Raw genomic sequence first — 56,727 nt, 5'->3', positions numbered from 1 at the left:
CCCCCACGAGGGGGGAGATTGGCAGCTTCGATCTCGCCGCCTCTCTTAACTCGCAATGCTGAAAATTCGCGAAGGCCGAGGTGACAGCCGATCTCCCCCCTTGTGGGGGAGATGCTCGGCAGGGCAGAGGGGGGCGCTGTCCCGCCAGCCTCTCAAACTTCTACGCCCAGCTGCTTCGCGATTGCGCTGCCTTGGGAGAGCAAAACGACGGATGGCTATGCTGCTCAACCCGGCCCGCTCAGCCTCGGCGGCGGCGCCAGCACATCTTCCGCCGACAGCGTCCGCGCCTCGGAGGGCAGCATGATCGGGATGCCGTCACGCACCGGATAGGCGAGCTTGGCGACCCGCGAGATCAGTTCGCCGCGCTCCGGATCCCAGGCTAGCGGCCCCTTGGTCAGCGGGCAGGCCAAAAGCTCCAGCAGCTTGGGATCGACATCGATCTTCTTCCCGTCACGCCCATCCGCCGCCATCGGTTCCTCTTCTCAGCTTCTAGCCTAGATGTACCAAGACCCAGGTCAGGCCGAACCGGAGTCGAAGACGGGTGCGCAGCGACCAAAATGGTGGCTTCCGAGAACCGGAGCGGAGCATACTTTTCGTACGTGAGCTCAGTTCTACTGCGACGCAGTAGAACTGAGAAGCGCAGGAAGCCTCCATTTGCAGGCCGGCATCACCTGAATATCGGCACATCTTACTGTAGGCTCGAGCCAAAGTCCTCATTCTCGCGCGCCAGCGCCATTTCGGTGATGGCGATCAGCGTTTCGGCGCGCGTCTTCAGGTCGGCGGCTTCGAGCAGCGCCTGTTTCTCGGCCGGGCCGTAGGGCGCCATCATCGACAGCGCATTGACCAGCATGGCATTTTCGGCGCGGCTGACGCTTTCCCAGTCGGCCTCGAGATCATTGGCCTGAAGATAGGCGCGAAACGCCTTGAGCAGTGCCGGCCGGTCGATCTCGTTCGCCGCCGGATCGTCATCGAGATCGGCGAGGAAGGGCGCCGGCTTCGCTTGGCGAAACGGCGTCTTGACCGTCAGTTCATGCGCGATGCGGAAGCGGAACACGCCCTGCAGAGAAATCAGGTAACGGCCGTCGCCGGTTTCGGAGAAGGCGATGATACGGCCGGCGCAGCCGACATTGCACAGCTCAGGCTCGCCATCCTCGCGCAGCGCGCCGTCCAGACGCGGCTGGATGACGCCGATCAGCCGCGAGCCGGCAACCGCTTCGTCCACCATCTGCAGATAGCGCGGCTCGAAGATGTTGAGCGGCATGCGGCCGCCCGGCAGCAAAAGCGCGCCCTCGAGCGGAAAGATCGGGATCGTCGACGGCAGATCCTTGGCCAGCCGGTAATGCGCGTTTCCCGCTTGCACCACATTCCTCCGATCGACTTCTTTCGCCCGCCGCCGGGATCGTCGGCTTGGCCGAAGTCAGCTTCCTAATCTGGCGCGGCCGCCGCCGACCACAAGCCCGTGCGACGAAACAGCCGCCGGCTCAGGAAAACAGCAGCGCCGACAATTTGCGCCGCGCCGCCAGCGTCGCCTCGTCGGTCATGCCCCAGGCTTCGAAAAACTGCAGCAATTGCGTCCTGGCGCCGTCCTCGTTCCAGCCGCGGTCGGCCTTGATGATGGCCAGCAGATTGTCGGCTGCCGCCGTGCGCTCGCCCCTGGCGTTCTGGATCATGGCCAGGTCGAAACGCGCCTGATGGTCTTTGGGGTTTTCGGCGAGGCGGCGCTCGAACTCGGCCGGATTGCCCAGTTCCGCCGCCTGCGCGGCCAGCGCCATCTTGGCGCGCAAGGCGGCGAGAACAGGCGCGTCCTTCTTGGCCTCGGGTGCCGTTGCCAGCAGCGCCTCGGCGCCTTGCGTGTCGCCGGCTTCGAACAGCAGCTCGCCCAGTCCGGCGATCGCCTCGATCGTCTCCGGCGCCTGCGCCAGGACAGCGTCAAAAATGTCGGCGGCGGTCTGCATGTCGCCGGCCTCGCGCGCTTCGGTCGCAGCCGCCAGCGCCTCGGCCACGGCCGGGGCGCCATTGCCCTTGCCGCCGACCTTGGTGATGAACTCGGCGATCTGGCTCTCCGGAATGGCGCCCATGAAGCCGTCGACCGGCTGGCCGTCCTTGAAGGCGATGACGGCCGGAATGGACTGGATGCCGAGCTGGCCGGCGATGGAGGGGTGATCGTCGATGTTCATCTTGACCAGCTTGACCTTGCCGCCGGCGGCCCGGACTGCCTTTTCCAGCTGCGGTGTCAGCTGCTTGCAGGGGCCGCACCACGGCGCCCAGAAATCGACGAGCACCGGCTGGCGGCGCGATTCCTGGATGACATCGGCGGCAAAGGCGGCGGTCGTGGTGTCCTTGATGACATCGCCCGCGGGGGCGGCGGCTGGCGCATCGCCAAGCGAGACCTTCGCCGGCGCGGCTGCGGTTCCGCCATACTGAACGGTGGTGGCATACTGGCCGCCACTGCTGCCGAATGACCCGCCAAACGGCTTGTTGTCGCTCATCTCGTCACCCTTTCGGTCGCGCCGCCGGCCCGCGGGTCGGCGCCATGTCATTGGAAGTCGGTTTCGCCATGCATGTGGCGATCATGCCGAGACTTTCAAGATAGCAGCATCGTGCCCGGTTGCCTCGACGAATCTGATGAGATCGGCCGACGCGATCGATGTCGTCGCCTCATTGGTCAGCGGATGGGCGTTGATGACGGCATGTGCCATCAAATCCTCGTCGAGCACCAGCTTGACCCGGTTGGCCGTGTCGTTGATGACGCCGAAGACGGTGACCGCGCCCGGCGAGACGCCCAGAAGCTCCATCAGCATCTCCGGCTTGCCGAAGGAAACACGGCTGGCGGCGCCGATCAGCTGGTGGATCTGCTTGAGGTCGACGACCGCATCCTCGCCGACGGTGACCAGGAAGAAATTGTCCTTCTTGTCCTTCAGGAACAGGTTTTTCGTGTGCCCGCCGGGGATCTCGCCGCGCAGCGCCTGCGAATCGGCGACCGTGTAGAGCGGCGGATGGCGTTTCGTCGAAACGGCGACGCCGAGTTCGGCGAGAAAGGCAAAAAGTTCGGCTTCGGTCTTCGGCATCGGTCTTCTTCTTCGTCGTTTTCCCGCCTTGCCGTTTACGGCCAATGCGGTGGCCGGCACAAGGCCATCGCGCAAAGGCGCGATGAAATCCGCGCCGCACCGGCGGTTTGCCGGCATCGTTTGGCGTGTTGAAAAAAGCCTGCGATTTCCCTGTTGCAATCGCCGCGCTCTTCAGCCATATAGGCCCGGCTTGCGGCCAAGACGCCGTGTGAGCGGGTGTAGCTCAGGGGTAGAGCACAACCTTGCCAAGGTTGGGGTCGAGCGTTCGAATCGCTTCACCCGCTCCAATTTCCTCCAGGGAATCAAGCATCGAAAAGCCGCGGTCAGCCGCGGCTTTTTCGTTTTTGGCGGGTGGAATCTCGCCCGTCAAAGGGCCGAGCGTCACTTATGGCACTGCTGGAAGCCGGCAACGTCGTACTGAGATACGCTCTTCGGGTTCTTGGAGTTCTGCGGCTGGGTGCTGGAATCGATCAAGTAGGGATTGCGCTCGCCGCTGTCTTGCGACGGCCATAGGGCACGCCCCAATAATCCTAACGCGTGGCAGAGGCGGCCCATTGCCGAAGCTCGCGCCGCCCCTCATTGCCCTGCCGGGCATTTCTCCCCGCATAGTGACGGGGAGAAAGTAGCTGGCGGCGACCTCGCCGTTTTTCTTGCGACGCTTGTGGCTGGCGAAACCGTTGATGACAGCTCCCCTCTCCCCGTCACTATACGGGGGAGGATGCCGGCAGGCAGGTGAGGGGCGGCGCCAACGCCTGGAAAGAGATGGGTGGGTATCAAGTCCCACGGGTCTCCGTTGCAGTCGCCTGCAGCATCTGCCGGCCAACGCGCGATCTGTCGGCAGCCGGATCTCCCATCCGGCCCTTGATTGTCCGCGCCCGCAATGCTCCGTTGCCGCCAGGCTATCCGGAGAAACCCATGACAGGCTTTGTCGACCGCCAGCGCGCCGCGCAGTTGATGGAAGGCGCCGGCATCGGGGCGCTGGTGCTGTGCGCACCCGAGGCTTTCCATTATGCGACCGGCGCGTGGATCGGCCCGGCGGGACTGTTCCGGCGCGCCGGCGCCGGCTTCATCGTCATCCCGGCCCAGCAGGATTTGCCGATCGGTGTTGTCGTCGCCGACTTCAACGCCGTGCAGCTGCGGCTCGCCGCACCCGAAGCGGTTGTGCGGTGGCACCCGATCTGGATCGAATCCGCGCCGGTCGAGACAGCGCACGAGTTGCCCCTGGCCGAACGCATCGAGGCCGGCCTTGCCTCGCTTGACCGCGCGCCGGATTTCTCCCGCCCCGCCACTTTCGATCTCGCCGGCTCGGTGCGCCAGCTGCAGGCCTTGCTCAAGCAATTCGGACTGGAGCGCGCAACGCTCGGCATCGACCTCGACTTCGTCCCGGCCGCCGATTTCACGGCCGTCCAGGCGCTGCTGCCGCATTCCCCGATGGTCGATGGCTCGCCGGTGCTGGACAGGCTGCGGGCCGTCAAATCACAGCGCGAGATCGATCTCCTTCAGCAAGGCATCTTTCTCTCGGAAGCCGGGCTGGAGCGCTTGCAGGTGGACGCGATGGCCGGCATGCGACAGGCCGATCTCGTCGCGCTCTACCGCAAGGGCGTCGCCGACGCGGCCGCCGGGCTGTCGCATCCGGTCGTAACGGCGGAATATGTGACGCTGGGCGGCCGCGCCAAGGGCGCCGACGCCAGGGCCGTGGCCGGCGATCCCCTGAAATGCGACATGGTCTGCACGGTCGGTGGCTACGCCTCCGACATGTCGCGCAATTTCACCTTTGGGCCGCCTTCCGCCGACCAGGCCGAGCTGCATGCCATCGCCGAGCGCGCCTTCGAGGACGGGCTGGCGGCGCTGATCCCCGGAAACACGCTCGCTCATGTGCATCGCGTCACCACCGACAGCCTGGCGCGGCAAGGCCTGCGCAGCTTCCGCCGCGGCCATTTCGGCCACAGCGTCGGCCAGTCGGTGTTTTCCGAGCAATGGCCGTTCATTGCGGCCGACAGCGATGTGGTGATCGAGGCCGGCATGGTGCTGGCCTTCGAAATCCCGCTCTACATAGACGGCCTCGCCAGCTTCAATCTCGAGGACCAGTTCCTGATCACGGCGGATGGGCCGAGGCCGATGAACCGGCTGCCAAGGCGACTGGAGACGATTGGGTAGGGTTGGTCGTTGTCGCCGTAGGGCGCGACCGCCGATGTTTCGTTATTCGTCGCGCTCCGCCCCTGCCGCGCCGGCTAACTAACACTCACGGCTGGCCGCCGATCCCTCCACGGCATCTCCTGCTCCAACTGCGCCGATGCCGCCAGCACGGTCGCCTCGTCGCCATAGCGGCCGACCAGCTGCACGCCGATCGGCACGCCGCCTTTCGACCAGCCGAGCGGCAGCGAGATCGCCGGCTGGCCTGAAATGTTGAAGGGGAAGGCAAACACCGCGTCCGTCCATTTGGCGTTGTAGCGGTCGATGTCCGTCTCCGACATATCGTAATAGCCGAGTGGGCGGGGCAGCTGCGTCAGCGTCGGCGTGACGAAGAGGTCGTAGGCGTCGAGATCGCCGACAATGTCGCGGCCGATCTGCCTGAGCTGCTCGACATCGGAGATGTGCCTGACACCACTGGTCGCGCGACCGCGCGCGATGATCGCCCAGGTCACCGCTTCGACGTCGGCTGAGGCCACCGGCCGCCCGATCACCGTTTCAAGATAGTTGAAGGTCGCCGCCGTCTGCACGCAGGTCATGTTGGTGTAGGTCGCCCAGGCGCCGTTGGCGTCGAGCGGCATGTCGTGCTGCTCGACGTGATGCCCCAGCCGTTCGAGTGTAGCCACGGTCGCCAGCACCGCTGCCTTCACCTCCGGATCGATGGCCGTGCCGTTGGGCGGCGTAACGGTGAAGCCGATGCGCAACCTTTTCGGCGCCCGTGCCGACAGGCTGAGCCAGGAGGCATCGGGAACCGGCGGCGTGTAGGGATCGCCCGGCAGCGCGCCAGCCACCGCATCGAGATAGGCCGCCGTGTCGCGCACGCTGCGCGAGCAGCAGAGAAAATAGGCGCCGCCATACCAATAGTCGCCGAACGGCGCGAGGCTGACGCGGCCGCGCGACGGTTTCAGGCCGACGATGCCGCAGCATGAGGCTGGAATGCGGATGGAACCGGCGCCGTCGCTGGCTTCGGCGATCGGCGCCATGCGCGAAGCGACGGCCGCCGCCGCCCCGCCGCTCGAGCCGCCGGGCGTGATGCCTTCCTTCCACGGGTTCTTCGTGACGCCGTAGAGTTTCGGCTCGGTGGTGATCGACCAGCCGTTCTCCGGCGCGTTCGACTTGCCGACCAGCACCAGTCCCGCCGCTTTCATGCGGCGAACGACTTCGGTGTCGGAATCGGCGACGACATCCCTGAGGTAGAAGCAGGAATTGGTGTTCGGCGCGCCGGTCCAGGACGAAGCCAGTTCCTTGAGCAGGAACGGCACGCCGGCGAAGGGTGCCGATCTGTCGACCGTCTGCGCCTGCGCCCGCGCCATGTCGTAGAGGCGATGGATCACCGCATTCAGCGCCGGATTGAGCCGCTCGACCAGCGTGATCGCCGCCTCGACCAGTTCGGCCGGCGAAACCTGGCCGCCGCGCACCAGCCCGACCAGATCGAGCGCATCGGAGTCCGCATAGGTTTTCAAAAGACTGTCGGTGACCATGCCTCTCTCCCAAATTTGCATGCCTCGACACCGCGCTTAAGAATGCGCGAGCTGTCGCTACCGGCTAATTGCAAATGTAAGCGCTGCCCCTCATCCGCCTGCCGGCATCTTCTCCCCGTATGGTGACGGGGAGAAGGATGAAACTGCTGCGCTGCCGGTGCCGCCTCCAGTGCCAGCAACCGGTCGCGTCAGGCCAGCTCGACCGTCCGTCCCAGCGCAATGCTCTGTTCGGCGGCGAGCACGATGCGCAGGCTGTTGACCGCCGCGTCCATCTGCTCGGTCAGATCGAGGTCCTCGCGGATGGCGCGCAGGAAGAAGGCCTGCTCGCGGTCGCACAGCTCCTGGTGGCCGGGCTCGTCCTCCATGCTGACGATCTCGTCGGGCTTGGAAAAGTTCTTGTCGCCGTCGACCTGGGCATAGTGGATCTTCAGCGCATCGGTCTTGGTGTGACGGTCGATATCGGCCGAGTTCGACACTTCGGCGTCCGAGGCAGTGCTGGCGGCCTGGCCGGCGACGATCGACACCGCGCCCTTCGGACCGACCACGTCCTTCACGAAATAGGCCGTCTCGCTCATCATTGGCCCCCAACCGGCCTCGTACCAGCCGACCGAGCCGTCATCGAAGGTGACGTGCAGATGGCCGTAATTCTGCTTGTCGGCCTCCGCCCACAATTTGGCGCCGATGCCGTGCACACGCACCGGCTTGGCGCCGGTCAGCTGGCACATGACGTCGACATAGTGCACGCCGCAATCGACAATCGGGATCAGCGAATCGATCAGGTTCTTGTGCCAGTGCCAGGCGCTGCCGCTGCTCTGCTGGTTGAGGTTGAGGCGCATCACCAGCGGCTTGCCCAGCGTCTTGCCGACCTCGATGAACTTGATCCAGGAGGGGTGGACGCGCAGGATGTAGCCGAGCACCAGCTTGCGGTTCTTGGCGCGCGCCGCCGCCACGACCTTCTCGGCGTCCTCGATGTTGGTGGCGAGCGGCTTTTCCATGAACACATGGCAATTGGCCGCGATCGCCTTCAGCGCATATTCGGCATGGGTGTTCGGCCAGCTGTTGATCGAGACGGCGTCCGGCTTCGTCTCCTTCAGCGCCAGGTCGAAATCCTCGTAGAGCGGATAGCCGGCTAATTCGGCCGGTATCTTGGTGTTGCTCTTGATTGAGCGGCTCATGATGCCGACGATCTGAAAACCCTCGGAGCGGTGATAGGCGCTGGCATGCGACGCACCCATATTGCCGAGACCCACCACCAGCACTTTTACTCTGTCGGCCAAGTCAGCCTCCCGGTTCTTGATTGAATCGCACACGGCGATCGATCGCCGTTCGCATGTCCATTGGGACAATCACCTCAGGTCAGCGCCGCCGCTCGCTGCCCGGCCCCTTCCTCTCCCCCGTCGATCGAGGGAGAGGAAACGAGCCAAGACAGGGCAAGGAACGGCATGACCTCTTTTTTGCACCCTATTTAACCGCCGAATCGAACAGATGCGCCTTGATCTTCTCGACATCGAGCGCGGCAAAGCCTTCCGACAATTTGACGCCGTCGGCATCGGCCTTGACCTTGGCCTTGTCGAAATCGTTGGCGGCCGGGATGAGGTCGTTGGTGCAGACATCCTCGGCCTTCACCGGATTGGTGATCTGGCCGATCTTGTGGATCTCGTCGAAGAAGCCCTGCCAGCTCGCCATGTCGTGCGAGCCCCAGCCGCCGCGCTTGTCCATGTCGCCGCGGAAGACGTTGATCTGCTGCAGGATCGAGGTGGTGCCGAGCTCCGGTCCGAGATTCTTGGCCAGCGTCGGGAACTGCTCGAACACCGCTTCGACCGCCGCGCGCGGATTCTGGTAGCCGAATTCGAGGCCCATCGCCCAGCCGCGCAGGTACTTTTCCAGGAACGCCTTCTTGTCGGGGTCCTCGAGGTCGGCGCTGCGCACGACAAAGGTGTTGGCCGGCAGCTTGGAGTTCTTCACGCCGAGCCAGTATTCGAAGTCGAGGCCCTTGGCGATCCATTCGGCGCGCAGCCCTTCCCACGACAGGGCTGCATCGCCCTGGCCGCCGGCCAGCGCGGTACCCCAGGTCGGCCAGCCGGCCTCGACATACTTTACTTTCTTGATGTCGACGCCTTGCGCGGCGAGCAGCGGATCGGTGATCGACTGCCAGGCGGCGGAGCCGAGCAGGATGGTCTTGCCTTCGAGCTTCTTCAGATCGTTCGATCCCTCGCCCTTGCGAAAGGCGATGCTGAACGTATCGCGCGCGCCCATGTGGAACACCGATTTCAGCTTCATGCCGTTCTGGATGGCGAAGGAGAACACGCCGGGCGAGGGGAAGCCCATATCGGCCTGGCCGACATCGACGAATTTCACCGTCGCCGTGCCGTCCGAGGGCCCCGGCTGCATGTCGGTGTCGAGCCCGTCGAAATAGCCGGCTTTCTTGGCTGCCCAGTAGGGATAGTCGTCGAGCACTTCGAGCGTGCCGCGCGGCGAGATCCAGGTGAACTTGCCATACGCCTCGGCCCTTGCCTTGAAACCGGTGGCGCCGAGTGCGGTTGCCGTCACCAGGCCGGCGCCGGTGACCTGCAGGAAATAGCGGCGGCTGATGCCTGGCTGGTTCATCGAATTGTCTTTGGTCATGGCATTCCCCTTTTTGTTTGACGTCGGTCTGCCGCCCGCCTCCCGGGCGTCTTGCTTCAAATCCTTGTCTTCAAGCCTCCCAGCTCGCCCATTTCTTGCCGATGAGGAAGAACAGCACGTAGATCAGGATGCCGAGCGTCGACAGGATCAGCACCACGGCGAAGAACTGCGGCATCTGGATCATCGACGAATAGGTGGTCAGCCGGTTGCCGAGTCCGAAGCCGCCGCCGACCATCTCGGCGCCGACGGCGGTAAGCAGGCCGAAAATGGCGCCGATCATCAGCCCGACCAGGATCATCGGCAGCGCCATCGGCGCGCGGATCTTCCAGAAGATCTGCAAGGTGCTGGCGCCGTAGGAGCGGGCGAGCGCGATCTTGGCGCTGTCGACGCGGCGAAAGCCGGTGGCGGCGTTGATCATCACCATCGGCCCGGCGGCCAGCGCCACCGCGATGATGCGCGGCGTGTAGCCGAAGCCGAAGCGCAGGATGAGCAGCGGCACCAGCGCCAGCATCGGCGTGGTGACCAGCAGCAATATGTAGGGAGCGACGATCTTTTCGGCGAAGGGGAACTGGGTGATGACGGCGGCCAGCACCAGCCCGACGACGGCGCCGATGGCAAAGCCGGAGACCAGCTCGACCAGCGTGTAGCCGAGATGCGGCGCGATCAGCGGGAACTCGTCGAACAGCGCATAGGCGATCGAGCTCGGCGGCGGCATGATGTAGAGCGGCACATGGAACAGCCGCAGCGCGAGTTCGATGCCGCCGATGATGACCACGGCAACGGCGATGATGGCCGCCACCTCCTTGCCCGACTTGATGCCGGGGCCGCTGGCGAAGGCCGACAGATTGGTCAGGCTGACCTCCTGGCCATCGCCTGATTTGGATTTGGAGAATTCCGGGATGGCGTCGCTCACGGCCTGATCCTCACGATCTCGGCGCTGGCGCGCTCCTGTTCCGGCGCCTTCGGCCTGGCGCGCTCGCCGACAATGTCCATCTTGATCCGGTTGGTGAGGTCGAAGACTTCCTTGGTCGCCATGATCTCCAGCGAGCGCGGCCGAGCGAACGGCACGCGATACTCCTTGGCGACCTTGCCCGGCCGGGCGCTCAGCACCACCACGCGGTCCGACAGAAAGATCGCTTCCTCGATGCTGTGGGTGATGAAGACGATGGTGGTCTTGGTGTCGAGCCAGATTTCCTCGACCAGCCGGTTCATCTCTTCGCGGGTGAAACTGTCGAGTGCGCCGAACGGCTCGTCCATCAACAGCACCGAGGGCTTCAGCGCCAGCGCCCGCACGATCGCCGCGCGCTGCTGCATGCCGCCCGAAAGCTCGCGCGGGAACTTGCCGCCGAAACCGTCGAGGCCGACGCGGTTGAGCAGATGCGCGATCCAGGCGCGGTCCGGCTTTTCGCCCTTGATCTCGAAGGGAAAGCGGATGTTGGCATCGAGATTGCGCCAGGGCAGGAGGTTGGCTTCCTGGAAGACGATGCCGATATCGGGATGCGGGCCGGCGATCTTGACGCCGTCGAGCCGGATCTCGCCGCTGGTCAGGCCGTGCAGGCCCGACATCGACCACAAGAGCGTGGTCTTGCCGCAGCCGGACGGGCCGACGATCGAGACGATTTCATTGGCCCTGACATCGAGGCTGCAGCGGTCCAGCGCCAGGAGGTCGCCTGACGCCGTGTGATAGATCTTGGTCGCTGCCTGCACGCCAAGCTTCGGCGTTGTTGTCTCGCCCGCGTTCATCCGCCCCTCGGAGATTGCGTGATGATCCAGTAGGTCATCGCCTGCTAAAATCAGTCTGTAACTATCCTACTTTGCTGTCAAGCGCTCGCGGTGGTAACCGTATCATGAAAATTCCGGATTTCGCTTAATACACTGTTTCTACTTAATTTTCCCAGCCTTGAAATACGTGTTGCTTTCCTACATACTCTGAAAAGGAAACGCGAGCCTATCGCCAGGCACGCAACGGTTGCAGCGCGGCCGGGCGCATGGAACGACGATGTGCAAACATGGTAAGAGGTCAGGTCGAAAAGACAGGGAAGACCGACTTCATGACTGAAGCTGACAGCCAGCAAGAGCCCGTTGCAAGCCACGAGCCGGAGGGACGCGACATCAGGCGCATCCCCGACATCATCTCGCTGGTCAAGGATTCCTACGCAGAGTTGAGCCCGGCGGAGCGCCGCGTCGCCGATGTCGTGCTCGACAATGTCAAATACGCCGTCGACGCCTCCAATGCGGCGATTGCCGAACGCGCCGGGGTCAGCGAACCGACCGTGACCCGCTTCTGCCGCGCCATCGGCTGCGAGGGCGTGCGCGATTTCAAGCTGAAGCTGGCGCAGAGCCTCGTCGTCGGCGCGCTCTATCTGGCCAAGCCGCCGGCCATCAGCAACGACAATGGCATGCCGTTCTGGAACGCCGTCTTCGGCGAGGCGCGCCGGGCGCTGCAGGAGGCTGAACGCCAGCTTGACCCAGGCGAGTTGCAGAAGGCGGCGGAACTCATCGCCAAGGCTCGCCAGGTCACCGTTTTCGGCCTCGGCGGCAGTTCCTCGGCGCTGGCGCAGGAGACGCAATACCGGCTGTTTCGCTACGGCATCACCGTCAGCGCCCAGTGCGATCCCTATCTGATGCGCATGACCGCCTCGACGCTGAAGCCGGGCGACGTGGTGATCGCCATTTCGGCGACCGGACGCACGCGCGAGGTGATCGAGGCCGTCGAACTCGCCAAGCACTACCGCGCCAACGCCATCGCCGTGACCGCGCCCGACACCGATCTCGCCCGCGCCTGCGATGTCCGGCTGACGGTGGCGGTGCCTGAATATCCCGACACGCTGAAGCCGACCGCTTCGCGCTTCGCCTTCCTGGCGGCGATCGACCTGTTGGCCGTAGCCTCCGCCTACAAGCTCGACGGCTCGGCGCGCGAGACGGTCCGCCGCATCAAATACAACGCCCAGATCCACCGCACCGGCAAGGAGATGGAGCCGCTCGGAGACTAGCTCCCTTCTCCCCGTTCACGGGGAGAAGGTGCCGGCAGGCGGATGAGGGGCAGCGCCGGCTTCGACGTCCCATTCAGGCAAGGCACACGCAGAAAGAGGAACACATGCTCGAAATGGCACCGACGAAACAGGCAGCCGCATGGCTGGAATCCCTGGCGCAGGCGCTCGCGGCCGGTGATGCGACCGCGGCAAGCAATTTGTTCGTCGACGACTGCTACTGGCGCGATCTTCTGAGCTTCACCTGGAACGTCACGACCATGGAAGGCCGCGAGGCCATCGTCGACATGCTCGAGGCAACGTTGGCGACGACCAAGCCCACCGCATGGCAGCTCGCCGGCGAGGCGACCTCGGACGAGGGCACCATCGAAGCCTGGTTCACCTTCGAGACCGCGGTGGCGTCAGGGCAAGGCATTGTGCGCCTGCGCGACGGACGCTGCCGCACCTTGTTCACGGCGATGACCGACCTCAAGGGGTTCGAGGAGCGCAAGGGTTTGGCGCGGCCGCTCGGCGTGCGTCACAAGGCCGACCCCGAACGCGAGACCTGGTCGGAGGCGCGGGCGCGCGAGACGCGCGAGCTCGGCGCCACCGAGCAGCCCTATTGCCTGGTCATCGGCGGCGGGCAGGGCGGCATCATGCTGGGTGCACGGCTGCGGCAGCTCGGCGTGCCGACCATCGTCATCGAGAAGAATGCACGCGCGGGTGATTCCTGGCGCAACCGCTACCGCACGCTCGTGCTGCACGATCCGGTCTGGTACGACCATCTGCCCTACATTCCGTTCCCGGAAAACTGGCCGGTCTTCACGCCCAAGGACAAGATGGGCGACTGGCTGGAAATGTACACGCGCGTCATGGAGCTCAACTACTGGGTCGCCACAAAGTGCCTCAGCGCCTCCTATGACGCGGCGCGGAAGGAGTGGACCGTGGTGGTCGACCGTGTCGGCCGGCGGATCACGCTGAAGCCGAAACATGTAGTGTTCGCCACCGGCGCCTACGGCCCGCCGCGAAAGATCGACCTGGCCGGCGCGAGCGAATTCAAGGGCGAATTGCTGCATTCCAGCCAGTATGCCAGCGGCGACAAATTCCGCGGCAAAAAGGTCGCCGTCATCGGCGCGGCCAGCTCCGGCCATGACGTCTGCGTCGATCTCTGGGAAAGCGGCGCCGACGTCACCATGATCCAGCGCTCGCCGACCACCGTGGTCAAGTCGGACACGCTGATGGAGGTCGGCTTCGAGATCTTCTCGGAGAGCGCGCTGGCGCGCGGCATCACCACCGAAAAGGCCGACATGATCGTCGCCTCGACCCCCTTCGCGCTGGTGCCCAAGGGCCAGCGCGCGCTCTACGAGGTGATCAAGGCGCGCGACGCCGCCTTCTACGACCGCTTGCGCGCCTCCGGCTTCGCCATCGATTTCGGCGACGACGAGACCGGCCTCTTGATGAAGGCCTATCGCACCGGCTCCGGCTACTACATCGATGTCGGCGCCTCGGACCTGATCATCGACGGCAAGATCGGCATCCGCAGCGGCGTCGCCATCAAGGCGCTGACGCCGACAGGCATCCTGTTCGAGGATGGCAGCGAGCTCGAGGCCGACGCCATCATCGCCTGCACCGGCTACCAGTCGATGAACGAGAATGTCGCCGCACTCGTCTCGCGCGAAGTCGCCGACAAGGTCGGCCCCTGCTGGGGCCTCGGTTCCGGTGTCAAGGGCGACCCCGGACCCTGGCAAGGCGAGCTACGGAATATGTGGAAGCCGACGGCGCAGGAAGCGCTGTGGTTCCACGGCGGCAATCTGGCGCTGTCGCGTTTTTACTCGAAATACGTGGCGCTGCAGATCAAGGCGCGCATGGAAGGGATTGCCACGCCGGTTTACGGCAAGCCGAGCAACGCCGGGTAAGGTCGACCCCACGACGGGGAGATCGGCTAATCATGCCGGTCCCCGAAATGCCGCGCCGCCACCTCGACATGCGTATGCGCAGCATGCGCCTCGAAACGCTCGGTCTCGCTGACATCGTTCACCGCCTCGTTCGGCCACCATGTACCGCCGATGACGATGCCTTCCGACACCAGCCGCTGGTCGGCGACCAGCGCGGCCCCGACCGCGTCGACGAAGGTGAACCGGCCCGATCGCTGGCGAAGCACGGCGACATCGCCGACGGTGCCGACGGCCAGCGTGCCGAGATCCGGCCTGGCGATCGCCCGCGCCGGCGCTTGCGTCGCCGCGCGCAGCACCTCGACCAGCGGCATGCCGAGCGCCATCAGCTTCGACATGCAGACCAGAATGTCGAAGGCCGGCCCGTCGACGCAGTAGAGATGCACGTCGCTCGAGATGACATCCGGCGCCAGCCCCTCGGCCAGCATGGCGCGCGCCACGTCGAAATCGAACGAACCCATGCCATGGCCGAGATCGAAGATGACGCCGCGCTCGCGCGCCAGCCGCATGTCGGGCCGCACCGCGCCGGAGGCGAAGACCGGCGCGTTGGGGAACGGCCGGAAGCAATGGGTGAGGATATCGCCGCGGCGCAGGCGCGGCAGCACTTCCGAGCGGCCGGGCGGCGGCTCGTCAATATGCGCCATCAGCGGCAGTCCGGCTCTGTCGGCCGCCTCCAGCGCCAGATCGACCGGCGCGATGCCGCTGGTGCCGCCGGCATGCTTGCCGGAGCGGACTTTCACGCCGACGACGACATCGGCGTGCTCGCGCGCCGCGGCGACCACCTCGCGCGGCTCGCAGAGCCGCAGATCGCTGCACTCGCCGACCGACACCGACTGCGAGAAGCCGAAGATGCCGGCAAAGGAAATGTTGACATACGCCAGGATGCGCGCCCTGGAGCGCTCCATGACATGGCGGCGGAAGCCGAGGAAATTGCCGGCGCCCGCGCTGCCGGCATCGATGAAGGTGGTGGTGCCGCTTTTGGCGGCGAGCCGGTCGGCATCGACGCCGAGCGAGGTGCCGCCCCAATAGACGTGGCTGTGCAGGTCGACCAGCCCGGGCGCGACGATGCAGCCCGTCACGTCGACGACCTGCGCGGCGCGATCCGCCGGGATATCGGCATCGACCGCCGCGACCCGCCCATTGGCGATGGCGACATCGCGCGGCGCATCGATGCCGGACGCCGGATCGATCAGCCGTCCGCCCTTCAGCAGGAGGTCGAATTGCATGAGGGGAACCTCCGGTTCTTTGCTTTGTCGTCTCAAACTGGTCGATAGGCGACCGCTTCGACCTCGATCTTGATATCGATCATCAGCCGCGATTCGACCGTGGTGCGGGCCGGCGGGTTCTTCGGGAAGTGCCTGGCGTAGACCGCGTTGAAGGCGCCGAAATCGCGCGCGTCTTCCAGCCAGACGGTGGTCTTCACCACATCGTCCAGTGTGCAGCCGGCCAAGGCCAGCGCCGCCTTCACATTGGCGAGCACCTGCTCGGTCTGTTCGGTGATACCGCCCTTGACCACGATGCCGTCGCTGCCGACCGGAACCTGACCCGAGACATAGACGAAGTCGCCGGCCCGCACGGCGGGCGACAGCGGCACATGGGATGTTCCAAAAGTCTGCTTGGGCAAGGGATCGCCTCCTCTGATGACGCGGCAGGGCACCAGGGCGGCGCCCACTTCCGCGCAGATTTACCGCGATCGCGGCGGTCCCGATAGAGCCCTTGTTGGAAAGCAACATTCTTCGAAATCCGTGTTGCTTTATTACAGAAGCGCTTGCATCGTGCGCACCGGCCGGGCGGCCTGCGCGCCGCGACGGACAAATGCCTGTGCGAGACCGGAGAAACCGAGAATGACCTTCGACAAGAACCCGTTTCCTTCAGGCGATGCCGACCGCCATGCGCTGTGGGAGATGCTGGTGCGGCGCGACATCGACGCCTTCATCGGCCAGGACTGGTCCATGGTCGAGCACGATTTTATCGCCGAAAGCTTCTTCGGCATGCATGCGCATTTCCTCGCCAATGCCGATGCCTGGCGGCTGCAGTTCCCAAGGCTGGAGGTCTACCGCGACGAGTGGCTGCGCCAGGCCAAGGAGACGGCGGCGACCGAATTCGCCGAGCCGTTGCGCGAGGCGCTGTTTCGCGTCACCAATCTGCGCGACATCGATGTCGACGGCGACCGTGCCGTGCTGCACAAGAAGTTCGACGGCTCCGTCGCCAAGGCGGATGGCAGCGTCGACCGGCTGAAATGGCAGACCCTGTATTTCTGCCGGAAGGTCGAAGGCAGCTGGAAGATCGCCGGCTTCGTCGGCTACATGCCGTATCCGCTGGGGGCCTGAGAACGCCGTAGCGGGGCGGGTAAAAGGCTGTGGTAACAGGGTACCCTCGTTCGTTCGGCTTATCATAGGCGTTCGGGATTAGCCGGGCCTTCCGACTTCGTCATCCACGGGCGAAGCAGCCGCGTAGCGGCGTCGCGAAGACCCGAGGATGACGAAGCAATGGAGGCCTCCGCTAATCCCCCAGCCGTTATCGCCCGACCAGCACCGCGGCGCGGTAGGCCGGATTGCCGTACCAGGCCATCCGGTCGAGTTCCGCCGCCCTAACCGGGAGGTCGACGACGTCCATCTTCTGTTCGAGCCGGTCTGGCTCGATCCAGGGATCGTTGAGGAAATAGACGCCGTCGCCATGGTCATGGACGAGCACCCAGTGCGGGCAGGTGTGGCCCATCATCGGCGCCTGGTCGATCAGCACCAGCGCCGACAGGCCGCGATCGAGCGCCTGGCCGATTTCTTCGACGGCAAAGGCGCGCCTCTCGATCGGCAATGACGCGGCTTCGGCCTCGCGCTTGAAGCCGGCCTGAACGAAGCTCATCAGCCCGCGCCTTTCCTCCGAGCTGGCCCGGTCGAGGAAAATCGGTTCGGCGCTGCTCATGAATATTTCGGCCCGCAGGCCGCGCCGGCGCGCCGCCAGCGCCAGGCCGTAGGGGTCGCAGCCGCCCGGACCGCTCGGGCCGATGATGGTGGTGGCCTCGCGCCAGAGTTCGACCTCCAGCGCCCGGTCCGGCCGCAAGGCCGGATCGATCCCGGCCAGCGCCATGGCCAGCGCCGACGGCCCGCAGGTAAAACCCGCCGTCTGCGGCCAGGATGGCGGAACCTGCCGGCGGTTCGGTTCGCTGCCGGTCCAGCGTTGCAGGAACCCGTCGCGGCGCTGCCACTGGCCGCCGATGCGCTGCGCCGTATCCTCGTCGGCGCGCAGGCAGAGCACGTCTTGCGCAAGCGCCTCCTTCTCCAGCGCCTCCAGCAGGCGCAGGCCGTCACCCGCGATGAAATTCGGAGCAGACCAGAACAAGGCGATGCGCAGCATCGCTGCCGCCGGCCGGCGCTGCCCGACCACGATTGCCTCCGGGCGGCCCTCGCTGTAGCACGCCACGCCGGTGACCCCGGCGATCTCCCGCAGCGCCGCCAGCCGATCGCCGGCCTCGGCCGGCACCGCCGCGATCAGGTCGGCCCAGACGGCCACGTGTTCGGCCGTGAAGACCGTCACATTGGCCCCTTCGCCTTCAGCCGATACCACAGGCTCCTCGAAGTGCTGCATGACCCGCAAATTAGCCGGACAATGGCCGATCAGTACAGGGTGAAGAAGGCCGGGAACAGCAGGCCCGTCTGCCGCAAGTACTCGATCAGTTCGATGGCCGGGAAGATGGCGAGGAAATAGAGCCCGTCAAAGAAAGTGCGCTTGAGTGCGCGGGTCGAGAATTGCAGCTGGTCGTCGTCGCGGTAGAGCAGCGGGTTCGGCCAGAAGCGCGGCGTCGTCTTGATATAGGCGGAATAGGCCGGGCCGAACTTGCCCAGCAGATATTCGGCTTCCTTGCGCGCCGTGACGCGGAAGATGAGGAAGCTGGCGACGCCAAGCACGGCCGCCGCCACCAGCGAGCCGTAGAGCAGACCGATGCCGACCGCGCCCACCGTCGAGAAGAAATAGAGCGGGTTCTGGCTCATCGAGAACGGCCCCGTCGAAACCAGCTCCTCGTTCTTCTTGCCGCCGACATAGAGGATGCTCCACAGCCGGCCGGCAACGCAGGCGAGCACCAGGCAGAAGCCCAGGAATTCGAGCGTTTCGTGACCGTTAGAGCCCTCGCTGAGCGCCGGCTTGGTGAGAAACAGCAGCAGCACCGCCAGCACCGCCGCCACCCGAACGAAGATCAGCCGCTTTCGCTGCACGAAGGCCTGTGAAACAGGCTTGAGGGACGCGTAGGTCATTCGTGTCTTCCTGGGGCACAGATTACGGGTTCGGCCACTGGGGCGCGCCATTGATGGCGGATACAAGGCCGCCGCTTTCAATCAGCGCAGCACGCGGCGTTCGTAAAGGCCTTTTGCGCCAATCACGGCCATCCTTACGAATTTGTATGCCACGGGACAGGCTGGAGTGAAGTCGCTTCCTTATCGTTCAGATGCCGGTCCGCCAATTAGGGGTCGGCTTCAATTGCCGCGGCCCGGATCACCGGCATCAGATAGGGAATTTTTCCATGAAGAGATACGCACTTGCCGTCGCAGGTGGCGCGCTCGCCATCGCCGCCTCGATGTCCTCCGTTTTCGCAGGCCCCGCGCCTTGCGAGGAGACGCTGAAGACCCTTCGCGCAGCGGAGGCCACGGCCACGCTCAGCGCTGCCGACAAGGCCAAGGTCTCGGAGCTGGAGACCAAGGGCATCGAACGCTGCAATGCCGACGACGACAAGCGCGCCGACGACTTCTTCGCCCAGGCCATGAAGGTCATGGGCAAGTAGATCCGGCAACCATAAGGACGGCCGCCATGCTCTCTCCCAACAAAACCACTGGACCGAACCGTAACAGGGTTCCGGAGGTCACGCTCGACTTCTGGCTGATCAAGCTGATGGCGGTCACCATGGGCGAGACGGCGGCCGACTATCTCGCCGTCAATCTCGGGCTCGGGCTGACCGTCACCTCGCTGATCATGACCGGCGTGCTGATCGTCGCCCTTGGCCTGCAGTTCGCGCAGAAGCGCTACGTGCCCTGGGCCTACTGGCTGGCGGTGGTGCTGATCAGCGTCGTCGGCACGCTGATCACCGACAACCTCGTCGACAATTTCGGCGTGCGCCTGCAGACGACGACGATTGCCTTCTCGGTGGCGCTCGCGGCGACGTTCGCGGTTTGGTACGCCAGCGAAAGAACACTGTCGATCCACACCATCTTCACGACGAGGCGCGAGATCTTCTACTGGCTGGCGATCCTGTTCACCTTCTCGCTCGGCACCGCCGCCGGCGATCTCGTCGCCGAGAGTTTCGACATGGGCTATCTCACGTCGGGCCTTATGTTCGGCGGCGTCATCGCGCTGATCGCGCTTGCCTATTATCTCATCCACCTCGACGCCATCCTCGCCTTCTGGCTGGCCTATATCCTGACGCGCCCGCTCGGCGCCTCCTTCGGCGATCTTCTGTCGCAACCGCTCGAATATGGCGGCCTCGGCTTCGGCACCACCTTCACCAGCCTGATCTTCCTGGGCTGCATCGCAGCACTCGTCCTCTACATGACGCTGAAGAGAACGGCCGACGATGCCGACGAGATCCTGCTGGAGCAGGATTAAGGACTGTGAGGATGCGCTAGCGCTGACAATTGGCAGAGAACCCCACCACTTCGTCATCCACGGGCGGAGCAAGGAGCGCAGCGACGCAGCGCAGACCCGAGGATCCATGCCGCGACTTCAAAGCGCCGCAGCGGTGCAGAATTCAGCTCCGTTGCACTCTATGACCAAGGTCACGGAATGGATCCCAGGGTCTTCGCGACGGAGTTTCGCTCCTGCTTCGCCCTAGGATGACGAACGTGGGGAAGGCCTCAGCCAATCTCGAATGTTTATGGCGAAAGCCCCCGCCAAAGCCATCCTGCCATCCTAGGAACGGGGCCGTGCCGGTGATAGCCTGTGCCCGATATCGGCGATCAACCGGAACAGCGATGCGACTTCTTCTTGTCGAGGACGACCACAAGACGGCGGACTATATCGTCAGGGGACTGACCGAGGCCGGCCATGTCTGCGATCTCCTGCGCAACGGCCATGACGCGCTTTTTGCTGCCACCAGCGGCAGCTATGACGTGATCGTCGCCGACCGAATGATCCCCGGTCTGGACGGCCTGTCGATGATCAAGGCGGTGCGCGCGGCCGGCGTGCGCACGCCGGCGATCTTCCTCACCTCCATCGGCGGCATCGACGACCGCGTCGAGGGCCTGGAGGCCGGCGGCGACGACTATCTGGTCAAGCCCTTCGCCTTTTCCGAGCTGCTTGCCCGCATCAATGCGCTCGGACGCAGGCCGGCGGCGCAGGAGCAGAAGACGGTGCTGCGGGTCGCCGACCTCGAAATGGACCTCATCATGCGGCGCGTCACGCGCCAGGGCCAGCCGATCGACCTGCAGCCGCGCGAATTCAGCCTGCTCGAGGTGCTGATGCGAGGCGAGGGCCGCGTCATCACCCGCACCATGCTTCTGGAGCGCGTCTGGGACTTTCATTTCGATCCCAAGACCAGTGTCGTCGAGACCCATATCAGCCGGCTGCGGGCCAAGGTCGACAAGCCGTTCGAGGCCCAGCTCATCCATACCATCCGCAACACCGGCTACAGCCTGCACGCACCGCTTGCGCCATGACCGGAAGCTGGTCTCGCCTGCTGCGCAGCACGCCGTTCCGGCTCGCCCTGACATTCGGCTTCCTGTTCATGCTGGCCTTCGTGCTGTCGGGCGCCATCGTCTACCAGATGATGAGCGCCGATCTTGCCGAACGGCTCGACGAAAGCATCAAGGAAACCTATTCGGTCGTCGCCGCCACCTATTCCGCGAACGATCTGGAGGACCTTGTCGCCACGATCGAAAGCCATGCGAAGCTCAGCCCGAAGAAAGAACAGCTGTTTTCGCTGACCGACCCAGCCGGGAACCACCTGGCCGGCAACTTCACCGCCACCGGGCTTCCCGACGGGTTCTCGGGGTTCGACGCCGTGTTGCCAGGCGTGCCTCCGGATACGGAGTATCGCGCCTTTTCCGGTTCGGTCGGCGGCAACAATCTGACGGTCGCCTTCAGCCTTTCCGAAACGGAGGAGCTGGAAACAGTGGCGATGATGAGCTTCGGCTGGGCGACCCTGATCATCACCGGACTGGCGGTCGCCGGCGGCGCCCTGCTTGCCTCGCGCGTCCAGCTCCGTCTCGACGGCATTGCCGCCACCATGGTCGATGTCTCGCATGGCCGGCTCGATACCCGCATTCCGCTGACCGGCACGGGCGACGACATCGACATCGTCTCCAGCCAGGTCAACGCGGCGCTCGATCGCCTGTCGGGCCTGGTGGACGGCATGAAGCAGGTCAGCGCCAACATCGCGCATGATCTGAAGACGCCGCTCAACCGGCTGCAGATGATCCTGGAAGGCGCCGCCGACAAGGCAGCGCGGGATCAGGACGTCTCCGACGATCTGGCCGACGCGCGTGCGGAGGGCCATCAGATCAACGAGACCTTCGATGCGTTGTTGCGCATCGCTCAGATCGAGGCCGGTGCCCGCAAGGCGCGGTTCACCGATCTCGATCTCGGCGAGGTGCTGGAAATCATAGCCGAGATCTACACCGATGTAGCCGAGGACGACGGAAAGTCGCTGGTGTCGACGCAACTGCGTGAGACAGCAGACCCGATTCATGGCGATCGGGAACTGTTGACGCAGATGTTCGCCAATCTGGTCGAGAATGCGCTGCGCCATTGCCCGCCCGGGACGACCATCAAACTGTCGGTGACGCGCCAGGCCGAGCGTGTCCTTGCCAGCGTCGCCGACAATGGACCCGGCATTCCTCCGGACGAGCGCGAACAGGTGTTTCAGCGGCTCTACCGGCTGGACCACAGCCGCTCGACGCCGGGCAACGGCCTTGGCCTCAGCCTGGTGCGGGCCATTGCCGATTTGCATGGCGCATCCATCGCCCTTGACGATTGTCAGCCTGGCCTCGCCGTGGTGGTGAGCTTTCCGCTGGTAAGATCGGCGGCGTGATAGGGCCGAAAGCTGGTGCCAGAAACTTACCAGAGCGCCAATAGCTTACGAAAGGGTATGAGGCCGGCGACCCGCCCGTAAGCTTGCAGCGGCATAATGAATGGACCCAACCGTCCATCGAAAGGCTGCGGAAAATGAAAGACTTTTTTCGGAAAACCACCGGTATCTTGCCCGCTCTCGCCGTCGCGGCGTGCCTGGGCACGACAGCCCTCCTGGCTCCGGTGCTTGGCAGCCTGCCGGCCTCGGCCGCCGAGAAGCCCGTCCAGCCGGAGAAGAACCCGCCGGGCGACATCCCCGATTCGCAGGTCTTCATCGACTACACCTCGCCGCTAGGGTTCACCCTGAAGGTGCCGGAGGGCTGGGCACGGTCGGACCGTGCCGACGGCGCAAGCTTCGTCGACAAGTTGGATGGCGTCGCGGTCACGGTTTCCAAGGCGGACGCCGCGCCCACTGTCGACAGCGCCAAAGCGGACTATGTCGCCAAGCTCGAGGCGGCCGGGCGTGCTGTGAAGGTCAGCGCGGTCAAGCAGGTCAAGCTGCCGGCCGGTACCGCGATCCGCATCGTCTACACATCGAACTCCGAGCCGAACGCGGTAACCAACCGGCAGGTTCGCCTCGAAAACGAACGCTACCTCTATTTCAAGGACGGCAAGCTCGTTGCGCTCGAACTTTATGCACCCAAGGGCGCCGACAACGTCGATCAATGGCAATTGATGTCCAACTCGTTCCGGTGGAAGTGAGATGCACGCGCTGGACGCGCATGAGATCTATCGCTTTTTCCATATAGGCGACGACGAGACGGCCGCCTTGCGAGGCGTCAGTTTCCATGTCGCCGCCGGCGAGATCGTCGCCCTGGTCGGACCATCCGGCAGCGGCAAATCCACCTTGCTGGCCTGTGTGACCGGCCTCGATGAACCGGATGGCGGCTATGTCGAGGTGGGCGGCGTTCGGCTGACGCGGCGACCGGAAGCGTATCGCACGCGCGTTCGCGCCGCCAGCTTCGGCATTCTGCTGCAGTCGGGAAACCTGTTCGGCCACCTGAACGTCGAGCAGAACCTTCGATTGCAGATGCTGCTGGCGAACAAGCCGGACGACCGGCGAATGGCCGGCCTGCTGGAAAGTGTCGGCCTTTCGCATCGCGCCCGCGCTTTTCCGACCGAGCTGTCCGGCGGCGAGACCGCGCGCGCCGGTCTTGCCGTGGCACTGGCCGCCGATCCGCCGATCCTGATTGCCGACGAGCCGACCGCGGAGGTCGATAGCGAGACCGAATCCCGGCTGATCGCCCATTTCGAGGCGCGGCGCGACGCCGGACTGGCGACGCTGCTGGCCACCCACAGCAAGGTGCTGGCGCAGAGGGCCGATCGCATCATCAGGCTGAAGGATGGGAGGATCGCCCGTGGCTGAAACGCTCGTCGTCGCAAAGGGCCTCGGACGAGACTTCCGGGATGGCAACGCCGGCCGGATCAGCGTGCTGCGCGATGTCGACTGCGAGATCGCGTCGGGTGCACGCATCGCTCTCGTCGGACCTTCCGGCAGCGGCAAGACGACACTGCTGCATATTCTTGGCGGCCTCGACCGGCCGACGGCCGGTACCGTCGAATGGCCGGGACTGGGTTCATTCGAAACTCTGAGGCCACGCCAGATCGGCTTCGTGTTCCAGTCGCCCAGCCTGTTTCCTGCCCTCACCGCGGTCCAGAATGTCGGCCTGCCCATGCTGCTGGCCGGCGAGAATGTCGGCGCCAGCGACATCGGGGCATCGCTTCTGCAATCGTTCGGCCTTGGCGAACTCGGCGATAAGCTGCCGGAGGAACTGTCCGGCGGCCAGGCCCAGCGCATTGCCATGGCGCGCGCTCTGGCCATAGGTCCGAAGCTTGTGCTGGCCGATGAGCCGACGGGGCAGCTGGACAGCCGAACGGCGCTGCGCTTCTTCGACGCCGTGTTCGACCGTCTGGAAGGCACCGACATCGCCCTGGTCGTAGCCACACATGACGAAGCCGTGGCCAACCGCATGGCGACGCGCTGGACGATGGATCACGGCCGGCTCACCACAGGGCATCGGCCCGGGGCGGCTGCCGCATGATCATCCTGCTGTGGATTCGTGGTGTGCTTGCCCGCCGCTTCCTGCGCGTGGCCGGTGCCGCCGCCGGCATCGCGCTGACGGTCGCTCTGCTCGCCACGATGGCGCTCTTCCTCGCCAGCGCCGGTGCATCGATGACCATGCGGGCCGTATTGGCAGTTCCAATCGACTGGCAGGTGCAGGTGATTTCCGGTGTCGATCCCGACCTCGTCGGCAAGGCGCTGACGGACGCTGCTCCGGTCACGGCCGTGCATCCGGTCCGCTATGCCGATGTCGCCGGCTTCGAGGCACAGACCGGCGGCACGACCCAGACCACGGGGCCTGGTCAGGCGGTTGCTTTCGACAGCCAGTATTCCAGCGATTTCCCGGCGGAAATCCGCTCGCTTTCCGGCACCCTCGACGGCGCGCTGATTGCCCAGCAGACAGCCGCCAACCTCCATGTCGGTCCTGGCGACACTGTCTCGGTCCGGCGGATCGGCCTGCCGCCGGCAGAGGTCAGGATTGCTGGCGTGGTCGACCTCCCGGACGCCGACGCTTTGTTCCAGGCCGTCGGCCTGCCGCCCCAGGCAGCGCCACAGGCTCCACCCGACAATGTCCTCATCCTGCAACAGGAAGCCTGGCGGCAACTGTTCGATCCGCAGCAGAAGGCGCGCCCCGACACCACCCGGCTGCAATTGCATGTGCGGCTGGCCCACAAGTCGCTGCCGACGGATCCCGCCACGGCCTATACTTTTGTCACCGCCGCCCAGCACAATCTCGAGGCGCGGGTCGCCGGTCAGGCCCTTGTGGCCGACAATCTCGGGTCGCGCCTCGGCGCGGTCCGCGAGGATGCGCTGTACGCCTCGGTGCTGTTCCTGTTTCTCGGGCTGCCCGGCGTCGCGCTGGCGGTTGCGCTGACCTTTGCCGTCACCGCGTCCGGCGGGGCACGCCGGCGCACGGAGCAGGCATTGCTTCGCGTCCGCGGCGCGACGACCAAGGCCATCCTGTTGCTGTCCGCCACGGAAGCCGCTGTCGCGGCCATCGCAGGCACCGCGATCGGCATGGCTGCGGCATCGCTGCTTGCCATTATCGTTCCGGGTCTCGGGGCGGTGCTTGGCGTCAACGTGCCGACGCTGCTCCTTGTCGCCTTGTTCGGGCTGCTGGTCGGGTTCATCGCCTTTCTCTACCCGGCGTGGCGGGACGCGCGCTGGGCGACCGTGACCGCGGCACGGCGGACCGTGAGCCGGCCGGGCGCGCCGCTCTGGCAGCGCCTTTGGCTGGACATGCTGCTGCTCGCCGCAGCGGGGTTGTTCTTCTGGCAATCGGCGAGTACCGGATACCAGATCGTGCTTGCGCCCGAAGGCGTGGCGGCGACAGCGGTGGACTACAAGGCATTCGTCGCGCCGGCCTTGTTCTGGCTTGGCACGGCGCTGCTGACAATCAGGCTGTCGGCCACGGTGATCGCGCGCAATGGCGCGCTCCTGCGCATGATTGTTGCCCCGGCATCGGGGGCACTGGCGCCCATTGTGTCGGCCGCCCTGTCGCGGCAAGCGGGGCGGCTGACGATCGGCATTGCGATGACCGCGCTGGCCATCTCCTTCGCGACGTCGACCGCCATCTTCAACACCACCTACAATGCCCAGGCGCGCATCGACGCCGAGCTGACCAACGGCTCCGACGTCACCGTCTTCGGCACGACGGACAGACCGGCCGGAGCGCACCTTGCGGCACTCGCCTCGCTGCCCGAAGCGGCAACGGCCGAGCCCATGCAGCATCGTTTTGCCTATGTCGGCGCGGACCTGCAGGATCTTTATGGCATCGATCCCGCCCGCATCGGACGCGCCACCGGTCTTTCCGATGCCTATTTCAGTGGCGCCAGCGCGGCCGGCACGCTCGCCCTGCTCGCCGCGACGCCGGACGGCGTTCTGGTCTCGGAAGAGACCGTGCAGGATTTCCAGCTCCAGCAGGGCGATACGATCAATTTGCGGCTCATCGATGCCAGGGATCACCAGTATCATTCCGTGGCCTTCAAATTCATCGGCGTCGCCCGCGAATTTCCGACCGCGCCGAAGGATTCCTTCCTTGTCGCCAATTCGGCCTATGTGGCCGGGATGACCGGCTCCGATGCGTCCGAATACGTGCTCATGCGGGCCAGGGCCGATCCTGCCGCATTGGCCCGGCAGGTTTCGTCGGCGCTGACCTCCGATCCGTCGCTGAAGGTGGCCGACATCGGCCAGGCCGCTCATCTCATCGGCTCGAGCTTGACCGCGGTCGATCTCGCCGGATTGACGACAATCGAACTGGGCTTTGCGGTGGTCATGGCGGCCGCCGCCGCCGGGTTGATGCTGGCCCTGGGGTTCTTCGAGCGTCGCCGGCCTTTCGCCATCCTGGCCGCGATCGGCGCCAAACCGCGCCAACTCGCGGCCTTCCTGTGGAGCGAAGGTCTGCTGGTCCTCGTCGGCGGCATGACGTTCGGCCTGCTTTCTGGCCTGTTGACGGCATGGATGCTGGTCAAGCTGTTGACCGGCGTTTTCGATCCGCCACCCGAAGCACTGTCGATCCCCTGGCTTTATCTGGCGGTCATGCTCGGTCTCGTCGCCGCTTCGGTGGCTGCCGCCGTTTGGTCCGCCAAGCCGTCGGCGGAACAGGCAGCGGAACAGCTGCGCGATTTGTGAGGCCAAGCGTCGACTTACCTATTTGTAAAGTTGCGGCCAGCCCCTCGACAACTCCACGGCCTAAGCTCGTTTTGTCTCTCGCTGGCGCAAATCCAGGAAAAGCGCGGTGTGGTTTTCGGGGAAAGCGCGGAGCGCCTTCCCTTGGGAATTGCGTCGAAACGAAGAGGCAGATCCGGCGGCCAAACGGCCCGGATACCGGAGCCGCTCCAGGCCAATAGCCAGCGGCTTCACAACCAAGTCAAACGGGAAAAAGACCATGAAGAAGTCAGCTATCGCAGCCGCAATGATACTCGCCGTCATATCCTCGACCGGTGCTTTCGCCGAGGCGGCCACCGGCACCATTGCCAGCATCGACAAGAAGGGCGACTCCATCACGCTTTCCGACGGCAAGACCTTCGTGCTGCCGGAAGGCATCGAGGCCGAGACGCTGAAGGTCGGCGAGAAGGTGGTGGTGACCTATTCGACCAAGGCCGGCAAGCTGGCGGCATCGAGCATCAAGCCGGCTAAATAGACGCCACGTGGCCCAATTCCGCCGGCAGCGGTCTCAACCGCTGTCGGTGGGTTCGGCGTCTTGAGGTATTCCGGTGGATCAGGCGATCGAACTGGGTGTGGGCACCCTGCCGGGTTTTTGCAAATCGGTACGGGCTTGTCGCTCACCGATCGATCCGCGTCGACAAAATGATCGACGATGAGGTCCGCTCGACCCCATCCATGGCGCCGATCTGGTCGAGCAGCGCGTCGAGGTCGCGGATCGACGGCGCGTCGACGATGACAATCATGTCGAAATTGCCGCTCACCGAATGCAGCGTCCTGACCGGCGGCAGCGCCTGCAGCGCGCGCACCACCTTGTCGGCGAGCTTGGGCGTGACGGTGAGCAACACATGCGCCTTGACCAGGCCCTGCTCATAGTCGGCGGAGAGCTTGACGCCATAGCCTGATATGATGCCGCGCTGTTCCAGCCGCTCGATCCGGCTCTGCACCGTGGTGCGCGACACGCCGAGACGCCGCGCCAGTTCGGCCGTCGAAGCACGGGCGTTGGAACGCAGCAGGGAAAGCAGCGCCTGTTCGGCTTCACTGAGCATTTCGACGATCTCCTTCGGCGGATCGATGAAAGATAGGGTTCACTCTGCCAGATTTCACACTTCCTTTCGACAGGCATGCTGCGATGATTCCGCCAATTCGCGAGCAATTCCAGGAAGTGTGAAGCGGTTTCCGTCCGGACTGCGTAAAGCAAATCGAAATTGGCAGGGGTATTTGACCATGAACAACATCGTTATCGTCGGCGCCGGCAAGATCGGCTCGACCATCGCCGGAATGCTCGCCGCGACCGGCGACTACCGCGTCACCCTCGTCGACCGCTCGGCGGCGCAGCTTGCCGCGGCCGAAGTGCCCGCCGGCGTCGAGGCGCTCGAACTCGACATCGCCGCAGCCGGGGCGCTGGAAGCCGCGCTCGCCGGCAAGTTCGCGGTGCTGAGCGCCGCCCCCTTCCATCTCACCACGCGCATCGCCGAAGCGGCGGCAAGTGTGGGCGTGCATTATCTCGACCTCACAGAGGACGTCGTCTCGACCCGCCGCGTCAAGGAGCTGGCGCGTTCGGGCAAGGGCGCCTTCATCCCGCAATGCGGGCTGGCGCCGGGCTTCATCTCGATCGTCGCCAATGATCTGGCCAGCCGCTTCGACACGCTCGAAAGCGTACGCATGCGCGTCGGCGCCCTGCCGCAATACCCGTCCAATGCGCTGAACTACAATCTGACCTGGAGCACCGACGGCGTCATCAACGAATATTGCGAGCCCTGCGAGGCGATCGTCGAGGGCGAGCTGATCGAAGTGCCGCCGCTGGAGGAGCGCGAGGAATTCTCGCTCGACGGCGTCACCTATGAGGCGTTCAACACTTCGGGCGGGCTCGGCACCTTGGCCGAGACGCTGAAGGGCAAGGTGCGCACGCTGAACTACCGCACCATCCGCTATCCCGGCCACGCCGCCATCATGAAGGCGCTGCTCAACGACCTTGGCCTGCGCCACCGCCGCGACGTGCTGAAGGACATTTTTGAAAGCGCGCTGCCGGCGACGCTGCAGGACGTCGTCATCGTCTTCGTCACCGTCTCCGGCCGCCGCAACGGCCGCCTGCTGCAGGAAACCTACGCCAACAAGATCTACTCGCAGCGCGTCGGCAACCAGGTACGCAGCGCCATCCAGATCACCACGGCGTCAGGCATCTGCGCCGTTCTCGACATGCTGGCCGACGGCAGCCTGCCGGCGACCGGCTTCGTCAAGCAGGAAGACATCGCGCTGGATGCCTTTCTGGCCAATCGTTTCGGGCGGGCCTATGCGCAACATGAGATGGTGAGCCGGCTCGCGAGCTGAGGAGCCGCTCCTCTTCCTTCTCCCCTTGTGGGAGAAGGTGGATCGGCGCGCAGCGCCGAGACGGATGAGGGGTGCTCCAGGGAGCCTCGCTCCGCTGGAACACCCCTCCTTCGTCGCCTTCGGCGACACCGCCCCGGGCGAGCCACTTGTCTCGGCCCCGGGCGAGCCACTTGTCTCGCCCCGTCCTTCGGACCCCACAAGGGGAGAAGGAAGAAGCGCTCCCTCTAAATATGCAGCGCGTGCCCCAGCGCCTTCAGCGCCGCTTCCTGGAACCCCTCGCCTTGCGTCGGATGCGCATGGATGGTGCCGGCGATGTCCTCCAGCCGCGCCCCCATCTCAAGTGCCAGGCCGAACGCCGCAGCCAGTTCCGACACGCCCTGCCCGACCGCCTGGATACCGAGCACCAGATGGTTGTCGGCCCGCCCCACGACGCGGACGAAACCATCCTCGCCGAGCTTCGTCATCGCCCGTCCGTTGGCGGCAAACGGGAACAACCCGATCTTGATCTCGCCCTGAGCCTTGGCCTCCTCCGGCGAGAGCCCAACCGTCACCAGCTCCGGATCGGTGAAGCAGACGGCGGGGATTGCGCGCTTGTCCCAGTTGCGCTTGTGACCGGCGACGATCTCGGCGACCATTTCGCCTTGCGCCATCGCCCGATGCGCCAGCATCGGCTCGCCGGTGACGTCGCCGATGGCGAAGATGCCGCGCATCGAGCTGCGGCACTGGTCGTCGATCCTGATGAATTTACCTGTCCTATCGAGGTCGATCTGGTCCAGGCCCCAGCCTTCGGTCACCGGCTTGCGGCCGACCGTCACCAGGATCCTGTCGGCGGAAACCTTGGCATTCTTGCCGTCCGCCGTCTCGACCAGCAGCGCGTCGCCCTTGCCCGCCTGTCCCTGGGTCGACAGCCCCTTGGCCTTGGCCCCGGTCATGACTTCGATGCCAAGCGCCGCAAGCCGCTTCACGACAGGCCGCGTCAGCTCGGCGTCATATTGCGCAAGCACGCGCGGCAAGGCTTCGACCACGGTCACTTCGGCGCCCATCTTGGCGAAGGCCATGCCGAGCTCCAGCCCGATATAGCCGCCACCGACCACCGCAAGCTTCTTGGGCACCGCACTCAAAGCCAGCGCTTCCGTGGACGATATCACTGGCCCGCCAAAGGGAAGGAACGGCAGTTCCACCGGCGCCGAGCCGGTGGCGATGACGATCGTCTCGGCCCGGATCACCTGGCTTCCCGTCTCGGTCTCGACCTCGACGGTCTTGCCGTCGCGGAACGTCGCCCAGCCATGCACGGTCTTGACGCCGGCCTTCTTTAGCAGGCCGGCGACGCCGCTGTTGAGCCGGCTGACGATGCCGTCCTTCCAGGCGACGGTTTTGCCAAGGTCGAGCACGGGCGCCGATACCGAGATGCCGAGCGGGCTCTTGCCGCCGGCCATGTGGGCGACCTTCTCGAACTCCTCCGCCGCATGGATCAGCGCCTTGGACGGAATGCAGCCGACATTGAGGCAGGTGCCGCCGGGCTTACCGGCCTCGACGATGACCGTGTCGACGCCGAGCTGGCCGGCACGGATGGCGCAGACATAACCGCCCGGACCGGCGCCGATGACGAGCAGCTTGCAGGAGATTTCTTTCATGACGACTGCATCCCCTCAATCCACAAAGATCAGCGCCGGCGTTTCCAGCAGCGCCTTGATGCGCTGCACGAACACCGCCGCGACCCAGCCGTCGATCACCCGGTGGTCGAAGCTGGACGACAGGTTCATCATCTTGCGCGGGATGAACTGCGTGCCGTCCCACACCGGCCGCATCATCATCTTGTTGACGCCGATGATCGCCACTTCCGGATGGTTGATGACCGGCGTCGTCGCAATGCCGCCCATGGCGCCGAGCGAGGTGATGGTGATGGTCGAGCCGGACAGCTCGTCACGCGTCGCCGTGCCGGACTTCGCCGCCTCGGCCAGCCTGTTGACCTCGGCGCCGCAATCCCAGATGTCGCGCGCCTCGGCGTGTTTGACGACAGGCACCACCAGCCCGGACGGCGTCTGCGCGGCGATGCCGATATGGATGCCGCCATGCTGGTGGATGATGCCGGCCTCGTCGTCGAACAGCGAATTGAGCTGGGGCTGGTCGGCGATCGCCTTGACCATCGCCCGCATCAGGAACGGCAGCAATGTCAGCTTCGGCCTGTCCACCCGCTTCTCCTTGTTGAGCGCGGCGCGCAAGTCCTCGAGTGCAGTGACGTCGATCTCCTCGACATAGGTGATGTGCGGGATGCGCGATTTGGACAGGCTCATCTTCTCGGCGATCTTGCGCCGCAAGCCCACCACCTTGATGTCCTCGACGGCATCGTTGCGCGCCAGGCCCGATGCCTTGGCGACCTGCGGCCCGCGCGCCAGGAACGCCTCGATATCCTCATGGCCGATGCGCCCAGCCGGGCCGCTTCCCGTGACTTGCCTGAGATCGATGCCAGCCTCCTTCGCGCGCAGCCGCACGGCGGGCGACGCCAACGGCTTTTCACCCTCCGGGCGCGGCCCGCCGGGGACGGACCTCTGCTCGGAGCTTTTCGCAACGGCCGGAGCGGGTTTCGCCTCCAGGGCGCCGGCCTTTGGCGGGGTCTTCGCGACCGGCGCGGCGGTCTCCGGCTTCGGCGTCGGCAGCTTGGCCGGCGGCTCGGCGGCCACCGCCTCGGCCTTGGCATCGCCCTGCGGCTTTACATTGCCCTCGCCCGCCACTTTCAGCCGCACGATGGGCGAGCCGATCGCCACCGTGTCGCCGATCTCGGCGCCCAGCCACAGGATCTCGCCATCGACGGGGGAAGGGATCTCGACCGTCGCCTTGTCGGTCATGACGGCGGCAAGCACGGTGTCCTCGCGCACCATGTCGCCGACCTTGACGTGCCATTCGACAAGCTCGGCCTCGGCAACGCCTTCGCCGACGTCGGGAAGCTTGATGATGTGTTCGCCCATGTCAGGCCTCCCCCACTCTAGGCTTCCAATGTTTCGATCAGCGCGCGGCCGACCCGGGCGGGACCGGGGAAATAATCCCATTCCTGCGCGTGCGGATAGGGCGTGTCCCAGCCGGCGACCCGCGCCACCGGCGCCTCCAGATGGTAGAAGCAGTTTTCCTGCACCAGCGCCGACAGCTCGGCGCCGAAGCCGGAGGTCAGCGTCGCCTCATGCACGATGACGCAGCGCCCGGTCTTCTTGACCGAGGCGACGATGGCATCGAGGTCGAGCGGCAAAAGCGTTCTCAGATCGATGATCTCGGCGTCGATGCCGGTCTCCTCGGCCGCGGCCTGCGCGACATAGACCATGGTGCCGTAGGCGAGCACGGTGACATCAGAGCCGGCCCGGCGGATCGCCGCCTTGCCGAGCGGCACGGTGTAGTGACCGTCGGCGACCTCGCCGAGCTGATGCTTCGACCAGGGCGTCACCGGCCGGTCGTGATGGCCGTCGAAGGGGCCGTTGTAGAGCCGCTTCGGCTCGAGGAAAATCACCGGATCGGGATCCTCGATCGCCGCGATCAGCAGCCCCTTGGCGTCATGCGGGTTGGACGGCACGACAGTCTTCAGCCCGGACACATGGGTGAACAAGGCTTCCGGGGACTGGCTGTGCGTCTGGCCGCCAAAAATGCCGCCGCCGGTCGGCATGCGAACCACGATCGGGCAGGTGAAATCGCCGTTTGAACGGTAGCGCAGCCGTGCCGCTTCCTGGGTTAGTTGGTCGTAGGCCGGATACATGTAGTCGGCAAACTGAATTTCCACGCAGGGCTTCAGCCCGTAGGCGGCCATGCCGATGGCCGAGCCGACAATGCCGGATTCGTTGATCGGCGCGTCGAAGCAGCGGCTCTTGCCGTATTTGGCCTGCAGGCCCTGCGTGCAGCGGAAGACGCCGCCGAAGAAGCCGACATCCTCGCCGAACACGACGACCTTGTCGTCGCGCCCCATCGACACATCCATGGCGTCGCGAATGGCCTCGATCATGGTCCGTCTCGGCATGGCTCAGACTCCCGCCTGCTGGCGCTGGCGCCGCAGATGCGGCGGCATCTCGGCATAGAGGCCCTCGAACATGTCGCGCGTCGACGGCTTGCCGCCGGCATGCAGCGTGCCGTGGCTTTCCGCCTCCTTCTGCGCCGCGATCACCGTGTCGAGGATTTCGGCCTCGGCCTGCGCGTGGCGTTCGTCCGACCAGGCGCCGAGCCCGATCAGATGGTTCTTCAGCCGCACGATCGGATCGCCGAGCGGCCAGGCGTCGGATTCGGTCTTCGGCCGGTAGGCCGACGGATCGTCCGAACTGGAATGGGCGCCGGCGCGGTAGGTGACATATTCGACCAGCGTCGGCCCGAGATTCTTCCGCGCCCGCTCGGCCGCCCATTTGGCCACCGCATGGACGGCGAGATAGTCGTTGCCGTCGACACGCAGCGACGGGATGCCGAAACCGAGGCCCCGGGCCGCGAAGGTGCCGGAGCCGCCGCGCGCTATGCCTTGAAAAGTCGAGATCGCCCACTGGTTGTTGACGACATTGAGCACGACCGGCGCCTTGTAGGTGGAGGCGAACACCAGCGCCGAGTGAAAATCGGATTCCGCCGTCGAGCCGTCGCCGATCCATCCCGCCGCGATCTTCGAATCGTTCGAGATCGCCGAAGCCATCGCCCAGCCGACCGCCTGGATGTACTGCGTCGCCAGATTGCCGGAGATCGAGAAGAAGCCGTGCTCTTTCGACGAATACATGATCGGCAGCTGCCGGCCCTTCAGCGGGTCGGCCTCGTTGGAATAGATCTGGTTCATCATCGTGACCATCGGATAGCCGTCGGCGATGAGCAGGCCGGCCTGCCGATAGGTCGGAAAATTCATGTCGCCCGGCTCGAGCGCCTTGCGGAAGGCGCAGCTCACCGCCTCTTCGCCGAGATGCTGCATGTAGAAGGAGGTCTTGCCCTGGCGCTGCGCCATCTGCATGCGGGCATCGAAGGTCCGGAGCGTCATCATATGGCGAAGGCCTTCCAGCAGCTCTTCATTGGACAGCAGCCCGGCCCACGGGCCGACGGCTTCGCCATCGCGGTTCAGCACGCGGATGATCGAAAAGGCCATGTCGCGGATGGTGCGCGGATCGACATCGATGTCGGGGCGCGGCACCGAGCCGGCCGCGGCGATGGTCACGTTGGAGAAATCAGGCGTGCCGCCCGGCCGCACTTCCGGCTCCGGCACGTGGAAACGCAACATCCCAGCATCGGCCATGACCTTCGTCCTCCAATGTTGCCTGGCGCCGATATTTGCACATCCGCGCGTCCAGTGCGAATTCGCCGAAGGTCATCGGACCGGCCGCGCCGGCCGATCCAGCCTCCCCGGCGCCAAGATGAAGATATGTCCGCGAAATTTCTTGTCGATGTTTCACGGCGGCGCGCAATTTGGCGCAAGCTTGGGCAGGGTTTGTCGGAAGATAAGGCGATTGGGCGGCGGACCATGGCGCGGTCTTCCTTCTCCCCTTGTGGGAGAAGGTGGATCGGCGCGCAGCGCCGAGACGGATGAGGGGTGTTCCATCGGAGTGCGGCGTTAGCGTTCCCTGGAACACCCCTCATCCGTCGCCTTCGGCGACACCTTCTCCCACAAGGGGAGAAGGAAAAGAGCGTCGGTGCCGATCGCCATTCACCCCAACCCCACATCATGCTAACCACCCACCATGGCACAGAAGAAAGCTTTCGAGGTCGATTCCTGGCTCGCGCGGCCTGACGCGCGCATCTCCATCGTCCTGCTCTACGGCCCCGATCGCGGCCTCGTCTCCGAGCGTGCTAAAGCCTTTGCCGAAAAGACCGGCCTGCCGCTCGACGATCCCTTTTCCGTGGTCCGGCTCGAGGGCTCGGAGGTCGATCGCGACGAGGGCCGGCTGCTGGACGAGGCCCGCACCGTGCCGATGTTTTCCGACCGCCGGCTGCTCTGGGTGCGCAATGCCACCGGCCAGAAGGCGCTGGCCGAGGACGTCAAGGCGCTGACGTCGGAGCCCGCGCGCGATGCCATCATCCTGATCGAGGCCGGCGACCTCAAGAAGGGCGTCGGCTTGCGCGCCGTGGTCGAGGGCGCCGACAACGCCATGGCGCTGCCTTGCTACGCCGACGAGGCCCGCGACATCGACACGGTCATCGACGACGAATTGCGCAAGGCCGGCATGTCGATGACGCTGGAAGCCAGACAAGCGCTGCGCCGCAATCTCGGCGGCGACAGGCTCGCTTCGCGCGGCGAGATCGAAAAGCTCATCCTCTACGCCCATGGCCAGAAGGAGATCGGCCTGGACGATGTCAGGGCGATGTCGGGCGACGTGTCCGGCGCCTCGTTCGACGATGCCGTCGACGCGCTGCTCGAAGGCAAGATCGGCGACTTCGACACCGCCTTCACCCGCCACTGCCAGTCCGGCGGCCCGCCCTTCCTGGTGTTGTCCTCGGCGATGCGCCAGCTGCAGCAGATTCAGATCATGCGCGGCCAGATGGACTCGGCCGGGCGCAATGCCGCATCGGTCGTCGCCGGCGCCCGCCCGCCGGTTTTCTTTTCGCGGCGCAAGCTGGTGGAGAAAGCGCTGGAGCGCTGGAGCAGCGATGCGCTGAGCCGCGCACTGACCCGGCTGCAGACTGCCGTGCTGCAGACCCGCAAACGGCCCGATCTGTCGGAAGCGCTGGCGCGCCAAGCGCTGCTCGGCATTGCGGTGGAAAGCGCCAGGCTGGGGCAGCGTTAGGCGAGCGATCCTCCCGTACTATGCGGCCAACAGCTACTCGCCGGACCAATTGATTGGGGCGTAATGTCCGTTTTGGCCGGAATTGTCCCAGCTCATGCCATGGTCGCTGAACGTACTGCTTTGCGCCCCCATCGCCATGCCGAGCCAGTCGGGATTGACAGGATGGCCGGTGGCCGCCCACATCTGCCCGTCCTCGCGCATTGTCGGCAGCGGCTCGACCGCCAGCTGCATGACGCCGGCAATCGCCACCGACCGTTTCTTGCCGTCTATGCGGTAGTCTATCGGGACCTTCTTGGCGCCGAGGTTCGTGCCGATCATGGGTGCCAACACCGCCATGGGGCCGCCCGCGGCGCCAGTGAAGATGGCACCCAGCGCCTCTGTCTGCCTGTCATCGGCCCGTTCGTCGATATAGGCCGCGGCCGTCCAATTGCCGTCTGCCATCGGACCCGGCGTGTGAGCAACCAGTGCCACACTGAGCCCATCCAATCGAACGTCGCCGTAATTGCCCGTATCGACATGAAAGACCAGGCCGACGTCGCAAACGCCTTTCGTCGGCCTCGATGTCAGCTGCGCCTTGGTGGACAGCAGGCAAGGACACACGACATCGCAGCTGCAATTTTCGAAGTAGCTTCCGGACAATTGCCAACGGACTGCCATTTGCACCTCCCATGCGTCAGGCGCGTCGGCATATTCTTTTGGCGAGGCGGTGCCATTTCACGACGACTGCAGGAATGGCAAATGGCCCTCGCCGCGACCGGCACGCCAGGGCAATTAATTTAAGCCAGGTCTAATATAAGTTACGCCGTTGCCGGGCACTGTCAAGCAGAGTGCTAGGTAGTGTCTCAGTTTGAAATTTAGGGCTTAGGCCGCAAGGCGATTGCGGCAGGAACCTTCGACCCGGCGATAACCCAATTTGCAGTGTCTAGGCAGACCCACTTGATCAGATCGATCGCCTCTTGATGTTTTCGCATTGGCCCTTTGTCGAAAATCGAGCGATGGTGAGCAATTCGATTGCGCCAGCGTCTAACAATTTCGATTTGTGAATGTAGATCCTCATAAGTCGCGCCCTTGGGGGCATTGGGGAAGGCCTTGTGAACTCCCTTTGACCACAGGAACCGCTCAAAGCGCTTGGTCGTTAAATGCTCCCAGAATCCAAAAGTTAGCGACGCGACGATATGGTGCGACGTAAGCTTTTCGCCATGATCTTGCCATTCTTGGGCAACGGTGTCGTCAAGCTCCCGCCTGAAGCGATCTTCAAGAATGTTCCTAAACGTTGAGTTTTCGAACCACTTTTCGTCGCCCCGCGCCAACAACGCTTGGTGTAGCGCGTTTCTGCATACAATTTCGGAGAAATGCAGCGACAAATAGAACGATTCTGAGATCGCGCAGTTCCAAAGGTAATATTGGAAAGCGACGGTCTTGTCCTTTCCGGCGGCTGGCATATATCTCTGGAGGCGCACGGAGTGAAGCGCCGTCTCTATGAGTGGGAACTGTTTTTCGTCCGGTGCGTTTGTTAGTTGCATCTTAACGCCCAGCGAAATAAGATGCGTATGTGAGCTGCGGATAGGTTGTGGAAACACCCCTACCGTGGACAAGATCAGAAGGCGGACCCTTGCGAGAGGGTGCCGCCTTCACTCTTTCCGGCTTCAAATGGATCATTCCCCCGCCTGCTTTTTGTAAGGCCCGCGCTTGCCTGGTTTGGGCGCAATTGCATCCATCCTCTCGCAAATATCATCCATTGACCAGAGCGTTTGCGAAAGTCCAGCGGCCATTGCCGGGGACATTTTCAAAGTCTTGTGAATGCGAATGAAGTTGTACCAGACCGTGTACAGAGCGACCATGTGAACATGGTTTTCGAACTTCTTTGAGAACGCATTGGTGAGGCGCGTAAAGCGGCGCATCTGCATGCGCATGGTGAGGTTCTGGCGTTCAACGTGCGACGTGCTGACGTGCGCCAGATCGGGCGAACCTTCAATCCGCGTCTTGGTTGCGCCAGTGCACACGGCGGGGCTGTAGCGGCGTTCCTGTGGCACTGCCTTGCCTTCCGGCTCGCCGTACTGCTTCACAAGCATGGCATAGTCGATATCCGCTCCAAAGGCTTCCTCGACAGCATTCAGATAGGCGCGATGGCCATCCGTCGTAAGCTGGACGCGATTGGCAAGACGGTCCTTCACGTCGTCCATGAAGGCCAGCGCATATTCGCCATCGCGACCGCCGACGAGCCAGGAAATGATAAGCTTGCTGTCGCTGTCCAAGGCGGTCCAGGTCCACACGTCGCCAGCGCCGTCAACCGGCTGCTTCATGGCCGAAACGTTTTTCGCCTTCGCGCCGACGAACGACCAGATTTCATCGCACTGGACACGCTTGGAAGCGACGTTGCGGACTTCGCGGTCGTGCAGATCGGCGCAGAACTTGCCGGCATCCACAAGCAGCTTGGAAACCGTGTTGATCGACACGTCGGCAACGCGCGAGATCGAGCGCATCGAAGAACCCTCGCAAAGCATGGTGAGGATTTGGACGCGGGTTTTGAGGGGCAGCTTGTTCATGCCCCTAATATCTGAACTTTTATGCTTAGTGTCAAGCATAAAAGGTCACTTAATGATGCGAAGGAAACTCGATGTCGTTCCGGTTTCGCCGACAATTTCTGGTCGATACATGGATTGGAATTCTTCCACGGTCAGATGCAGAAGGTTGGCGAGATCAGTGACGGAGTAACCCAGTTTCTTGATGTGGAACGTTACCATTCGGCGAAGCAAGGTGGGCACTTCCTTGGGCGGCTCATTCGGCTCTCGTTTTCGATATCCAAGGCGCCCCATTTCCATCCAAAACGACTTTCGTTGGTATGGGGTAATGAGATTGAGGCGGTCGGCCCTCACGGCGAGCGCCGCCATGGAAACCTTCCAATAGCCTTTCATGTTCATCAGCTGGCGAAGGTCAAACCGTCGCAACTGCGGTCGCACCTCCGACGCCGGCAACAGGAAGGCGCCGGCAAACGCGTCGGCCTCATCTTCCATTTCCTCGTCGCTTTTGACGGCTACCGTATGAAGCAACATGTGGCCCAACTCGTGAGCCAGGGTATGCCTCATACGATCTGCCGGCGCGTTCACATTCACAAAGAACAGCACCGGCAAACCATCGATGCGCTGGCTCATGGCGTCGATAAGATCGGATCCAAAATCGCACGGCACAACCACACCGCCCAAATCCTCAATCAACTCGACCATGTTCGGGATCGGGCCGGTTGGGACCATCCATTGCTCGCGCATATGACGAGCGATTTCCTCGATCGAGAATGGCGCACGAGATTTACCGATGTATTCGTCGCGATCAATTTCCGGGATGAACCCGTTTGTCTTGTGCTCATAAGAGCGCAAGAATTTGACGATGTGCATTCGACGAATATTCATCTCTGCCACAATGCGCGCCAGCGCCTTCGCCGACAGCTTCTTTCGCTTGCGGTAGTGGAACGGAGGCATTCCATATGGTCTGCCGCTTTCAAAGAAAAAGTCTGGCTGATAGCGCAGTATGCTCGCGACTTCCTCAACGAACGCGGAAGGCGGGTCTGACAACCCGCCCTCGTATTTCGAAACAGTGCCTTGTCCTACCCCAAGCAAGTCGGCCAATTCGGATTGGGTTAAGCCTCGCGAATCCCTCGCGAGCATCATCATGTGATGATTGAAGTGTCCCATGGCTGTACTCAAAAGGTGTGTTAGGCAGCGAAACGCGGCTGTTTGGTCACGTCAATCCAAATCGGCTTGCCGACTTCGCGATCTTCCTGCGCAACAATGGCTGCGCACCAGGCAATCGAACGGCCTTCCGGCCGCGCGACTTGAGAGCGCACGAACTGAGTCCCTGTGCGGTCCAGATGATAACCGATCGTCAGGCGGACGGGCGGCATAGGCAAATTTGGAAGTTCCTTGCCGGCATCAAAGGCCTTGGCTTGCTTGGTAGGATAACGCCTCGAAGCGCCATTTTCATCCATCTTCTTAAGCCGGATGACAACATTCGGCTCATCGAGGAGCCAAACCTTAAGGCCCCGAATCTCAAGAGGGCGCACGCGTGGTTTCCCGTCGAAACGGCGATCAGCGGCGGCTACCATGTGGGCATATGTGCAAGCGGCTTGCGCCCTTACATCCAATTCCAAGAGGTCGGCTGGATTGTAGGCCCGATATCGGTCATGGGCCTCTCGCGCGATTTGGTCAAAATCATCAAGGAAGCTGTCCATTGCTTCCATGATTTCAGAAATCGAGCGTTTCGGCATGTTCGGCCCCCGGTTTTAATCCGAGTCAGACCTTACTCGCGTCACGACAAAAATCAAGAAAAATATTCCTGAAATTATTCGGAACGAGGTCCCCACCGCTTTTCCGCTGCCTTCTTAGCGATCTCGGCGCGCCGCTCTGGCGTCATGTTCTCGGCGCGCTTCTTGCCACCCTTGGCACCCAGCGCCTTGGCGGCAGGGTCTTTGCCGTCGTCAATCACGTCGTCGGCTTCCTCGCCGGTGGCAATGCGCATGACGCGTACGGCGTTACCGATCACGTCGGCGGGGCGCTTCTGTCCTTTAGGTCCGGTCGGCATTCACTCGCCTTTCGCTCTTGGGTAGGAGAATCCCGCGAACTGAGTTCGCTCTTGCCACTCGGGAAGGCCACCGGCTCTGATGCGCTCTACAGTGCTGCGTTGGCGATAGATTGTCTTTGCCGGCCATTGGTCACGTTCCATGGCGCGCAATTGTTCGCGCGCTATCCATAACGCCTCACGCCAACTCTCTTCGGGTGTCCGTTGCAAGCTTCAAAATCCCATGCTTTCCGGTAAGCATATAGGAGTTCGGCGCGTGGCGCGACAGGCGAGCGGCAGCGGATCGTAGCCGGTCAAATTTCAAACTGAGACACTACCGAGTGCTAGACTGGAGCTGCGGTCGGCGATTGGCCGATCTCCCCCCGCGTGGGGGAGATGGCTGGCAAGCCAGAGGGGGGCGCTGGCCCGCAGACCTCTCGATCGATCGTGATGCGAGTTCTCGGCCAGCCGCAGATGACAGAGGCAGCGCTCTACGGCGCCCCCCTCTGCCCTACCGGGCATCTCCCCCAAGAGGGGAGATTGATCGCTTCGGCGATTTTGCCAATCACGCCGCAAACAGAAAGGGCTGACCAAACGGCCAGCCCTCTTTTTCTCTGCGTTTAGTCAAGCTTTCGCTTAATACAATTCGCCGGCTAACTACCGTTCCTGCTTCAATCTCCGGCACAGCTCATCCAGCTGCTCCAGCGAGCGATAGGACACCCGCAGCTCGCCGCCCTTGCCCTTGTGATCGATGGCCACGATCATGCCGAGCGTGTCGGTCATCAGCTTTTCCAGTGCCAGCGTGTCGGTATCCTTTTCCTGCGCGGCTTGCGGCTGCTTCGGTTTGGCCGGCGTGGGGCCGGCCGGCATCTGCGCCAGCGCTTCGGCTTGGCGCACGGAAAGCCCTTCCTCGACGATGCGCTTGGCAAGGCCGGCCGGATCCTCCGCCGTCACCAGCGTACGGGCATGGCCGGCCGACAGCGCGCCGTCGACCAGCATGTCGCGGATCACATCCGGCAGCTTCAGCAGCCTAAGCGTGTTGGCGACATGGCTGCGGCTCTTGCCGATGACATTGCCGAGATCGGCCTGGGTGTAGCCGTGCTCGTCGATCAGCTGCTGGTAGCCCAGCGCTTCCTCGACGGCGTTGAGGTCGGTGCGCTGAACGTTCTCGATGATCGCCAGCTCGAGCGCGGTGCGGTCGTTGACCTCGCGGATGATGACCGGGATCTCGGTCAGCCCGGCGCGCTGCGCCGCCCGCCAGCGCCGCTCGCCGGCGATGATCTCGTAGCGGCCCGCCTGCGTCGGCGACGGCCGCGCCACCACCGGCTGCACCACGCCATGTTCGCGGATCGACTGGGCGAGATCGGTCAGTTCGGCGTCGCCAAAATGCCGGCGCGGGTTCTTCGGGTTGGGGCTCACGAACTCGATCGGCACCTTGCCGTCGGCGCTCATGCCGGGCTTTTCCGGCGCCGCCGGGCGATCGATCTCGCCGATCAGTGCCGCCAGGCCACGGCCCAGTCTTTTCCTCGAAAGGTCTTCGCTCATGTCAATTCCAGGTCTATCTTGGATAATCGTCTTTGGATCGTTTCGGTATCGAATCGGCTGTTAATTCTGCATCCGATCCAATCAAGCGGCGCGCAATTTACGCTCGCGGCGGATCACTTCCGAGGCCAGTTGCAGATAGGCCTGGCTGCCAGAGCACTTCAAATCGTAAAGGATTGCCGGCTTGCCGTAGGACGGCGCCTCCGACACCCGCACATTGCGCGGAATGATGGTCTCGTAGACCTTGTCGCCCATATGCTGGCGCACATCCTGCACCACCTGGTTGGCGAGATTGTTGCGGCCGTCATACATGGTCAGCACGATGCCCTGGATGGTGAGGTCCGGATTGATCGACCGGCGCACCTGCTCGACGGTTTCCAGCAATTGGCTGAGACCTTCGAGCGCGAAGAACTCGCATTGCAACGGCACCAGCACCGAATCGGCCGCCGCCATCGAATTCAACGTCAGAAGGTTGAGCGACGGCGGGCAGTCGATCAGCACATAGCCGAAGCCGGCCGAACGCGCCGAGGCGGCACGCAAGGCGTTGCGCAGCCGCAGCACCCGGTCGGGCGCCGAGGCGATCTCCATTTCGATGCCGAGCAGGTCGAGCGTCGACGGCACGATCGACAGGCCGGGCACGGCTGTCGGAATGGCCGCGGCTTCCAGTTCCAGCTCGCCGGTCAGCACGTCGTAGGACGAGACCGTGCGGTCCTTGCGGTCGATGCCGAGGCCGGTGCTGGCATTGCCTTGCGGGTCGAGGTCGACGATCAGCACCTTTTCGCCGATCGCGGCCAGAGCGGTGGCCAGATTGATGGCGGTGGTGGTCTTGCCGACACCGCCCTTCTGGTTGGCTACGGTGATGATTCGGGGGCCGTTCTTCATGGGTTTATGCCAGAAATTCATTTTTGGGTCGCCAAATAGCCCGACAAGTCGAAGATCAGACGGGTCGCAGGTTTGACAGTTCCAGGATCACGCCTTGGGGGTCCGTCACACTGGCATGTTCTACCAGATCGAAGGCCCATCGGTTAACGCTTTCTTGCACTTCGGCGCGATAATCCCGGCCTTTGTGGAACAGCCCGCGTGCGCCCGACATCAGCCACGGCGCCGACAGGTCGAGCAGGACCGAAAGCGAGGCCAGAGCCCGCGCCGTGACGATTTGCGGTTGCGAAACAAGCGCATGGCTGTCCTCGATCCGGCGCGCGACAACCCGCGCCGGCAGGTTGAACTGGCCGATCACGGTCTGCAGGAACGAAGCCTTTTTGCGGTTGCTCTCCACCAGATCGATGCTGGCCCCATCGCGCTCGGCGAGCAGGAAAGCCATGACCAGGCCCGGAAATCCACCGCCCGAACCGATATCGACCCAGCGCGCGGCAGTGGGCTCTATGCGCGCCAGCTGCGCGCTGTCGAGGATGTGGCGCTGCCAGACATCGCCCGCGGTCGACTGCGCCACCAGATTGATGCTGCGATTCCATTTCTGGAACATCGCTTCGAACGCCACCAGGCGATCGAATGTTTCACGTGAAACCGGGCCCGCCGCGTCCTGCAGGCTCTTCCAAGAGAAAGAGCTCACGCAACAACCCTTTGATCGCCCTGGGGCCTCTGCACACTCTCATGGTGCCGAACATGTGCGACAATGATCGCCAGCGCCGCCGGCGTCATGCCCTCCATGCGTTGCGCGTCGGCGATGGACCGCGGCCGCCGCGCCTGCATCTTCTGCTTCAATTCGTTGGACAGGCCGGGCACGCCGGCGAAATCCACCGTCTCGGGGATCAGCCGGCTCTCCTCGTGGCGGATCTGCGCGACATCGCTCTTCTGCCGGTCGAGATAGACAGAATATTTCGCTTCCGTTTCGAGACGCTCGGCGGTCTTGGCGTCGATCGCCGCAAATTTCGGCTCGACCCTGGCCAGCCAGGCAACATCCACGTCGGGATAGGCCAGCAGCTCATAACCCGACCGGCGCACGCCGTCCCGGTTGATCTCCAGCCCATGCCGCGCCGCCTCATTCGGAGTCATCGCCACCGACCTGGCCAATTCGCGCGCCGCGTCGAGCCGCTGCATGACATCACCGTAGCGCTGCATGCGTTGCGCCGAGGCGATCCCCAGCTTTTCGGCGAGCGGCGTCAGCCGCTCATCGGCATTGTCGGCGCGCAGCGACAGCCGGAATTCGGCCCGCGAGGTGAACATGCGGTAGGGTTCGCTGATGCCGCGGCTGGTCAGATCGTCGACCATCACGCCGATATAGGCCTCGGTGCGGCTGAGCACGATCTGTTCGCCGCCCGACGCCCGTCGTGCCGCGTTGAGGCCAGCAAGCAGGCCTTGCCCGGCCGCCTCTTCATAACCGGTCGTGCCGTTGATCTGCCCAGCGAGAAAGAGGCCGGCAACGCGCTTGGTCTCCAGCGTCTGCTGCAGCTCGCGCGGATCGACGTGGTCATATTCAATGGCATAGCCAGGCTGCAGCATGACTGCACGCTCCAGCCCCGGAATGGTCTTGAGGATCTCGAGCTGCACATCCTGCGGCAGCGAGGTCGAAATCCCATTGGGATAGACGGTGTCGTCGTCGAGCCCTTCCGGCTCCAGAAAGATCTGGTGGCCGTCCCGGTCGCCGAACTTGACGATCTTGTCCTCGATTGACGGGCAATAGCGCGGGCCTACGCCTTCAATCGAGCCGGAATACATGGCGGAGCGGCCAAGATTGGCACGGATCAGCTCATGCGTGGTTGATGTCGTGCGGGTGATACCGCACTCGATCTGCGGTGGCTCGATTCGATCGGTCATCAGCGAGAACGGCACAGGATCGTCATCCGCCGCCTGGCTTTCCAGCGACACCCAGTCGATGGTCCTTCCGTCCAGCCGTGGCGGTGTGCCGGTCTTCAGGCGGCCGAGCTTGAAGCCGGCGCGGTCCATCGTCGCCGACAGCCCAAGGCTCGCCTGCTCATTCATCCGGCCGGCGACGATCTTCTTCTCGCCAATATGAATAAGGCCGCGCAGGAAGGTGCCTGTCGTCAGCACCACGGCGCCGCAGGCAAGCCTGCGGCCGTCGGCGAGCAGAACAGCGGCGATCCGTCCGTCGTTGATCTCGAAATCCAGCACCTCGCCCTCGACCACGTCGAGATCGTTCTGCTGCCGAATCGCTTCCTGCATGGCAAGGCGATAGAGCTTTCTGTCCGCCTGTGTGCGCGGGCCGCGCACCGCCGGACCCTTGCGCCGGTTGAGCAGGCGGAACTGGATGCCGGCGGCATCCGCCACCCGGCCCATCAGCCCGTCCATCGCGTCGATCTCGCGGACCAGATGGCCCTTGCCGAGCCCGCCGATCGCGGGATTGCACGACATCACGCCGATTGTGTCGAAGCGCAGCGTCACCAGCGCGGTTTTCGCGCCGGCGCGCGCGGCTGCACTGGCCGCCTCGCACCCCGCATGGCCGCCACCCACCACAACCACATCATAGTGACCGGTCATTTCAAATCCTGGACTCAAGAAGATTGAGGGACACATGTCCCCGCGGGGCCAAGCTGTCAAGAAAACTTCGCGACAAGTTTCACGTGAAACAGGGGGCGATGCAGCGCGGCGACGGTACTGCGTCAATCGATACGGCTAGCCGGTCCTCGTCGGCGCTGCCCCTCATTGTCCTGCCGGACATTTCTCCCCGTATAGTAACGGGGAGAAAGCAGCTGGCCGCAACACCGGCACCCCTTCTTGAGACGTCGGCGATTGGCGAAACCATTCGTGTGAGCGCCCTCTCCCGGTCACCATACGGGGAGAGGATGCCGGCAGGCAGGTGAGGGGCAGCGCCACCATCCGCCACTATCTCGCAAATTGCCCCCGCACCTGCTTCATAGGACACGGCATATTCTGGATCGCTGTGTTTCACGTGAGTCACGGAAAGCAATACGCCGCATAGTTTCACGTGAATCATTTCCCGATGCAGAACTGCGAAAAGATCACATCCAACATATCTTCGACATCGATCGCGCCGACAATTCGGCCCAACCTATCCGCCGCCAGCCGCAGCTCCTCGGCCCGCAGTTCCTGGCCGCCGGTGTGCTCATCTATCGCGCGAAGCAAATGGCGATTCGCTTCACCGAGCAGTTCAACATGCCGCAGGCGGGACGGCAGGATATCGCCGACGTCGCCAGCCGCCTCCGCCGCGCAACGGCCGATTTCGGCGAGCAGCGTCTCGACACCAGTGCCATTCATAACTGAAATGACGAAGTCGTATCTGCCAGCCGCATCACCGGCCGCCTGCTCATCCAACAGGTCGAGCTTGGTGCCGACACGCAACAGTGGTGCCTTGCCCGGCAAAGGCCTGACGTCTCCGGGAGACAAAATGTCTTCCAGCAGCAGCAAGAGATCGGCGCGATCGGCCTTGGCCCGCGCCTTCGCGATGCCGATCGCCTCGACCTTGCCCGGTGCGTCGCGCAAGCCGGCCGTATCCGTCAGCCTGACGCGAAGGCCGCCGAGATCCAGCGTCACCTCGAGCAGGTCGCGGGTTGTGCCGGGCTCATCCGTTACAATAGCTGCATCGCGCCTCGCCAAGGCGTTGAACAGACTCGACTTGCCGGCATTGGGCGCGCCGAGGATCACCACCTCAAAACCGTCGCGAATGATTTCGGCGGCGTGAAATCCGGCGATGTGGTGATCGATTTCACCGATCATGGCCCGGACCTCCGACCAGACCGTATCCGAAACGGATCCCGGCACATCATCCTCATCGGCAAAGTCGATCTCCGCCTCGATCATCGCCCGCGCATGGACCAGCCGGCGGCGCCAGCTTAGATAGAGCTCGCTCTGGACACCCTCTGCATTCTGGACCGCAAAGCGCCGCTGCGCCTCGGTCTCGGCATTGACCAGGTCCGCCAGCGCCTCCGTCTCGACGAGGTCGACCTTGCCGTTAAGAAAGGCGCGACGGGTGAATTCGCCGGGTTCGGCATGCCTGACGCCGTCAAAGTCGGCGATGATCTCCAACATCCGCGCCACGACGGCGCGCCCGCCATGGACATGGAATTCGGCGACATCCTCCCCGGTAAAGCTCGCCGGACCGGGAAAGAAGATGACCAGGCCGTTGTCGAGCACGGTTCCATCCGGCGCTCTGAACCTGCGCAGAACCGCCGCCCGGTCCTTAACCATGCCACACGCAATCGTTTCGACTACGAATCGAGTCTGCGGACCGGAGACACGCAGCACGGCGACACCGGCCGGAAGCCGGCCGCTCGACAGCGCAACGATCGAATCGCCTGAAATCATTTGCCCGCTCTGTTGAACCGCCCTAGCCTCGCGCCTTCAAACAACCCGAGTTGCCCATTGTGACATTGCCCGCGCAAAACCTGCTTGCCGAAGAGGCCAGCCCCTATCTGCAGCAGCACAGCGCCAATCCCGTCCATTGGCGGGCCTGGTCGCCGGCATCGCTCGAAGAAGCAAGGACGCTCGATCGCCCGATCCTGCTCTCCGTCGGCTATGCCGCCTGCCACTGGTGCCATGTCATGGCGCATGAAAGCTTCGAGAATGACGGCGTCGCCGCCGTCATGAACCGTCTGTTCGTCAATATCAAGGTCGACCGCGAGGAGCGTCCCGACATCGATCAGATCTATATGGCCGCGCTGTCCTCGATGGGCGAGCAAGGCGGCTGGCCGCTGACCATGTTCCTGACGCCGGACGGCAAGCCATTCTGGGGCGGCACCTATTTTCCGCGCGAGGCGCGCTATGGCCGCCCGGGCTTCATCCAGGTCATGGAAGCGGTCGACAAGGCGTGGCGCGAGAAGCGCGACAGCCTGCACCAGAGCGCCGACGGGCTGACCTCCCATGTCGAGGCGCGGCTTTCCGGCACGCATGGCAAGCAGAGCCTCGACCGCGGCACGCTCACCGACTTCGCCGGCCGCATCGACGGCATGATCGACCGCGAGCTTGGCGGCCTGCGCGGCGCGCCGAAATTCCCCAACGCGCCATTCATGCTCACCCTGTGGCTGTCCTGGCTGCGCGATGGCAACGCCGCGCATCGCGATGACGTGCTGGTCAGCCTGGAACGGATGCTGGCCGGCGGCATCTATGACCATATTGGTGGCGGCCTCAGCCGCTACTCCACCGATGCGGAATGGCTGGTGCCGCATTTCGAAAAGATGCTCTACGACAATGCGGAGCTGATCCGCTTCTGCAACTGGGCGTTTTCGGCAAGCGGCAATCATTTGTTCCGGATACGAATCGAAGAGACCGTCGACTGGCTGCTGCGTGAAATGCGCGTCGAAGGCGGCGCCTTCGCCGCCAGTCTCGATGCCGACAGCGATGGCGAGGAAGGGCTGTTCTACACCTGGAGCCGGGAAGAGATAGAAGCCGTCCTTGGTGACGATTCAGCCTTATTTTTCAAGTACTTCACGTTTTCCAGCCCGCATGGCTGGGAAGGCAAGCCTATCGTCCACCATTCCAGCGCCCAGCAAGCCCAAAGCGTCGCCGATCGCGAAAAACTCATTCCGCTCAAAGCCAGGCTTCTCGCCGTGCGGGAGGAACGCGTCCGGCCAGGCCTAGATGCCAAGACCCTCACGGACTGGAACGGCCTGATGATTGCGGCACTCGCCGAGGCCGGTCGCTCGCTGGGCCGGCCCGACTGGATCGAGGCCGCGGCCAAGGCCTTTGCCCATATCTCCGGCGCCAGCCGCGACGGCCGCTTGCCGCATTCCATGCTTGGCGCCAGGAAACTGTTTCCCGCTCTGTCGAGCGACTATGCCGCCATGGCCAATGCGGGGATTTCGCTGTTCGAGGCGTCTGGCGATTGGAGCTACATCGACCGGGCGAAACAGTTCATCGAGCAGCTCGACCATTGGCATGCCGACGAAGCCGGCACAGGTTACTATCTGACCGCCTCGGACAGCACCGACGTGCCGATCCGCATTAGGGGCGATGTCGACGAGGCGATTTCGTCAGCCACCAGTCAAATCATCGCGGCACTTGTGCGGCTCGCCTCCGTGACCGGCGATCTCGATCTCGGGGAAAAAGCCTGGAAGATCGCAGAGCACGCCGCCGGCCGCGCAGCGCAACAGGCCTATGGCCAGGCCGGCATCGTCAATGCCTGCACGCTTGCCATCGAGCCGTTGAAACTGGTCATCGTCGACAATCCAGAAGATCCAAAGCTTGTTCCGGTCGCGAATCGATGCCCCGACCCGCGCCGCGTCGACATCATTGCCGCGATTGGTTCGGAAACGAATCGACCCTTGCTGCCGGGCGGGATTCTGCCGCCGACCGACAGGCCGGGTGCCTGGCTTTGTACAGGGCAGGTTTGTTTGCCGGTGGTGACAAGTGCTGAGGAGTTGGAGCGGTTGTTGAGCCGTCGATAGGCGGAGCCGGAGACCTAGCTGACTGCTCCGTGCCCCCAAATTTCAACGTCAGCGCTGCCCCCCACCTGCCTGCCGGCATCCTCTCCCCGTAAACGGGGCGAGGGAGCTGTTGTCGCTGCTTTCGCCAATTGTCAGCGCTCCGGAGGAAGGCGCCGGCGCTGGTTCCAGCCTCTTTCTCCCCGTTTACAGGGAGAAATGCCCGGCAGGGCAATAAGGGGCGGCGCCGACTTATGCGATTTGCCGCGAGGCCCGCCGACCTAACCCAGCAAAGAAAAACCCCATCCCAGTTTTCCTGGAATGGGGCTCGATACAGGTCCGGAAGCTTCGGACCGGCCCTTACGTATTCATCGAATCGAAGAAATCCGCATTGGTCTTGGTCTGCTTCAGCTTGTCGATGAGGAACTCGATCGCGTCGGTGGTTCCCATCGGCGCCAGGATGCGGCGCAGCACGAAGATCTTCTGCAGGTCCTGACGCGGCACCAGCAGGTCTTCCTTGCGGGTACCGGACTTCAGGATGTCCATGGCCGGATAGATGCGCTTGTCGGCGACCTTGCGGTCGAGCACGATTTCCGAATTGCCGGTGCCCTTGAACTCTTCGAAGATGACTTCGTCCATGCGGCTGCCGGTATCGATCAGCGCGGTGGCGATGATGGTCAGCGAACCGCCTTCCTCGATGTTACGCGCGGCGCCGAAGAAGCGCTTCGGGCGCTGCAGCGCGTTGGCGTCGACACCGCCGGTCAGCACCTTGCCGGATGACGGCACGACGGTGTTGTAGGCGCGGCCGAGGCGGGTGATGGAATCGAGCAGGATGACGACGTCGCGGCCATGTTCGACCAGGCGCTTGGCTTTTTCGATCACCATTTCGGCGACCTGGACGTGGCGCACCGCCGGTTCGTCGAAGGTCGAGGAGACGACCTCGCCCTTCACCGAGCGCTGCATGTCGGTCACTTCTTCCGGCCGCTCGTCGATCAGAAGCACGATCAGATAGCATTCCGGGTGATTGGTGGTGATGGAATGGGCGATGTTCTGCAGCAGCACCGTCTTGCCGGTGCGCGGCTGCGCGACGATCAAAGCGCGCTGGCCCTTGCCGAGCGGCGCCACCAGGTCGATGACGCGCGGCGAGATGTCCTTGGAGGTCGGAACCTCCATTTCCATCTTCAGCCGCGAGGTCGGATAGAGCGGCGTCAGATTGTCGAAATGGATCTTATGGCGGATCTTTTCGGGATCGTCGAAATTGATGGTGTTGACCTTGAGCAGCGCGAAATAGCGCTCGCCCTCTTTCGGGCTGCGGATCGGTCCTTCGACCGTGTCGCCGGTCTTCAGCGAAAAGCGCCGGATCTGCGACGGCGAAATATAGATGTCGTCGGGACCTGGCAGATAGTTGGCGTTGGCCGAGCGCAGGAAACCGAACCCGTCCTGAAGCACTTCGACCACGCCATCGCCGATGATCTCGACGTCCTGGGCGGCCAGCTTCTTCAGGATCGCGAACATCAGCTCCTGTTTGCGCATGACGCTGGCGTTCTCGACCTCGAGCGATTCGGCATAAGCGATCAGCTCTGGCGGCTTCTTGTTCTTGAATTCGGTAAGTTTCATTTCTTGCATAGACGGACTCTGGGTGAGCTTTGGGAGAAAAATATCGGCGGGATGCGACAAATGCCGGGCGCGGCCGAAAACAATGAGGGGCGGCGCATGACGGGAAGGAAGACCCGTCTTTTATCGTCGGTCGGATGAAAGAGCAAGCCGCGTTTTAAACGGCCTGATCGGCCTCAGAACGGCTTGACGACAACCAGGATCACGATGGCGATCATTAGCAATGTGGGGATCTCATTGACGATCCGCCAGTGCCTCGCAGGTTTTTCGTTGCGATCCTCGGCGAATTTGCGCACCGCGCCGGCCAGATAGCCGTGAACGGCGGACATCAACAACACCAAACCGATCTTGGCGTGCAGCCAGCCGCCCTGGAATCCAAAGACTTTCCAGGCAAGCCAAAGGCCGAACACCCAGGTGACGATCATCGCCGGATTGATGATGCCGCGCAGCAGGCGCCGCTCCATCACCTTGAAGGTCTCCGACTGCACCGAGCCCTTCTCGGCATCGACGTGGTAGACGAACAGCCGCGGCAGATAGAGCATGCCGGCCATCCACGAAATGACGGCAAGGATATGGATCGCCTTTGCCCAGGGATAGAAACTTTCGGGCGCGACGAAAAACAGAAGCGCCGTCAGCACGATCAGCACAAGGATGCTGACGACCACGCGCATCATCGCCTGTCCGGTGCTGTTGGTGTTGTTCATCTCAGCCATCAGCGTGTCGCGCTCCTCACCTGCTTCACCATCGCCTCGACATGTGCGATCGGCGTTTCCGGCGTGATGCCGTGGCCGAGATTGAAGATCAGCGGCCCGTCTCCCAGCGCCTTCAGGATCGCCTCAACGCCATCCGACAGCGCCTTGCCGCCGGCCACGAGCCTCAAGGGATCGAGATTGCCCTGGACCGCACCCGAACGCTGCAGATCCTTCGCCGCCGCTAGCGGCACCGTCCAGTCGATCCCCAGCCCCGTCACGCCGGTCTTCTGGCGATAGGTCCGGTAGCGCGCGCCGGCGCCCTTGGGAAAACCGATGATCGGCACATCGGGATGAACGGCGCGAACCTGGCGGACCATCTCGGCCACCGGCCAAACGCAAAACTGGTCGAACGTCGCATCGTCGAGCACGCCGGACCAGGAATCGAAAATCTGCACCACATCCGCGCCGGCTTCGATCTGCCGGATCAGATAGGCCGCCGACTGGTCGGCAAGCACCTTCAGGAGATGTTGAAACGCCGCCGGCTCGCGATAGGCGAACAGCCGTGCCGGCGCCTGATCGGGCGTTCCATGGCCGGCGATCATATAGGTCGCCACCGTCCAGGGCGCGCCGCAGAAGCCGATCAGCGTGGTCTCGTCAGGCAGTTTTGCCCGCAACCGGCGAACCGTCTCGTAGACCGGTTCGAGATTCACGTGAAACACATCGCTTTCCAGAGCCATGATCTCGGCCACGGAGACCGGCGTCAAAAGCGGGCCTCTTCCCTCTTCGAAGCGAACGTCGCGGCCGAGCGCATGCGGAACGACAAGGATGTCGGAGAACAGGATCGAGGCGTCGAAGCCGAAGCGCTCTATCGGCTGCAAGGTCACTTCCACCGCAAGGTCGGGATCGTAGCAGAGATCGAGGAACGAACCTGCGCGCCTGCGTGTTTCACGATATTCCGGCAGATAGCGTCCGGCCTGACGCATCATCCAGAGCGGAGGCGGAAAGTGCGCCTCGCCCTTCAGGACGTCTAGCATGATCCGGCTTTTGGGCATTGAGCGCTTACCCTCTCCCAGCCTTCCTATAATCAAAGATTCTTATATCTAAGATTCTTCTGATTCTAAGAGTCTGTTGGTTGTGGTGGTTGTCACCTGTCCCGCTTCGCCAGCCAAAAAGCCAGCAAGCATATTGTCGCGCGCTTCCCTCTCCCGACTTAAGGGTTCTGGGGATCATCCGGAATCCATCATCGGAGTCAAAGCTTTAGCAAACCGAGGAAGAATCCCGCCCTGTGGACGGCTGAAAGGCAAAGGCGGCCGTCCCCAGACTTGTCCCCAGCCGCCCGACCAAGCTGACAGCACAGCGAATTGTGGACAAACTGCCATCTGATACAGTCGCCTCCGACCGGCGCCTCTTTCTGTCCCGCTTTATCCACATCCGCCCACAGCCCCAGGTGATCCCTGTGAACAAACCCCAGAGCTTCTTTCACCTGCACCTGATTTCCGACGCGACCGGCGAAACGCTGCTCGCCGCCGGGCGGGCGGCTTCGGCGCAATACAAGGATGCACGGGCGATCGAGCACATCTACCCGCTCATCCGTACCGAAAAGCAGGTGGCCAAGGTGTTCGAGGACATAGAGGAGGAGCCGGGCATCATCCTCTATACGGTCGTCGACCAGAAGCTGGCGCGCGGCATTGACGAGCGCTGCGCCACAATGGGCCTGCCCTGCGTGTCGGTGCTGGAGCCGGTGCTCACCGTCTTCCAGTCCTATCTCGGCACGCCGGCCGGCCGCCGTGTCGGCGCCCAGCACGTTCTCGACGCCGAATATTTCCGCCGCATCGATGCGCTGAACTTCACCATGGACCATGATGACGGCCAGCTGCCGGCGAATATGGACGATGCCGATGTCGTGCTGATCGGCATTTCGCGGACGTCGAAGACGCCGACCAGCATCTATCTCGCCAATCGCGGCATCAAGACCGCCAACATCCCGATCGTGCTCGGCGTGCCGGTGCCCGAAAGCCTGGTCAGCGCCTCCAAGCCGCTGATCGTCGGGCTGATCGCCACCGCCGAGCGCATCTCGCATGTCCGCCAGAACCGCATCCTCGGCAACAGCAGTTCCTATGTGCCGACCGACTATGTCGACCGCGCCGCCATCAACGAGGAGCTCGCCTATGCCCGCCAGATCTGCACGCGCCATGGCTGGCCGATGATCGACGTCAGCCGCCGCTCGATCGAGGAAACGGCGGCGGCGATCGTTGCCCTGCGGGGGAAGAACAGATAATTGAACGAGGAGTGCGTTTTCCGAGACTTCTTAGCGGAAACTCGGCGCCGCCCCTCACCTGCCTGCCGGCATCCTCTCCCCGTATAGTGACGGGGAGAGGGGCGCTGTCGTAGAAGGTTTCGCCAATCACCAGCGTAGCCGAAGAAGAGCGCCTGCGCTTAAGCTGCCCCTTTCTCCCCGTCTCTATACGGAGAGAAATGTCCGGCAGGACAATGAGGGGCGGCGCCAACGTTGCAGATTGAAGCTCATATCCCAACCGCGCCTGAGTGAAAAATGACCGAAAAAATCATCCTCGCCTCCGGCAGTCCGTTCCGCAAGGCGATGCTTCTCAATGCCGGGCTCGATGTCGAGGCCGTGCCGGCCGATGTCGACGAGCGCGCGCTCGAGGCGCCGCTGCAGGATAGCGGCGTTTCGCCCGAGGATGTCGCCCTGGTTCTGGCCGAGGCCAAGGCCACCGAGGTCAGCGAACGCCGGCCCGGCGCGCTGGTGCTCGGCTGCGACCAGACTTTGTCTTTGGGTGACGAAGTGTTCCACAAGCCGGCCGACATGGAAGGCGCGCGCCGCCATCTCCTGGCGTTGTCGGGCAAGACCCACCAGCTCAACAGCGCCGCCGTTCTGGTGCGCGACGGCAAGGTGCTATGGCGCCATGTCGGCATCGCCGGCATGACCATGCGCAAGCTCGACCCCGGCTTCATCGGCCGCCATCTCGCCCGTGTCGGCGCCAGGGCGCTGGCCAGCGTCGGCGCCTACCAGGTCGAGGGCGAAGGCATCCAGCTCTTCGAGAAGATCGAGGGCGATCATTTTACGATTGTCGGCCTGCCGCTTTTGCCGCTGCTGGCCGAACTGCGCACGCTGGGGGCCATCGATGGCTGAGGCAACGAAGAAGGCTTTTGTCACCGGCCATCCGATCAAGCACTCGCGCTCGCCGAAGATCCACGGCCACTGGCTGGCCCAGCACGGCATCGACGGCAGTTATGAGGCGATCGACGTTGCGCCGCAGGATTTTGCCGAATTCATCGCGGCTTTGCAGGCAAACGGGTTTCGCGGCGGCAATGTCACCATTCCGCACAAGGAAGCCGCTTTCGCTCTTGTCCACCGCCGCGACCAGGCGGCCGAGGAGATCGGCGCCGTCAACACGCTGTGGTTCGAGGACGGTCTCCTGTGGGGCGGCAACACCGACGGCCACGGCTTTGCCGCCAACCTCGATGATTACGCGCCGGGCTGGGCGAACACCGGCCCCGCGGTCGTGCTCGGCGCCGGCGGCGCGTCCCGCGCCGTCATCCAGGCGCTGAAGCAGCGTGGCGTCGGCGATATCAGAATCGTCAACCGCACGCTCGCCCGGGCGCAGGAATTGCGGGATCGTTTCGGCGCCGGCGTTTCGGCGCATGGCACGGCGGAGACCCACGAATTGCTGGCCGACGCCGGCCTGCTGGTCAACACCACGGCACTTGGCATGGTCGGCAATGAAGGCCTCGCCGCCGATCCGGCCTTGCTGCCGGACCACGCCATCGTCGCCGACCTTGTCTATGTGCCGCTCGAAACCCCCCTGCTCGCCGCCGCGCGCGCCAGGGGGCTGAAGACGGTCGACGGCCTCGGCATGCTGCTCAACCAGGCCGTGCCCGGCTTCGAACATTGGTTCGGCATCAGGCCGCAGGTCACGGCGGAGCTTCGCGCACTCATCGTTGCCGATCTGGTGCCGAAACCATGATCGTGCTCGGCCTCACCGGCTCGATCGGCATGGGCAAGTCGACGACGGCGAAAATGTTCGCCGAGGCGGGCGTGCCGGTCCATGATTCCGACGAGGCGGTGCATCGCCTCTATTCCGGTGCGGCGGCGCCTTTGGTCGAGGCCGCTTTTCCCGGAACGGTTGTCGATGGTGTGGTCGATCGCGCAAGACTTGGCGCGCGCGTGCTTGGCGATGCCGCCGCGCTGAAGCGGCTGGAAGCGATCATCCATCCGCTGGTGCGCGCCGATGCCGACGCCTTCTTGGCCATGCATCGTAACGCCGGCGAATCGATCGCCGTGCTCGATATTCCGCTGCTCTTCGAAACCGGCGGCCGTGGCCGCGTCGACAAGGTCGTCGTCGTCACGGCGCCCACCGAAATCCAGCGCCAGCGCGTGCTGGCCCGGCCGGGCATGACGGAAGAAAAACTGGCGGCGATCCTTGCCAAGCAGGTGCCGGATGCGGAGAAGCGCAGGCTGGCGGATTTCGTCATCGACACCGGCCAAGGATTGGAGGCGGCTCGTGCCGCCGTTGCCGCCATTATCGCCGAGCTCTCCGGGGGGTCTGGTCGCTGACGCTTTCCTTCTCCCCTTGTGGGAGAAGGTGTCGCCGAAGGCGACGGATGAGCGACTATCTGAGGTGTCAAGTTGCATTTGCGAATTCGTTACGCGCGTCGCGTGCTTTTGCATTGAGAATGACGAGCAGCTTGCGGGCGAGCGCAATGCGGATGACCATTTTCTCCTTTCCGGCAGTCTGCAACCGTTGCTTGAAAGCTGCCAGATGCGGATCATATTTGGCAACGATGCTGGCAACGAGAAAGAGGACGCCGCGCGGCCCTGCCCGACCGCCGCGCACTGGTCTTCGACCGCTGCGCTTGCCACTGTCATTGGCGATCGGCGCCAGGCCGGCCAACTTGGCG

Annotated in this window: 53 protein-coding genes and 1 tRNA gene; 21 read left to right on the top strand and 33 right to left on the bottom strand. The window is 63.9% G+C overall.

Going from position 1 to position 56,727, the window contains the following annotated elements; translation table 11 throughout:
- Window positions 1-224 precede the first annotated feature (224 nt).
- The 4 genes from D3242_RS07705 to D3242_RS07690 form a co-directional block, all read right to left on the bottom strand.
- Entirely contained in the window at window positions 225-470 is a 246-nt protein-coding gene (locus D3242_RS07705) for a Trm112 family protein (protein WP_019862137.1), read from the bottom strand.
- Window positions 471-688: 218 nt separating this feature from the next.
- Window positions 689-1,360: an LON peptidase substrate-binding domain-containing protein gene (locus tag D3242_RS07700; protein WP_027047556.1), complete on the bottom strand. Its 672-nt coding sequence runs from the start codon at window positions 1,358-1,360 to the stop codon at window positions 689-691.
- Window positions 1,361-1,481: 121 nt separating this feature from the next.
- Window positions 1,482-2,489 (bottom strand): thioredoxin, encoded by a 1,008-nt coding sequence (gene trxA / locus D3242_RS07695; RefSeq protein WP_027047557.1) that lies wholly within the window; start codon window positions 2,487-2,489, stop codon window positions 1,482-1,484.
- A gap of 81 nt (window positions 2,490-2,570) precedes the next feature.
- Window positions 2,571-3,068 (bottom strand): prolyl-tRNA synthetase associated domain-containing protein, encoded by a 498-nt coding sequence (locus D3242_RS07690; RefSeq protein ID WP_064981751.1) that lies wholly within the window; start codon window positions 3,066-3,068, stop codon window positions 2,571-2,573.
- Between the two features lie 212 nt (window positions 3,069-3,280).
- On the opposite strand from D3242_RS07690, the gene D3242_RS07685 reads away from it, so the two are divergent.
- Together D3242_RS07685 and D3242_RS07670 are read left to right on the top strand one after the other, a co-directional pair.
- Window positions 3,281-3,355, top strand: a tRNA-Gly gene (locus D3242_RS07685).
- Window positions 3,356-3,983: 628 nt separating this feature from the next.
- Entirely contained in the window at window positions 3,984-5,225 is a 1,242-nt protein-coding gene (locus tag D3242_RS07670; protein ID WP_064981548.1) for a M24 family metallopeptidase, read from the top strand.
- Window positions 5,226-5,299: 74 nt separating this feature from the next.
- On the opposite strand, the gene D3242_RS07665 is transcribed toward D3242_RS07670, so the two are convergent.
- The 5 genes from D3242_RS07665 to D3242_RS07645 form a co-directional block, all read right to left on the bottom strand.
- Window positions 5,300-6,739, bottom strand: coding sequence for an amidase (locus D3242_RS07665; protein WP_064981550.1), 1,440 nt, complete (start codon window positions 6,737-6,739; stop codon window positions 5,300-5,302).
- Window positions 6,740-6,927: 188 nt separating this feature from the next.
- Window positions 6,928-8,016, bottom strand: coding sequence for a Gfo/Idh/MocA family protein (locus tag D3242_RS07660; RefSeq protein ID WP_019862142.1), 1,089 nt, complete (start codon window positions 8,014-8,016; stop codon window positions 6,928-6,930).
- A gap of 184 nt (window positions 8,017-8,200) precedes the next feature.
- Window positions 8,201-9,364, bottom strand: coding sequence for an ABC transporter substrate-binding protein (locus tag D3242_RS07655; RefSeq protein ID WP_064981551.1), 1,164 nt, complete (start codon window positions 9,362-9,364; stop codon window positions 8,201-8,203).
- Window positions 9,365-9,434: 70 nt separating this feature from the next.
- Complete coding sequence (locus tag D3242_RS07650) at window positions 9,435-10,277, bottom strand: ABC transporter permease (protein WP_038650727.1); 843 nt, start codon at window positions 10,275-10,277, stop codon at window positions 9,435-9,437.
- Window positions 10,274-11,107, bottom strand: a complete 834-nt coding sequence (locus D3242_RS07645) for an ABC transporter ATP-binding protein (protein WP_019862146.1) — start codon at window positions 11,105-11,107, stop codon at window positions 10,274-10,276. The genes D3242_RS07650 and D3242_RS07645 overlap by 4 nt, the downstream gene beginning before the upstream one ends.
- A gap of 308 nt (window positions 11,108-11,415) precedes the next feature.
- Between D3242_RS07645 and D3242_RS07640 the strand changes: the two genes are divergently transcribed.
- On the top strand, window positions 11,416-12,357 hold the full coding sequence (locus tag D3242_RS07640) for a MurR/RpiR family transcriptional regulator (RefSeq protein ID WP_064981553.1): 942 nt from the start codon (window positions 11,416-11,418) through the stop codon (window positions 12,355-12,357).
- Between the two features lie 104 nt (window positions 12,358-12,461).
- Entirely contained in the window at window positions 12,462-14,249 is a 1,788-nt protein-coding gene (locus tag D3242_RS07635; protein ID WP_064981555.1) for a flavin-containing monooxygenase, read from the top strand.
- 26 nt (window positions 14,250-14,275) lie between these two features.
- Here the strand turns inward: D3242_RS07635 and D3242_RS07630 are convergent, their stop codons facing one another.
- On the bottom strand, window positions 14,276-15,511 hold the full coding sequence (locus tag D3242_RS07630; protein ID WP_064981556.1) for an amidohydrolase/deacetylase family metallohydrolase: 1,236 nt from the start codon (window positions 15,509-15,511) through the stop codon (window positions 14,276-14,278).
- Between the two features lie 32 nt (window positions 15,512-15,543).
- Window positions 15,544-15,909 (bottom strand): RidA family protein, encoded by a 366-nt coding sequence (locus D3242_RS07625; protein ID WP_027047560.1) that lies wholly within the window; start codon window positions 15,907-15,909, stop codon window positions 15,544-15,546.
- Between the two features lie 220 nt (window positions 15,910-16,129).
- On the opposite strand from D3242_RS07625, the gene D3242_RS07620 reads away from it, so the two are divergent.
- Window positions 16,130-16,615, top strand: a complete 486-nt coding sequence (locus D3242_RS07620) for a hypothetical protein (RefSeq protein WP_064981558.1) — start codon at window positions 16,130-16,132, stop codon at window positions 16,613-16,615.
- Window positions 16,616-16,802: 187 nt separating this feature from the next.
- Here the strand turns inward: D3242_RS07620 and D3242_RS07615 are convergent, their stop codons facing one another.
- A complete protein-coding gene (locus D3242_RS07615) occupies window positions 16,803-17,870 on the bottom strand; it encodes a peptidase C39 family protein (RefSeq protein ID WP_064981560.1) in 1,068 nt (355 codons plus the stop codon).
- Between the two features lie 29 nt (window positions 17,871-17,899).
- Window positions 17,900-18,535 carry a methyltransferase family protein gene (locus D3242_RS07610; protein WP_019862154.1) on the bottom strand — a complete coding sequence of 212 codons (636 nt, stop codon included), beginning with the start codon at window positions 18,533-18,535 and terminating at the stop codon, window positions 17,900-17,902.
- 266 nt (window positions 18,536-18,801) lie between these two features.
- On the opposite strand from D3242_RS07610, the gene D3242_RS07605 reads away from it, so the two are divergent.
- The 9 genes from D3242_RS07605 to D3242_RS07560 all read left to right on the top strand — a co-directional run bounded on the left by D3242_RS07605 (window position 18,802) and on the right by D3242_RS07560 (window position 27,541).
- Window positions 18,802-19,059: a hypothetical protein gene (locus D3242_RS07605; RefSeq protein ID WP_027047561.1), complete on the top strand. Its 258-nt coding sequence runs from the start codon at window positions 18,802-18,804 to the stop codon at window positions 19,057-19,059.
- A gap of 26 nt (window positions 19,060-19,085) precedes the next feature.
- On the top strand, window positions 19,086-19,877 hold the full coding sequence (locus D3242_RS07600; RefSeq protein WP_064981562.1) for a COG4705 family protein: 792 nt from the start codon (window positions 19,086-19,088) through the stop codon (window positions 19,875-19,877).
- Between the two features lie 365 nt (window positions 19,878-20,242).
- Complete coding sequence (locus D3242_RS07595) at window positions 20,243-20,926, top strand: winged helix-turn-helix domain-containing protein (RefSeq protein ID WP_064981564.1); 684 nt, start codon at window positions 20,243-20,245, stop codon at window positions 20,924-20,926.
- Window positions 20,923-22,299, top strand: coding sequence for a sensor histidine kinase (locus tag D3242_RS07590; protein ID WP_064981566.1), 1,377 nt, complete (start codon window positions 20,923-20,925; stop codon window positions 22,297-22,299). Before D3242_RS07595 ends, D3242_RS07590 begins: the two co-directional genes overlap by 4 nt.
- A 134-nt stretch (window positions 22,300-22,433) precedes the next feature.
- The gene (locus tag D3242_RS07585; RefSeq protein ID WP_064981567.1) at window positions 22,434-23,039 is read left to right on the top strand and encodes a hypothetical protein; all 606 of its coding nucleotides are present in this window, start codon (window positions 22,434-22,436) and stop codon (window positions 23,037-23,039) included.
- Between the two features lies 1 nt (window position 23,040).
- On the top strand, window positions 23,041-23,703 hold the full coding sequence (locus tag D3242_RS07580) for an ABC transporter ATP-binding protein (RefSeq protein ID WP_064981569.1): 663 nt from the start codon (window positions 23,041-23,043) through the stop codon (window positions 23,701-23,703).
- Window positions 23,696-24,379, top strand: coding sequence for an ABC transporter ATP-binding protein (locus D3242_RS07575; protein ID WP_196774173.1), 684 nt, complete (start codon window positions 23,696-23,698; stop codon window positions 24,377-24,379). The genes D3242_RS07580 and D3242_RS07575 overlap by 8 nt, the downstream gene beginning before the upstream one ends.
- Window positions 24,376-27,030 (top strand): ABC transporter permease, encoded by a 2,655-nt coding sequence (locus D3242_RS07570; RefSeq protein WP_064981571.1) that lies wholly within the window; start codon window positions 24,376-24,378, stop codon window positions 27,028-27,030. The genes D3242_RS07575 and D3242_RS07570 overlap by 4 nt, the downstream gene beginning before the upstream one ends.
- A gap of 256 nt (window positions 27,031-27,286) precedes the next feature.
- Window positions 27,287-27,541, top strand: a complete 255-nt coding sequence (locus D3242_RS07560) for a DUF1344 domain-containing protein (protein ID WP_044548515.1) — start codon at window positions 27,287-27,289, stop codon at window positions 27,539-27,541.
- A gap of 142 nt (window positions 27,542-27,683) precedes the next feature.
- On the opposite strand, the gene D3242_RS07555 is transcribed toward D3242_RS07560, so the two are convergent.
- The gene (locus D3242_RS07555) at window positions 27,684-28,112 is read right to left on the bottom strand and encodes an Lrp/AsnC family transcriptional regulator (protein ID WP_010912460.1); all 429 of its coding nucleotides are present in this window, start codon (window positions 28,110-28,112) and stop codon (window positions 27,684-27,686) included.
- 178 nt (window positions 28,113-28,290) lie between these two features.
- Here D3242_RS07555 and D3242_RS07550 point away from each other — a divergent pair, with 178 nt between their 5' ends.
- A complete protein-coding gene (locus D3242_RS07550; RefSeq protein ID WP_064981573.1) occupies window positions 28,291-29,394 on the top strand; it encodes a saccharopine dehydrogenase family protein in 1,104 nt (367 codons plus the stop codon).
- 224 nt (window positions 29,395-29,618) lie between these two features.
- On the opposite strand, the gene lpdA is transcribed toward D3242_RS07550, so the two are convergent.
- The 4 genes from lpdA to D3242_RS07525 are packed head-to-tail and all read right to left on the bottom strand — an operon-like array spanning window position 29,619 to window position 34,627.
- On the bottom strand, window positions 29,619-31,028 hold the full coding sequence (gene lpdA / locus D3242_RS07540) for a dihydrolipoyl dehydrogenase (RefSeq protein WP_064981576.1): 1,410 nt from the start codon (window positions 31,026-31,028) through the stop codon (window positions 29,619-29,621).
- A 15-nt stretch (window positions 31,029-31,043) separates the two neighbouring features.
- A complete protein-coding gene (locus D3242_RS07535) occupies window positions 31,044-32,360 on the bottom strand; it encodes a dihydrolipoamide acetyltransferase family protein (RefSeq protein ID WP_064981578.1) in 1,317 nt (438 codons plus the stop codon).
- A 17-nt stretch (window positions 32,361-32,377) separates the two neighbouring features.
- Window positions 32,378-33,391, bottom strand: a complete 1,014-nt coding sequence (locus D3242_RS07530; RefSeq protein ID WP_064981580.1) for an alpha-ketoacid dehydrogenase subunit beta — start codon at window positions 33,389-33,391, stop codon at window positions 32,378-32,380.
- A gap of 3 nt (window positions 33,392-33,394) precedes the next feature.
- Window positions 33,395-34,627: a 3-methyl-2-oxobutanoate dehydrogenase (2-methylpropanoyl-transferring) subunit alpha gene (locus D3242_RS07525; RefSeq protein WP_064981583.1), complete on the bottom strand. Its 1,233-nt coding sequence runs from the start codon at window positions 34,625-34,627 to the stop codon at window positions 33,395-33,397.
- Between the two features lie 442 nt (window positions 34,628-35,069).
- Between D3242_RS07525 and holA the strand changes: the two genes are divergently transcribed.
- Complete coding sequence (holA, locus tag D3242_RS07520; protein WP_019862168.1) at window positions 35,070-36,113, top strand: DNA polymerase III subunit delta; 1,044 nt, start codon at window positions 35,070-35,072, stop codon at window positions 36,111-36,113.
- A 33-nt stretch (window positions 36,114-36,146) separates the two neighbouring features.
- On the opposite strand, the gene D3242_RS07515 is transcribed toward holA, so the two are convergent.
- From D3242_RS07515 to mnmE, 11 genes are all read right to left on the bottom strand, one after another.
- Window positions 36,147-36,770, bottom strand: coding sequence for a DUF1326 domain-containing protein (locus D3242_RS07515; RefSeq protein WP_027047564.1), 624 nt, complete (start codon window positions 36,768-36,770; stop codon window positions 36,147-36,149).
- 197 nt (window positions 36,771-36,967) lie between these two features.
- Entirely contained in the window at window positions 36,968-37,636 is a 669-nt protein-coding gene (locus tag D3242_RS07510; RefSeq protein WP_064981587.1) for an Abi family protein, read from the bottom strand.
- 132 nt (window positions 37,637-37,768) lie between these two features.
- Window positions 37,769-38,659 (bottom strand): DDE-type integrase/transposase/recombinase, encoded by an 891-nt coding sequence (locus tag D3242_RS07505; protein ID WP_064981589.1) that lies wholly within the window; start codon window positions 38,657-38,659, stop codon window positions 37,769-37,771.
- 45 nt (window positions 38,660-38,704) lie between these two features.
- Window positions 38,705-39,802 carry a helix-turn-helix domain-containing protein gene (locus tag D3242_RS07500; protein WP_081295903.1) on the bottom strand — a complete coding sequence of 366 codons (1,098 nt, stop codon included), beginning with the start codon at window positions 39,800-39,802 and terminating at the stop codon, window positions 38,705-38,707.
- Window positions 39,803-39,822: 20 nt separating this feature from the next.
- Window positions 39,823-40,374, bottom strand: a complete 552-nt coding sequence (locus D3242_RS07495) for a hypothetical protein (protein ID WP_120145492.1) — start codon at window positions 40,372-40,374, stop codon at window positions 39,823-39,825.
- Window positions 40,375-40,448: 74 nt separating this feature from the next.
- Complete coding sequence (locus D3242_RS07490) at window positions 40,449-40,688, bottom strand: RNA-binding protein (protein ID WP_064981593.1); 240 nt, start codon at window positions 40,686-40,688, stop codon at window positions 40,449-40,451.
- A 633-nt stretch (window positions 40,689-41,321) separates the two neighbouring features.
- Window positions 41,322-42,209: a ParB/RepB/Spo0J family partition protein gene (locus tag D3242_RS07485; protein WP_038650778.1), complete on the bottom strand. Its 888-nt coding sequence runs from the start codon at window positions 42,207-42,209 to the stop codon at window positions 41,322-41,324.
- An 81-nt stretch (window positions 42,210-42,290) separates the two neighbouring features.
- Window positions 42,291-43,088: a ParA family protein gene (locus tag D3242_RS07480; protein WP_019862172.1), complete on the bottom strand. Its 798-nt coding sequence runs from the start codon at window positions 43,086-43,088 to the stop codon at window positions 42,291-42,293.
- Between the two features lie 55 nt (window positions 43,089-43,143).
- Window positions 43,144-43,776 (bottom strand): 16S rRNA (guanine(527)-N(7))-methyltransferase RsmG, encoded by a 633-nt coding sequence (gene rsmG, locus D3242_RS07475; protein WP_019862173.1) that lies wholly within the window; start codon window positions 43,774-43,776, stop codon window positions 43,144-43,146.
- Window positions 43,773-45,662: a tRNA uridine-5-carboxymethylaminomethyl(34) synthesis enzyme MnmG gene (mnmG, locus tag D3242_RS07470; protein WP_064981597.1), complete on the bottom strand. Its 1,890-nt coding sequence runs from the start codon at window positions 45,660-45,662 to the stop codon at window positions 43,773-43,775. Before mnmG ends, rsmG begins: the two co-directional genes overlap by 4 nt.
- Before the next feature lie 453 nt (window positions 45,663-46,115).
- A complete protein-coding gene (gene mnmE / locus D3242_RS07460; protein ID WP_064981599.1) occupies window positions 46,116-47,447 on the bottom strand; it encodes a tRNA uridine-5-carboxymethylaminomethyl(34) synthesis GTPase MnmE in 1,332 nt (443 codons plus the stop codon).
- A 59-nt stretch (window positions 47,448-47,506) separates the two neighbouring features.
- Between mnmE and D3242_RS07455 the strand changes: the two genes are divergently transcribed.
- Window positions 47,507-49,525 (top strand): thioredoxin domain-containing protein, encoded by a 2,019-nt coding sequence (locus tag D3242_RS07455; protein ID WP_064981753.1) that lies wholly within the window; start codon window positions 47,507-47,509, stop codon window positions 49,523-49,525.
- 336 nt (window positions 49,526-49,861) lie between these two features.
- On the opposite strand, the gene rho is transcribed toward D3242_RS07455, so the two are convergent.
- The 3 genes from rho to hemE form a co-directional block, all read right to left on the bottom strand.
- The gene (rho, locus tag D3242_RS07445; RefSeq protein ID WP_019862177.1) at window positions 49,862-51,127 is read right to left on the bottom strand and encodes a transcription termination factor Rho; all 1,266 of its coding nucleotides are present in this window, start codon (window positions 51,125-51,127) and stop codon (window positions 49,862-49,864) included.
- Between the two features lie 164 nt (window positions 51,128-51,291).
- Window positions 51,292-51,828 (bottom strand): protoporphyrinogen oxidase HemJ, encoded by a 537-nt coding sequence (gene hemJ / locus D3242_RS07440; RefSeq protein WP_064981600.1) that lies wholly within the window; start codon window positions 51,826-51,828, stop codon window positions 51,292-51,294.
- On the bottom strand, window positions 51,828-52,859 hold the full coding sequence (gene hemE / locus D3242_RS07435) for a uroporphyrinogen decarboxylase (protein WP_064981602.1): 1,032 nt from the start codon (window positions 52,857-52,859) through the stop codon (window positions 51,828-51,830). The genes hemJ and hemE overlap by 1 nt, the downstream gene beginning before the upstream one ends.
- Window positions 52,860-53,170: 311 nt before the next feature.
- On the opposite strand from hemE, the gene D3242_RS07430 reads away from it, so the two are divergent.
- The 4 genes from D3242_RS07430 (at window position 53,171) to coaE (ending at window position 56,383) form a co-directional block, all read left to right on the top strand.
- Window positions 53,171-54,085 (top strand): pyruvate, water dikinase regulatory protein, encoded by a 915-nt coding sequence (locus D3242_RS07430; protein WP_394811824.1) that lies wholly within the window; start codon window positions 53,171-53,173, stop codon window positions 54,083-54,085.
- 273 nt (window positions 54,086-54,358) lie between these two features.
- Window positions 54,359-54,958 carry a Maf-like protein gene (locus tag D3242_RS07420; protein WP_019862180.1) on the top strand — a complete coding sequence of 200 codons (600 nt, stop codon included), beginning with the start codon at window positions 54,359-54,361 and terminating at the stop codon, window positions 54,956-54,958.
- Window positions 54,951-55,793 carry a shikimate dehydrogenase gene (locus tag D3242_RS07415; RefSeq protein ID WP_064981604.1) on the top strand — a complete coding sequence of 281 codons (843 nt, stop codon included), beginning with the start codon at window positions 54,951-54,953 and terminating at the stop codon, window positions 55,791-55,793. Before D3242_RS07420 ends, D3242_RS07415 begins: the two co-directional genes overlap by 8 nt.
- Window positions 55,790-56,383 carry a dephospho-CoA kinase gene (coaE, locus tag D3242_RS07410; RefSeq protein WP_064981605.1) on the top strand — a complete coding sequence of 198 codons (594 nt, stop codon included), beginning with the start codon at window positions 55,790-55,792 and terminating at the stop codon, window positions 56,381-56,383. Before D3242_RS07415 ends, coaE begins: the two co-directional genes overlap by 4 nt.
- Before the next feature lie 67 nt (window positions 56,384-56,450).
- Here the strand turns inward: coaE and D3242_RS07405 are convergent.
- Window positions 56,451-56,727, bottom strand: a 277-nt coding sequence (locus D3242_RS07405; protein ID WP_147377456.1) for a transposase, incomplete at its 5' end; no start/stop codon positions are given.

Source organism: Mesorhizobium jarvisii (assembly GCF_003601985.1).
GTDB lineage: Bacteria > Pseudomonadota > Alphaproteobacteria > Rhizobiales > Rhizobiaceae > Mesorhizobium > Mesorhizobium jarvisii.
This window is presented reverse-complemented; position numbering and strand designations above follow the sequence as displayed.

Excerpts from the sequence above, each read along its gene's own strand:
- D3242_RS07620 (WP_064981558.1), top strand. The coding sequence starts at position 16,130 with ATGACCTTCGACAAGAACCCGTTTCCTTCAGGCGATGCCGACCGCCAT.
- D3242_RS07600 (WP_064981562.1), top strand. The coding sequence starts at position 19,086 with ATGCTCTCTCCCAACAAAACCACTGGACCGAACCGTAACAGGGTTCCG.
- trxA (WP_027047557.1), bottom strand. The coding sequence starts at position 2,489 with ATGAGCGACAACAAGCCGTTTGGCGGGTCATTCGGCAGCAGTGGCGGC.
- D3242_RS07555 (WP_010912460.1), bottom strand. The coding sequence starts at position 28,112 with ATGCTCAGTGAAGCCGAACAGGCGCTGCTTTCCCTGCTGCGTTCCAAC.
- D3242_RS07415 (WP_064981604.1), top strand. The coding sequence starts at position 54,951 with ATGGCTGAGGCAACGAAGAAGGCTTTTGTCACCGGCCATCCGATCAAG.
- D3242_RS07640 (WP_064981553.1), top strand. The coding sequence starts at position 11,416 with ATGACTGAAGCTGACAGCCAGCAAGAGCCCGTTGCAAGCCACGAGCCG.
- D3242_RS07610 (WP_019862154.1), bottom strand. The coding sequence starts at position 18,535 with ATGACCTACGCGTCCCTCAAGCCTGTTTCACAGGCCTTCGTGCAGCGA.
- D3242_RS07485 (WP_038650778.1), bottom strand. The coding sequence starts at position 42,209 with ATGAGCGAAGACCTTTCGAGGAAAAGACTGGGCCGTGGCCTGGCGGCA.
- D3242_RS07495 (WP_120145492.1), bottom strand. The coding sequence starts at position 40,374 with ATGCCGAAACGCTCGATTTCTGAAATCATGGAAGCAATGGACAGCTTC.
- D3242_RS07535 (WP_064981578.1), bottom strand. The coding sequence starts at position 32,360 with ATGGGCGAACACATCATCAAGCTTCCCGACGTCGGCGAAGGCGTTGCC.
- hemJ (WP_064981600.1), bottom strand. The coding sequence starts at position 51,828 with ATGGCTGAGATGAACAACACCAACAGCACCGGACAGGCGATGATGCGC.
- D3242_RS07420 (WP_019862180.1), top strand. The coding sequence starts at position 54,359 with ATGACCGAAAAAATCATCCTCGCCTCCGGCAGTCCGTTCCGCAAGGCG.
- D3242_RS07560 (WP_044548515.1), top strand. The coding sequence starts at position 27,287 with ATGAAGAAGTCAGCTATCGCAGCCGCAATGATACTCGCCGTCATATCC.
- D3242_RS07595 (WP_064981564.1), top strand. The coding sequence starts at position 20,243 with ATGCGACTTCTTCTTGTCGAGGACGACCACAAGACGGCGGACTATATC.
- rho (WP_019862177.1), bottom strand. The coding sequence starts at position 51,127 with ATGCAAGAAATGAAACTTACCGAATTCAAGAACAAGAAGCCGCCAGAG.
- D3242_RS07530 (WP_064981580.1), bottom strand. The coding sequence starts at position 33,391 with ATGCCGAGACGGACCATGATCGAGGCCATTCGCGACGCCATGGATGTG.
- D3242_RS07490 (WP_064981593.1), bottom strand. The coding sequence starts at position 40,688 with ATGCCGACCGGACCTAAAGGACAGAAGCGCCCCGCCGACGTGATCGGT.
- holA (WP_019862168.1), top strand. The coding sequence starts at position 35,070 with ATGGCACAGAAGAAAGCTTTCGAGGTCGATTCCTGGCTCGCGCGGCCT.
- D3242_RS07510 (WP_064981587.1), bottom strand. The coding sequence starts at position 37,636 with ATGCAACTAACAAACGCACCGGACGAAAAACAGTTCCCACTCATAGAG.
- D3242_RS07665 (WP_064981550.1), bottom strand. The coding sequence starts at position 6,739 with ATGGTCACCGACAGTCTTTTGAAAACCTATGCGGACTCCGATGCGCTC.
- D3242_RS07615 (WP_064981560.1), bottom strand. The coding sequence starts at position 17,870 with ATGCAGCACTTCGAGGAGCCTGTGGTATCGGCTGAAGGCGAAGGGGCC.
- D3242_RS07705 (WP_019862137.1), bottom strand. The coding sequence starts at position 470 with ATGGCGGCGGATGGGCGTGACGGGAAGAAGATCGATGTCGATCCCAAG.
- D3242_RS07570 (WP_064981571.1), top strand. The coding sequence starts at position 24,376 with ATGATCATCCTGCTGTGGATTCGTGGTGTGCTTGCCCGCCGCTTCCTG.
- coaE (WP_064981605.1), top strand. The coding sequence starts at position 55,790 with ATGATCGTGCTCGGCCTCACCGGCTCGATCGGCATGGGCAAGTCGACG.
- hemE (WP_064981602.1), bottom strand. The coding sequence starts at position 52,859 with ATGCCCAAAAGCCGGATCATGCTAGACGTCCTGAAGGGCGAGGCGCAC.
- D3242_RS07550 (WP_064981573.1), top strand. The coding sequence starts at position 28,291 with ATGAACAACATCGTTATCGTCGGCGCCGGCAAGATCGGCTCGACCATC.
- lpdA (WP_064981576.1), bottom strand. The coding sequence starts at position 31,028 with ATGAAAGAAATCTCCTGCAAGCTGCTCGTCATCGGCGCCGGTCCGGGC.
- D3242_RS07580 (WP_064981569.1), top strand. The coding sequence starts at position 23,041 with ATGCACGCGCTGGACGCGCATGAGATCTATCGCTTTTTCCATATAGGC.
- D3242_RS07505 (WP_064981589.1), bottom strand. The coding sequence starts at position 38,659 with ATGAACAAGCTGCCCCTCAAAACCCGCGTCCAAATCCTCACCATGCTT.
- D3242_RS07500 (WP_081295903.1), bottom strand. The coding sequence starts at position 39,802 with ATGGGACACTTCAATCATCACATGATGATGCTCGCGAGGGATTCGCGA.
- mnmE (WP_064981599.1), bottom strand. The coding sequence starts at position 47,447 with ATGATTTCAGGCGATTCGATCGTTGCGCTGTCGAGCGGCCGGCTTCCG.
- D3242_RS07635 (WP_064981555.1), top strand. The coding sequence starts at position 12,462 with ATGCTCGAAATGGCACCGACGAAACAGGCAGCCGCATGGCTGGAATCC.
- D3242_RS07690 (WP_064981751.1), bottom strand. The coding sequence starts at position 3,068 with ATGCCGAAGACCGAAGCCGAACTTTTTGCCTTTCTCGCCGAACTCGGC.
- D3242_RS07525 (WP_064981583.1), bottom strand. The coding sequence starts at position 34,627 with ATGGCCGATGCTGGGATGTTGCGTTTCCACGTGCCGGAGCCGGAAGTG.
- D3242_RS07605 (WP_027047561.1), top strand. The coding sequence starts at position 18,802 with ATGAAGAGATACGCACTTGCCGTCGCAGGTGGCGCGCTCGCCATCGCC.
- D3242_RS07670 (WP_064981548.1), top strand. The coding sequence starts at position 3,984 with ATGACAGGCTTTGTCGACCGCCAGCGCGCCGCGCAGTTGATGGAAGGC.
- D3242_RS07515 (WP_027047564.1), bottom strand. The coding sequence starts at position 36,770 with ATGGCAGTCCGTTGGCAATTGTCCGGAAGCTACTTCGAAAATTGCAGC.
- D3242_RS07655 (WP_064981551.1), bottom strand. The coding sequence starts at position 9,364 with ATGACCAAAGACAATTCGATGAACCAGCCAGGCATCAGCCGCCGCTAT.
- mnmG (WP_064981597.1), bottom strand. The coding sequence starts at position 45,662 with ATGACCGGTCACTATGATGTGGTTGTGGTGGGTGGCGGCCATGCGGGG.
- D3242_RS07630 (WP_064981556.1), bottom strand. The coding sequence starts at position 15,511 with ATGCAATTCGACCTCCTGCTGAAGGGCGGACGGCTGATCGATCCGGCG.
- D3242_RS07585 (WP_064981567.1), top strand. The coding sequence starts at position 22,434 with ATGAAAGACTTTTTTCGGAAAACCACCGGTATCTTGCCCGCTCTCGCC.
- D3242_RS07645 (WP_019862146.1), bottom strand. The coding sequence starts at position 11,107 with ATGAACGCGGGCGAGACAACAACGCCGAAGCTTGGCGTGCAGGCAGCG.
- D3242_RS07480 (WP_019862172.1), bottom strand. The coding sequence starts at position 43,088 with ATGAAGAACGGCCCCCGAATCATCACCGTAGCCAACCAGAAGGGCGGT.
- D3242_RS07590 (WP_064981566.1), top strand. The coding sequence starts at position 20,923 with ATGACCGGAAGCTGGTCTCGCCTGCTGCGCAGCACGCCGTTCCGGCTC.